At 56.6% G+C, this 56,381-nt stretch carries 56 protein-coding genes and 1 pseudogene (1 of these 57 running past the window's edge); 41 read left to right on the top strand and 16 right to left on the bottom strand.

Going from position 1 to position 56,381, the window contains the following annotated elements; all coding sequences use genetic code 11:
* The 4 genes and pseudogenes from yabQ to hpf form a co-directional block, all read left to right on the top strand.
* Positions 1 to 134, top strand: a pseudogene (yabQ, locus tag DV520_RS12770) (spore cortex biosynthesis protein YabQ) (its annotated part extends 124 nt beyond the left edge of the window); the annotation flags it as partial.
* A 256-nt stretch (positions 135 to 390) separates the two neighbouring features.
* On the top strand, positions 391 to 669 hold the full coding sequence (locus tag DV520_RS12560; RefSeq protein WP_021919354.1) for an FtsB family cell division protein: 279 nt from the start codon (positions 391 to 393) through the stop codon (positions 667 to 669).
* Between the two features lie 64 nt (positions 670 to 733).
* The gene (locus DV520_RS07000) at positions 734 to 1,201 is read left to right on the top strand and encodes a S1 RNA-binding domain-containing protein (RefSeq protein WP_021919353.1); all 468 of its coding nucleotides are present in this window, start codon (positions 734 to 736) and stop codon (positions 1,199 to 1,201) included.
* 338 nt (positions 1,202 to 1,539) lie between these two features.
* On the top strand, positions 1,540 to 2,085 hold the full coding sequence (hpf, locus tag DV520_RS06995) for a ribosome hibernation-promoting factor, HPF/YfiA family (protein ID WP_021919352.1): 546 nt from the start codon (positions 1,540 to 1,542) through the stop codon (positions 2,083 to 2,085).
* A gap of 107 nt (positions 2,086 to 2,192) precedes the next feature.
* Here the strand turns inward: hpf and DV520_RS12305 are convergent, their stop codons facing one another.
* The 4 genes from DV520_RS12305 to DV520_RS06980 form a co-directional block, all read right to left on the bottom strand.
* Positions 2,193 to 2,366, bottom strand: a complete 174-nt coding sequence (locus DV520_RS12305; protein ID WP_021919351.1) for a hypothetical protein — start codon at positions 2,364 to 2,366, stop codon at positions 2,193 to 2,195.
* A gap of 231 nt (positions 2,367 to 2,597) precedes the next feature.
* Positions 2,598 to 3,704, bottom strand: coding sequence for a PTS sugar transporter subunit IIC (locus DV520_RS06990; RefSeq protein ID WP_021919350.1), 1,107 nt, complete (start codon positions 3,702 to 3,704; stop codon positions 2,598 to 2,600).
* 111 nt (positions 3,705 to 3,815) lie between these two features.
* A complete protein-coding gene (locus tag DV520_RS06985) occupies positions 3,816 to 4,328 on the bottom strand; it encodes a transcription repressor NadR (protein ID WP_117142285.1) in 513 nt (170 codons plus the stop codon).
* Between the two features lie 37 nt (positions 4,329 to 4,365).
* Positions 4,366 to 5,826, bottom strand: a complete 1,461-nt coding sequence (locus DV520_RS06980; RefSeq protein WP_021919348.1) for a nicotinate phosphoribosyltransferase — start codon at positions 5,824 to 5,826, stop codon at positions 4,366 to 4,368.
* Positions 5,827 to 6,213: 387 nt separating this feature from the next.
* Between DV520_RS06980 and DV520_RS06975 the strand changes: the two genes are divergently transcribed.
* Positions 6,214 to 7,020, top strand: a complete 807-nt coding sequence (locus DV520_RS06975; RefSeq protein WP_117142264.1) for a polysaccharide deacetylase family protein — start codon at positions 6,214 to 6,216, stop codon at positions 7,018 to 7,020.
* Between the two features lie 47 nt (positions 7,021 to 7,067).
* On the opposite strand, the gene DV520_RS06970 is transcribed toward DV520_RS06975, so the two are convergent.
* On the bottom strand, positions 7,068 to 7,958 hold the full coding sequence (locus DV520_RS06970; protein WP_165850058.1) for a MerR family transcriptional regulator: 891 nt from the start codon (positions 7,956 to 7,958) through the stop codon (positions 7,068 to 7,070).
* Positions 7,959 to 8,322: 364 nt separating this feature from the next.
* Here DV520_RS06970 and gcvPA point away from each other — a divergent pair, with 364 nt between their 5' ends.
* The 4 genes from gcvPA to DV520_RS06950 are packed head-to-tail and all read left to right on the top strand — an operon-like array spanning position 8,323 to position 13,575.
* On the top strand, positions 8,323 to 9,726 hold the full coding sequence (gcvPA, locus tag DV520_RS06965; protein WP_021919343.1) for an aminomethyl-transferring glycine dehydrogenase subunit GcvPA: 1,404 nt from the start codon (positions 8,323 to 8,325) through the stop codon (positions 9,724 to 9,726).
* Positions 9,723 to 11,276, top strand: a complete 1,554-nt coding sequence (gene gcvPB / locus DV520_RS06960; protein ID WP_117142262.1) for an aminomethyl-transferring glycine dehydrogenase subunit GcvPB — start codon at positions 9,723 to 9,725, stop codon at positions 11,274 to 11,276. Before gcvPA ends, gcvPB begins: the two co-directional genes overlap by 4 nt.
* Before the next feature lie 32 nt (positions 11,277 to 11,308).
* A complete protein-coding gene (locus DV520_RS06955) occupies positions 11,309 to 12,511 on the top strand; it encodes an aspartate-alanine antiporter-like transporter (RefSeq protein ID WP_117142261.1) in 1,203 nt (400 codons plus the stop codon).
* A 44-nt stretch (positions 12,512 to 12,555) separates the two neighbouring features.
* Positions 12,556 to 13,575 (top strand): zinc-dependent alcohol dehydrogenase, encoded by a 1,020-nt coding sequence (locus DV520_RS06950; protein ID WP_021919340.1) that lies wholly within the window; start codon positions 12,556 to 12,558, stop codon positions 13,573 to 13,575.
* Positions 13,576 to 13,623: 48 nt separating this feature from the next.
* Here the strand turns inward: DV520_RS06950 and DV520_RS06945 are convergent, their stop codons facing one another.
* Together DV520_RS06945 and DV520_RS06935 are read right to left on the bottom strand one after the other, a co-directional pair.
* Positions 13,624 to 14,163 (bottom strand): RNA polymerase sigma factor, encoded by a 540-nt coding sequence (locus tag DV520_RS06945; RefSeq protein ID WP_165850057.1) that lies wholly within the window; start codon positions 14,161 to 14,163, stop codon positions 13,624 to 13,626.
* Positions 14,164 to 14,393: 230 nt separating this feature from the next.
* Positions 14,394 to 14,933, bottom strand: coding sequence for an RNA polymerase sigma factor (locus DV520_RS06935; RefSeq protein ID WP_165850056.1), 540 nt, complete (start codon positions 14,931 to 14,933; stop codon positions 14,394 to 14,396).
* A 328-nt stretch (positions 14,934 to 15,261) separates the two neighbouring features.
* Here DV520_RS06935 and DV520_RS06930 point away from each other — a divergent pair, with 328 nt between their 5' ends.
* From DV520_RS06930 to DV520_RS06920, 3 genes are all read left to right on the top strand, one after another.
* Complete coding sequence (locus tag DV520_RS06930; protein WP_021919337.1) at positions 15,262 to 15,654, top strand: phage holin family protein; 393 nt, start codon at positions 15,262 to 15,264, stop codon at positions 15,652 to 15,654.
* Between the two features lie 16 nt (positions 15,655 to 15,670).
* Positions 15,671 to 16,462 (top strand): N-acetylmuramoyl-L-alanine amidase, encoded by a 792-nt coding sequence (locus DV520_RS06925; protein WP_117142257.1) that lies wholly within the window; start codon positions 15,671 to 15,673, stop codon positions 16,460 to 16,462.
* Positions 16,463 to 16,650: 188 nt separating this feature from the next.
* Complete coding sequence (locus DV520_RS06920; protein WP_117142256.1) at positions 16,651 to 18,279, top strand: FAD-dependent oxidoreductase; 1,629 nt, start codon at positions 16,651 to 16,653, stop codon at positions 18,277 to 18,279.
* A 60-nt stretch (positions 18,280 to 18,339) separates the two neighbouring features.
* Here DV520_RS06920 and DV520_RS06915 read toward each other — a convergent pair whose 3' ends face one another.
* The 4 genes from DV520_RS06915 to DV520_RS06900 form a co-directional block, all read right to left on the bottom strand.
* Entirely contained in the window at positions 18,340 to 19,548 is a 1,209-nt protein-coding gene (locus DV520_RS06915; protein WP_117142255.1) for an S-layer homology domain-containing protein, read from the bottom strand.
* Positions 19,549 to 19,811: 263 nt separating this feature from the next.
* Positions 19,812 to 21,008, bottom strand: a complete 1,197-nt coding sequence (locus DV520_RS06910; protein WP_117142254.1) for an S-layer homology domain-containing protein — start codon at positions 21,006 to 21,008, stop codon at positions 19,812 to 19,814.
* 170 nt (positions 21,009 to 21,178) lie between these two features.
* Positions 21,179 to 22,057: an S-layer homology domain-containing protein gene (locus DV520_RS06905; protein ID WP_133308838.1), complete on the bottom strand. Its 879-nt coding sequence runs from the start codon at positions 22,055 to 22,057 to the stop codon at positions 21,179 to 21,181.
* A 69-nt stretch (positions 22,058 to 22,126) separates the two neighbouring features.
* The gene (locus tag DV520_RS06900; protein WP_117142252.1) at positions 22,127 to 22,399 is read right to left on the bottom strand and encodes an S-layer homology domain-containing protein; all 273 of its coding nucleotides are present in this window, start codon (positions 22,397 to 22,399) and stop codon (positions 22,127 to 22,129) included.
* Between the two features lie 190 nt (positions 22,400 to 22,589).
* On the opposite strand from DV520_RS06900, the gene DV520_RS06895 reads away from it, so the two are divergent.
* A complete protein-coding gene (locus DV520_RS06895; RefSeq protein ID WP_021919210.1) occupies positions 22,590 to 22,973 on the top strand; it encodes a sporulation initiation factor Spo0A C-terminal domain-containing protein in 384 nt (127 codons plus the stop codon).
* Positions 22,974 to 23,117: 144 nt separating this feature from the next.
* On the opposite strand, the gene DV520_RS06890 is transcribed toward DV520_RS06895, so the two are convergent.
* Complete coding sequence (locus tag DV520_RS06890) at positions 23,118 to 24,020, bottom strand: LysR family transcriptional regulator (protein WP_021919209.1); 903 nt, start codon at positions 24,018 to 24,020, stop codon at positions 23,118 to 23,120.
* 624 nt (positions 24,021 to 24,644) lie between these two features.
* Here DV520_RS06890 and DV520_RS06885 point away from each other — a divergent pair.
* The 9 genes from DV520_RS06885 (at position 24,645) to DV520_RS06845 (ending at position 34,937) form a co-directional block, all read left to right on the top strand.
* Positions 24,645 to 26,129 carry an APC family permease gene (locus tag DV520_RS06885; protein ID WP_117142251.1) on the top strand — a complete coding sequence of 495 codons (1,485 nt, stop codon included), beginning with the start codon at positions 24,645 to 24,647 and terminating at the stop codon, positions 26,127 to 26,129.
* A gap of 187 nt (positions 26,130 to 26,316) precedes the next feature.
* On the top strand, positions 26,317 to 27,735 hold the full coding sequence (locus tag DV520_RS06880) for an alanine/glycine:cation symporter family protein (RefSeq protein WP_021920467.1): 1,419 nt from the start codon (positions 26,317 to 26,319) through the stop codon (positions 27,733 to 27,735).
* 215 nt (positions 27,736 to 27,950) lie between these two features.
* A complete protein-coding gene (locus tag DV520_RS06875) occupies positions 27,951 to 28,628 on the top strand; it encodes a response regulator (RefSeq protein ID WP_021920468.1) in 678 nt (225 codons plus the stop codon).
* Between the two features lie 83 nt (positions 28,629 to 28,711).
* Positions 28,712 to 30,349, top strand: a complete 1,638-nt coding sequence (locus tag DV520_RS06870) for an AMP-binding protein (protein WP_021920469.1) — start codon at positions 28,712 to 28,714, stop codon at positions 30,347 to 30,349.
* 165 nt (positions 30,350 to 30,514) lie between these two features.
* Positions 30,515 to 31,303, top strand: coding sequence for an ABC transporter ATP-binding protein (locus tag DV520_RS06865; RefSeq protein ID WP_242984660.1), 789 nt, complete (start codon positions 30,515 to 30,517; stop codon positions 31,301 to 31,303).
* On the top strand, positions 31,300 to 32,061 hold the full coding sequence (locus DV520_RS06860) for an ABC transporter permease (RefSeq protein ID WP_117142248.1): 762 nt from the start codon (positions 31,300 to 31,302) through the stop codon (positions 32,059 to 32,061). The genes DV520_RS06865 and DV520_RS06860 overlap by 4 nt, the downstream gene beginning before the upstream one ends.
* A 74-nt stretch (positions 32,062 to 32,135) precedes the next feature.
* Complete coding sequence (locus tag DV520_RS06855) at positions 32,136 to 33,203, top strand: ABC transporter substrate-binding protein (protein ID WP_117142247.1); 1,068 nt, start codon at positions 32,136 to 32,138, stop codon at positions 33,201 to 33,203.
* Between the two features lie 78 nt (positions 33,204 to 33,281).
* Positions 33,282 to 33,842 (top strand): manganese efflux pump MntP, encoded by a 561-nt coding sequence (locus DV520_RS06850; protein ID WP_021920473.1) that lies wholly within the window; start codon positions 33,282 to 33,284, stop codon positions 33,840 to 33,842.
* Positions 33,843 to 33,890: 48 nt separating this feature from the next.
* Complete coding sequence (locus tag DV520_RS06845; protein WP_021920474.1) at positions 33,891 to 34,937, top strand: S-layer homology domain-containing protein; 1,047 nt, start codon at positions 33,891 to 33,893, stop codon at positions 34,935 to 34,937.
* Positions 34,938 to 35,059: 122 nt separating this feature from the next.
* Here DV520_RS06845 and DV520_RS06840 read toward each other — a convergent pair whose 3' ends face one another.
* The 4 genes from DV520_RS06840 to DV520_RS06825 all read right to left on the bottom strand — a co-directional run bounded on the left by DV520_RS06840 (position 35,060) and on the right by DV520_RS06825 (position 39,500).
* The gene (locus DV520_RS06840; protein ID WP_021920475.1) at positions 35,060 to 36,217 is read right to left on the bottom strand and encodes an iron-containing alcohol dehydrogenase; all 1,158 of its coding nucleotides are present in this window, start codon (positions 36,215 to 36,217) and stop codon (positions 35,060 to 35,062) included.
* Positions 36,218 to 36,349: 132 nt separating this feature from the next.
* Positions 36,350 to 37,843, bottom strand: a complete 1,494-nt coding sequence (locus DV520_RS06835; RefSeq protein ID WP_117142246.1) for an aldehyde dehydrogenase family protein — start codon at positions 37,841 to 37,843, stop codon at positions 36,350 to 36,352.
* 154 nt (positions 37,844 to 37,997) lie between these two features.
* Complete coding sequence (locus DV520_RS06830; RefSeq protein WP_165850055.1) at positions 37,998 to 38,903, bottom strand: LysR family transcriptional regulator; 906 nt, start codon at positions 38,901 to 38,903, stop codon at positions 37,998 to 38,000.
* 162 nt (positions 38,904 to 39,065) lie between these two features.
* A complete protein-coding gene (locus DV520_RS06825) occupies positions 39,066 to 39,500 on the bottom strand; it encodes a GNAT family N-acetyltransferase (protein WP_021920478.1) in 435 nt (144 codons plus the stop codon).
* A 272-nt stretch (positions 39,501 to 39,772) separates the two neighbouring features.
* Here DV520_RS06825 and DV520_RS06820 point away from each other — a divergent pair, with 272 nt between their 5' ends.
* The 19 genes from DV520_RS06820 (at position 39,773) to DV520_RS06735 (ending at position 56,311) form a co-directional block, all read left to right on the top strand.
* A complete protein-coding gene (locus DV520_RS06820) occupies positions 39,773 to 40,738 on the top strand; it encodes an NAD(P)H-dependent flavin oxidoreductase (protein ID WP_165850054.1) in 966 nt (321 codons plus the stop codon).
* A 25-nt stretch (positions 40,739 to 40,763) separates the two neighbouring features.
* Positions 40,764 to 41,282 carry an RNA polymerase sigma factor gene (locus DV520_RS06815; RefSeq protein ID WP_021920254.1) on the top strand — a complete coding sequence of 173 codons (519 nt, stop codon included), beginning with the start codon at positions 40,764 to 40,766 and terminating at the stop codon, positions 41,280 to 41,282.
* Positions 41,279 to 41,953: a DUF4367 domain-containing protein gene (locus tag DV520_RS06810; RefSeq protein WP_117142242.1), complete on the top strand. Its 675-nt coding sequence runs from the start codon at positions 41,279 to 41,281 to the stop codon at positions 41,951 to 41,953. Before DV520_RS06815 ends, DV520_RS06810 begins: the two co-directional genes overlap by 4 nt.
* Positions 41,954 to 42,044: 91 nt before the next feature.
* A complete protein-coding gene (locus DV520_RS06805; RefSeq protein ID WP_117142241.1) occupies positions 42,045 to 42,401 on the top strand; it encodes a hypothetical protein in 357 nt (118 codons plus the stop codon).
* A gap of 81 nt (positions 42,402 to 42,482) precedes the next feature.
* The gene (locus tag DV520_RS12140; protein ID WP_133308837.1) at positions 42,483 to 43,004 is read left to right on the top strand and encodes a hypothetical protein; all 522 of its coding nucleotides are present in this window, start codon (positions 42,483 to 42,485) and stop codon (positions 43,002 to 43,004) included.
* A complete protein-coding gene (locus DV520_RS06800; RefSeq protein WP_021920251.1) occupies positions 43,001 to 43,405 on the top strand; it encodes a hypothetical protein in 405 nt (134 codons plus the stop codon). Before DV520_RS12140 ends, DV520_RS06800 begins: the two co-directional genes overlap by 4 nt.
* Before the next feature lie 301 nt (positions 43,406 to 43,706).
* Positions 43,707 to 44,135: a hypothetical protein gene (locus DV520_RS06795; protein ID WP_021920394.1), complete on the top strand. Its 429-nt coding sequence runs from the start codon at positions 43,707 to 43,709 to the stop codon at positions 44,133 to 44,135.
* 241 nt (positions 44,136 to 44,376) lie between these two features.
* Positions 44,377 to 45,078 carry a hypothetical protein gene (locus DV520_RS12135; RefSeq protein ID WP_133308836.1) on the top strand — a complete coding sequence of 234 codons (702 nt, stop codon included), beginning with the start codon at positions 44,377 to 44,379 and terminating at the stop codon, positions 45,076 to 45,078.
* A 214-nt stretch (positions 45,079 to 45,292) separates the two neighbouring features.
* Complete coding sequence (locus DV520_RS06785; protein WP_117142238.1) at positions 45,293 to 45,724, top strand: hypothetical protein; 432 nt, start codon at positions 45,293 to 45,295, stop codon at positions 45,722 to 45,724.
* 131 nt (positions 45,725 to 45,855) lie between these two features.
* Entirely contained in the window at positions 45,856 to 46,395 is a 540-nt protein-coding gene (locus DV520_RS06780) for a hypothetical protein (RefSeq protein WP_117142237.1), read from the top strand.
* A gap of 274 nt (positions 46,396 to 46,669) precedes the next feature.
* Positions 46,670 to 47,869 carry an acyltransferase gene (locus DV520_RS06775; RefSeq protein ID WP_117142236.1) on the top strand — a complete coding sequence of 400 codons (1,200 nt, stop codon included), beginning with the start codon at positions 46,670 to 46,672 and terminating at the stop codon, positions 47,867 to 47,869.
* Positions 47,870 to 47,943: 74 nt separating this feature from the next.
* Complete coding sequence (locus DV520_RS06770) at positions 47,944 to 48,381, top strand: hypothetical protein (RefSeq protein WP_117142235.1); 438 nt, start codon at positions 47,944 to 47,946, stop codon at positions 48,379 to 48,381.
* Positions 48,382 to 48,553: 172 nt separating this feature from the next.
* A complete protein-coding gene (locus DV520_RS06765) occupies positions 48,554 to 49,069 on the top strand; it encodes an RNA polymerase sigma factor (protein ID WP_021919245.1) in 516 nt (171 codons plus the stop codon).
* Positions 49,069 to 49,812 carry a hypothetical protein gene (locus DV520_RS06760; protein WP_117142234.1) on the top strand — a complete coding sequence of 248 codons (744 nt, stop codon included), beginning with the start codon at positions 49,069 to 49,071 and terminating at the stop codon, positions 49,810 to 49,812. Before DV520_RS06765 ends, DV520_RS06760 begins: the two co-directional genes overlap by 1 nt.
* A complete protein-coding gene (locus tag DV520_RS06755) occupies positions 49,803 to 50,690 on the top strand; it encodes an ABC transporter ATP-binding protein (protein WP_117142233.1) in 888 nt (295 codons plus the stop codon). Before DV520_RS06760 ends, DV520_RS06755 begins: the two co-directional genes overlap by 10 nt.
* On the top strand, positions 50,668 to 51,894 hold the full coding sequence (locus tag DV520_RS06750) for an ABC transporter permease (protein WP_133308835.1): 1,227 nt from the start codon (positions 50,668 to 50,670) through the stop codon (positions 51,892 to 51,894). Before DV520_RS06755 ends, DV520_RS06750 begins: the two co-directional genes overlap by 23 nt.
* 17 nt (positions 51,895 to 51,911) lie before the next feature.
* Positions 51,912 to 52,541, top strand: a complete 630-nt coding sequence (locus DV520_RS06745) for a peptidoglycan recognition protein family protein (RefSeq protein ID WP_117142231.1) — start codon at positions 51,912 to 51,914, stop codon at positions 52,539 to 52,541.
* A gap of 145 nt (positions 52,542 to 52,686) precedes the next feature.
* A complete protein-coding gene (locus DV520_RS06740; protein ID WP_117142230.1) occupies positions 52,687 to 54,888 on the top strand; it encodes an FtsX-like permease family protein in 2,202 nt (733 codons plus the stop codon).
* A gap of 502 nt (positions 54,889 to 55,390) precedes the next feature.
* Positions 55,391 to 56,311, top strand: a complete 921-nt coding sequence (locus DV520_RS06735; protein ID WP_117142229.1) for a tyrosine-type recombinase/integrase — start codon at positions 55,391 to 55,393, stop codon at positions 56,309 to 56,311.
* Positions 56,312 to 56,381: the final 70 nt, after the last annotated feature.

Raw genomic sequence — 56,381 nt, 5'->3', positions numbered from 1 at the left:
AGGAAATTTTGGACCTCCTGTTTTGGCTGGGGGCCTGCGGGATGCTCTTTTTCTGCGGGATCGTCTTCGGCAACGGCCGGGTGCGGCTGTACATGGCCCTGTGCCTGCTGCTGGGGGCAACGGCTTATTTTCTTCTGCTCAGCCCCTGGACCCGGCGGGCGCTGGACATCCTGGCCCGGGCCGCCGCCCGGTTTCTGGGCTGGGTGACAGCGCCCCTCCGGTGGCTTATTCGTGTTCTCACGGCTCCGTTGGCAAAAATTTTAAGAAAGTGGAAAAAAACTTGGAAAAAGTTCTTTTCTTTTTCCCGGTTGTGGAGTACAATATGTCATCTAATAGGGAAACATGGCAAATCTGTCGCCCCTGAACGCCAAGAAACGGAGGCTGCCCCACATGTTCCAATCCAAAAAGGTTGGTCTTCTTGCGAAGATCATTCTGCTGATCCTGTTGGCCTACATGATCTTCACCCTGGTCAGCGTCCGGCAAAAAATTGCCGACGCCAACGCCGCCGTCGAGACCCTCACCCAACAGGTCAGCGATCAGACCCAGACCAACACAGAGCTCTCCAACGCCATCGAAAACCGCGATGATCCCTCCTATGTGGAGGACATCGCCCGGGAAAAACTGGGTCTGGTGGCACCCAATGACCGTGTGTTCAATATTGCCGATTAAGGGCCCCGCTCTTTATTTGCTCATTGCTTGAGCGTGATTACAACGAGGAGGATTCTCACCATTTATGGAAATCAGTGTAGGCGCAATCCTGGAAGGAACCATCAAAAGCATCACCAAATTCGGCGCGTTCGTCTCCCTGCCGGGCGGGCGGTCCGGTTTGGTCCACATCTCTGAGATCGCCCACTCCTATGTGGCAAATGTCAGCGACTTCCTTTCGGAAGGGCAGGCAGTCAAGGTCAAGGTGGTCAGCATCGATGAAGCAGGGCGGATTAATCTGTCCATCAAGAAGGCCACACCCCCACCTCCTCGTCCCCAGGGTTCCGCCCGGGACCGGCAGGGCCGTTCTGATTTCCGAGGGGGAAATCGTACCTTTAACGCTCCCCACACCAGAGAGCCCAGAGCCGCCGCGCCCCAGCCCGCCGGCCCCGCCGATTTTGAGGCCCGGCTCAAGCAGTTCATGCAGGCCTCTGACAGCCGGTTGTCCGACCTGAAACTGAACGAAAAGCGCAGCTCCCGCCGCGGTCACCGTTAAGCTCTATCGTTTAACCACCCTGCCCCTTTCCAAAGGGCAGGGTGGTTTTTTTGCCCGCAAAAAAGAGGCGCTTCCCAGAATGGGAAGCGCACAAGCAGGAGAATGGAATGAACGATGTCATGACGGACAACACCTTCCGCCGTGATTTATAGTATACCATTTTTTACCAATGGTCAAGGGGTGTCTTTTGTCAAATCCCGTCGAAGCCCCTCTTTTCCCGGCTTCTTTTCCTTCCGGCCAAAAACAGCGTGACTTTTTTGGAAAACCATGGTATACTATGGGTGTAAGGAAGGGGGCACGCCCCGTTCCCTTACCCCCTACGAAAGGAGCTGACATCCATGAAATTCACCTTTACCGACAAAAAAGTGAACATTCCCAATCGTGTGCACACCTATGCGGAGAAGAAGATCGGCAAATTAGACCGCTACTTCCAGACCGAGCCCGAGACCTCCATCGTCTTCAGCGTGGAAAAGGGTCGGAACAACCTGGAAGTCACCATCCGTTCCGGCTCCACCGTCATCCGTGTGGCGGAAAGCACCTCTGATATGTTTGTCTCCATTGACGCCGCCGTGGCGTCCATTGAGCGCCAGCTGCGCAAGAATAAGACCCGTCTGGAAAAGCGCCTGCGGAAGGATGCCTTTGACGCCTACCCGGAGGAGTCCTACTTCATCCCTGAATCGGACGAAGAAGAGGAACCCTCCTATCAGTTGGTCCGCACCAAGCGGTTCTTCTTCCGCCCCATGAGCATCGACGAGGCCATCCTCCAGATGAACCTGGTCAACCACACCTTCTTCGCTTTCCGCAATGAGGACGACGGCGGCGCGTTCTCCGTGGTCTATAAACGAAAAGACGGCGGATACGGCATCATTGTGGATCAGGACTGATCTCGTTGTCTTCCCCGCCCGTGTCATTGGGGTTTTCATAAAAGAATAAGACCAAACCATACGGCCCGACAGAAAATTCTGTCGGGCCGTATATGTTTCCCCTTTGCTCAGAGCAGCTCAAACAGCGGGACAGAGGAGGTCTCCTCCTCCGGCTCAGCCTCAGAGTTGTTGGCGGGCAGGGGTTCCTTCTCATAGGGGTGGTTGGGGTCGGCAGAGGAACAGCCGGCCAGCATGGCCAGGGACAGCAGCATCGCCATACACAGAGCAAGCATTTTTTTCACGGTTCGATTTCCTCCTTCCATGATTTCAGCACATGACACAACAGCTTAGGCTGCGCTGAGAATAGTATCCACCTTTTCCCAACGCATTTCAAGCATTTTGTGCAATCGCCGGAAAACTTCTGGAGTTTGCACCAATACGCTTTGTAAATTTTGTACAAGATCACAACCGTTTTTTATGAAATTTTTCCACAAGAAAGGGTTTCTGACTTTTCCACCATGCCGCCCTGTCACTCAGTCCTCCAGTTTCAAGTCCCCTTCCTTGATCCAGCCCGCCTTCCGGCAGGGAATCCCAAGCAGCCAGGTCAGAACCCCTGGGAGCACGAAGCAGATCAGGACCAAGCCCAGCCAATCCATTCCCCCAATGGAGGTACGCAGCCCGGCGGCGATGTCCTCCACCCAGCCGGTGTAGACCCCGATGGGCCCCACCAGGCCGCAGGTCCCCATGCCCGAGGAGACCGGGGTGCCGTTCATCTCCAGCCGGAACAGGCAGGTGGCAATGGGGCCGGTGATGGCCGAGGCCAAGGTGGGGGGAATCCAGATCCGGGGATTGCGCACAATGTTGCCCATTTGGAGCATGGAGGTGCCCAGTCCCTGGGACACCAGCCCTCCCCACCGGTTCTCCCGGAAGGACAACACCGCAAAGCCCACCATCTGGGCACAGCAGCCGGCCACTGCGGCGCCGCCGGCCAAACCGGTCAGCCCCAGCGCCGCGCAGATTGCCGCGCTGGAGATGGGCAGGGTCAGGGCAATCCCCACGATCACCGAGACCAAAATTCCCATGAAGAAGGGCTGCAGCTCCGTGGCCCACATAATAAGGTTCCCCACCCAGGAAGCCGCGGTGCCAATGGGAGGCGCCACCAGATAAGCCACCCCGATCCCCACCAAAACCGTCACAATGGGGGTCACCAGGATATCCACCTTGGTCTCCTTGGAGACCGCCTTGCCGCATTCCGCCGCGACGATGGCGATGACCAGCACCGCCAACGGCCCGCCAGCCCCTCCCAGGATATTGGTGGCATAGCCCACCGGCACCAGGGAGAAAAGCACCAGCGCCGGCGCCTGCAGGGCCGAGCCGATGGCCACCGCCATAGCCGGTCCCACCATGGCCGAGGCCAGCCCCCCAATGGTATAGGCCGTGGCCGCCTCTCCGGTCCCCACGGTCACCACCGTGGCCGACAGGAATCCAATGTGAAACTGCGTTCCCAGGGTATTGAGAATGGTCCCTACCAGCAGCGTACAGAAGAGCCCCTGGGCCATGGCCCCCAAGGCATCCACCCCGTAACGCTTGGCGGAAAATACAATGTTTTTCCGCCGGAGAAAAGCACGAAATTGTTCCATCATCTCTCCTCTTTCTTTCCTCAAATCAAAAATAGACCTTGCAGGTGTCAAGACACGTGCAAGGTCTATTGTATTCTTTTCAAGGGAGCTTGTCAACCCTGAAGGGCGAATTCACAGGGTTCCCCCCTGGGTATAGAGAATGCCCAGCTGCTTCAGGTCCTCGCAGACCCGCTGGTACGCCTCCTCACTGGGGCAGCGGAGGTTGTGAATATGAACCCCATCGGTGAGGGAGGACAGGGGGGCGGCGTGCTTGGCCTTCTCCACAAACTGCCGCACATCATACCGGGAGGCCAAACTCAGCTGGCCGGTCATCTGCCCATACAGGGGATGGTCCACCACCACATCAATGACGGTGCAGCCGTTGTCCACCATGGCCAGCAGTTCGGTCTCCGTCTCCTGGGCGGAATGGACGCAGGCCACGGCCCGAAGCAGGCCCGTGGTTTCCCCCAGTTTATACCCCCGGGGCGTAGCCACAATGTCCAGACCCGCCGCGCGCAGCAGCGCGATGTCCCCCACGATGATCTGCCGGCTCACGGAAAACTGCCCTGCCAGGGCAGTGGCGCTGACAGGATGCTCCGCCGTCAGGGTTTTGGCAATGGCCCTTCTCCGCTCTTCCGCCTTCATCTCCTCCACCACACTCCTTCCCCGTCTTCCAGACCGATTACTTATTGTGGGTCAGCAGGTCATATTTGATGTCCCAGAGCTTTTGGGACAGGTCCACATAATAGTTATGGGGGTTGTCAAACCGCTTTACCTCATCCCACATGGTCTCCATCTGGTCCGCGCAGTACTGCTGAATCTCCTCCAGAGAGGGCATGTCATAAACCAGCCGCCCCCCCACAAAGATCGGCTTCTGGAGCTCCTTGGCGGTAAAATTGTTGATGGTTTTCTTTTTCCAGGTGGCGTCCGGGTCGAAAATCGTCAGGCTGCCGTCTGGGTTGCAGTTGCTCTTCACATCCTCGTCATAGGTGCACAGCCAGTCTCCAATGGCCTTGCCGGTTTCGTTGCCGAAGAGGCGATAGACCCGTTTATACTGAGGGGTGGTGATTTTCGACACATTCTCGCTGAGTTTAATCTTGGGCACCACATTGCCTTCGTCGTCCTCATAGGCCACCAGCTTATACACGCCCCCGAACACCGGTTCACTCCGGGCAGTGATCAGCCGCTCGCCCACGCCAAAGGCGTCGATCTGGGCCCCCTGGATCAAAAGGTCCTGAATGATGATCTCATCCAGGGAGTTGGACACGGTGATCTTGCACTCGGTCCAGCCCGCCTCATCCAGCATCTGGCGGGCCTGGCGGGTGAGATAGGCCATGTCACCGGAGTCCAGCCGAATGCCGCACTTGGTCAGTCCCCTGGGCTTGAGCACATCATTGAAGGCGCGTATGGCGTCGGGGACGCCGCTTTTCAGGGTATTGTAGGTGTCCACCAGCAGGACCGGGTTATCTGGATAGATCTCACAGTAGGCGCGGAAGGCGTCATACTGGGTGTCAAAGGTCTGTACCCAGGCGTGGGCCATGGTGCCCCCTGCGGGCACGCCGTAGAGCTGGTCGGAGATGGTGCAGGCCGTTCCTTTGCACCCGCCAATAAACGCCGCCCGGGCGCCGTCAATGGCGCCGCTGGACCCCTGGGCCCGGCGGGAGCCAAACTCCAGCACCGTCCGTCCCCGGGCCGCCCGGACGATTCGATTGGCCTTGGTGGCAATGAGGCTCTGGTGGTTGATGGTCAGCAGCAGATAGGTCTCCAGCAGCTGGCTCTGGATGGCGGGCGCCCGGACGGTCAGAATGGGCTCATTGGGAAAGACGGGGGTTCCCTCCGGCACCGCGAAGATATCCCCGGTAAACTTAAAGTTCGCCAGGTAGTCCAGGAATCCCTCATCAAACATTTTCCGGCTCCGAAGATACTCGATATCCTCGGGCTCAAAGTGGAGGTCCTGGATGTACTCGATGACCTGCTCCAACCCAGCCGCAATGGCATACCCCCCTTTGTCCGGTACACTGCGGAAGAACAGATCAAAATGTGTGATCCGGTCCTTGTACCCGGCCTTGAAGTATCCGTTGCCCATGGTCAGCTCATAAAAGTCGCACAGCATGGTCATGTTCAGTTTCTTGTTTGTATTCATGGCAAGATCCTCTGTTTCAGTGATGGGGCGTTCCGCCGCCCGGAAATTGGGGCCCTGGTCACACCCAGGGCGGGCCGGTCCGATAAAATCGCCTTATTATATGCCCAAACAGGTGACAAGTCAATAGACGCTCCCGCCGCTTCCCCTTTCCCCTTTTGAAAGTTTAACAAGTATTATAACTGATTTCTCCCCAAACTGCAACGAATCCCCACAAAACATCTGTAAATTCTTTCATTTCCTCTTTTTGCTACAAGATTTCCTGCATTTTGTAGAATTTGACGGAGCCCAGTTTTCCCATCTCCCTGTCCCCATGCCATGGGAAATGGGGGCGCATGACTTGGAAACCAGCGCATATAGATAGAACGACATAGAAAGGACGGGATCGATATGAAATTCTTTCGCGTGAAACCTGCTAAAGAGCGGAAGGTCGTCTTCCTGCGCAAGCGTTGGCTGGCCATCCCCGGGGCGCTGCTGTGCATCTGCGCCCTGTGCCTGGTGACCACCCTGCCCTCCTACGTCTCCGCCTCCACCACAGAGCGGCAGCTCCCCATCTACTGCGTCCAGCGGGACTACAAGACCTGCGCCCTCTCTTTTGACGCAGCTTGGGGCAACGAAGACACCCAAACCCTCATCGACATCTTTGACAAGTACAACGTGAAAGTCACCTTCTTTGTGGTGGGGGAGTGGGTGGATAAGTACCCCGAGTCCGTCAAGGCCCTGGCGGATGCCGGCCACGAGGTGATGGGGCACTCCAACGACCACGCCCACTTCAATACCCTCTCCGCAGATCAGATTGTGGAGGACATCAACACCTGCAACGATAAGATTGAGAAGATCACCGGCAAGCGCCCCACGCTCTTCCGCCCGCCTTTCGGGGAGTACGACGACCACGTCATCACCACCGTCCGGGGGATGGGCATTGAACCCATCCAGTGGGATGTAGACAGTCTGGACTGGAAGGACTATGACGCGGCCACTATCACCCAGCGGGTGACCTCCAGCGTGGGCCCCGGGTCCATTGTGCTCTTCCACAACGCCGCCCTCCATACCCCGGAGGCCCTGCCCGACATCCTGGAATATCTGTTGGGAGAAGGCTATGAGATCGTCCCCATCAGCCAGCTGATTTTGGACGGGGAATACGGCACCGACTACACCATCGACCACACAGGCCGGCAGTGCCCCGTCTCCTCCTAAGCGCTTTCCGCGCAAGAAGGACGCCCCCGCCGGCGGCGGGGGCGTCCTCAACGGGGAGGTGGTTGTGTCTCTTCCCCCTCCTCTGCGATGGGGAGGTAAATTCTGGTGACATAGTTTTGGGGATTCGCCGTCATGGTGGCGCCAATGAGATACTCCTCCATAGAGATCCCCCGCAGCAGAAGTCCATGGCGCTGGGCGTACGCCTCCAGAGACAGGTAGGCGGGAAGCATCTCGGAATACGGCCCCACATAGATACAGGAGACCGCCCGAAACGCCGGCAGGCGCCGACAGTTGGGCAGCTGGGGGTTGGGGTTCTTAATCCGATAGCAGACCTCCAAATCCCCCTCGTCGTCAGAGGGGTCCTCACTGAACTGCTTCTTGTAATCGGAGTGAAAGATCGCCATATTCACATCCACAGGTTCCAGCCCCGCCTGATCCATCAGCTTCAGCAGCTCCGCCCGGCGGGAGATGAAGAGCCGGCTGGCCTTCCAATAGCACTGGTAGCGGGTATAGGCCACCCAGGCCGCGGGAAATTCCACCACAGAGACGCTGGGCTCCGCGGCAGCCTGGCGGGACTCCAAAAAGGACAACCCCCCCATAATGCGGAGAATGTTGTCAATGAGGGCGTCATACTTGGCCACCGTGGCGTCCCGCGCCTGGCGCACCTCATACAGGTGTTCCTCCAGTTCCCGGGAGAGGGTCCGCAGATCCCGTTTTTTCAGCAGCGCGCCAATCCTCTGGTTGGGCAGGTCCAGCTCCTTCAGGCTGCTCAGCAGAAGGACCTCCTCAATCTGGCTGTCCTCATAGTAGCGGTAGCCGTTCTGTCTATCTCGATAGGCGGGCTTGAGAAGCCCCTGCTGGTCATAGTATCGCAGCTGTTTGGCGGTGACATTGCAGAGGTTGGCCATCTCCCCCACTGTATATCGTGACCGCTTCATCCCATATCCCCCCATGCTCTCCCCACCGGTTCCGGTGTGGTTTTCAAACCATATTATTGTATTTTACCCAACCTTTTGAAAAATGTCCATCCCTTCCACTTCAAAACCTTTCCCTTTCTGGAAGGTTTATTCCGCAGGATTTTTCCTCATTCCCCCCATATTTTTCTCATGGCGCCATAGTATCTCTTACTTTTTCCTTGTTTCTTCTCTTCTCAGAAAGAAATTGCCCCATTTCGATCTCCGTTCCTCCATCTCTGGCCCTGCCAAACACTGCTTGACCTTCCCTTGCTGGGAACCTTTATACTAAGAATATAGCAAGCATTTGATCACCCATTCATCATCAAGAAATTGGAGGGATTCTCTCTTGCGTCATCATTTCATTCACCCCTATATGCCCAACAGCGTTCCTCACATTGAAGAGGAAATGCTGCGGGAACTTGGGCTCTCCAGCGTGGAGGAACTCTACCGCACGGTCATTCCAGAGGACCTTCTCTTTCAAGGCACCATGGACCTGCCGGCGCCTTTGCTCAGTGAACAGGCCCTCAAACGCCATGTCAGCCGCTTACTGGCCAAAAACACCTCCACAGAGGATGCCATCAGCTTTCTGGGGGCGGGCTGTTATAAGCGGTATATCCCCGCGGTCTGTGACGAGATCGCCAACCGCTCAGAATTCCTCACCGCCTACTGCGGCGATACCTACTCCGACCACGGAAAAATGCAGGCGATCTTCGAGTACGCCAGCATGATGGCGGAACTGCTGGAACTGGATGTGGTCAGCTACCCCACCTACGACGCTGGCCAGGCGGTCTCCTCCTCCTTCCGTATGGCGCTGCGCCTGCGCCCAGGCCGGAATGAGATTCTGGTTCCCGCCCATATGAATCCGGAAATCCGCTCCCAGGCGGCCGCTTACTGCCGCCCCTTTGGCACTCTGGTGCCTGTGGAGAACCCCTTCGGGGTGCTGGACCTGGCAGACCTTCAGGCCAAGCTCTCCCCCCGCACCGCCGCGGTCTTTCTGGAAAACCCCGCTTACTTAGGCGCCTTTGAGCCCAGGGCCAAAGAGATCATGGACCTGGCCCACCAGGCCGGCGCCATCGGCATTGTCATGCCGGAGGTCTCCTCCTTAGGGGTGGTCACCCCGCCATCGGGCTACGGCGCGGACATCACCTGCGGCGACATTCAGCCCCTGGGCATTCACATGCAGTACGGCAGCGGCTGCGGCGGCTTCATCGCCATGGACAATGATCCGGACTATGTTAACGAGCTGCCCACCTACCTCTACGGCATCTCCGAAACCCAAAAAGACGGGCAGTATGGCTGGGGCCGCGCCCTGTACTACCGGTGCAGCCACGCCTCCCGGGAAAATGCCAAGGAATACTTTGGCACGGAATGCGGCCTATGGGCCATTGTGGCCGGGGCCTACCTGGCTACCATGGGGCCCCGGGGCATGCAGGAGCTGGGCCAGCGGATCTTGTCCTATGCCGCCTACGCCATAAAGCGCCTGTCCGCCCTGCCCGGCGTCACCGCCAACCCAGCCGGCGGCCAGGTGTTCCAGGAATTCATGGTGGACTTCCGGGCCACGGGAAAATCCGTGGCGGAGATTCACCAAGCCCTGTTGGCCCGGAACATCTTTGGCGGTGTGGACCTGGGCAAGGTTTTCCCCGCGTACGCCGGCTATGCCCTATACTGCGTCAGCGACACCACCACCGCGGCGGACATCGACACCTTGTGCGCCGCGCTGCACGATATTTTAGGAGGAACGGGAGCATGAAACGGGACGGCACACGTGATTTCCACGAAGCCAGATGGGACGAACCCATTCTGATGGAACTGGGAGAGCCCGGCCAGCGGGCCCTTCTGTTGGAGGAGATAGAGCCTCAAGTCGCCCAGGCCGCCGGTGCGCCTGACGACCTGGTGCCCCAGGGCTACCTCCGCCGGGAAGCCCCCGAGCTGCCGGAGCTGGGTCAAATGCAGCTGCTGCGGCACTATCTGCGCCTGTCCCAAGAGACCATCGGCGCGGACCTCAACATCGACATCGGCCTGGGCACCTGCACCATGAAGTACAACCCTAAGGTCCACGAGAGCTTTGTCCGGGACCCCCGGTTCTCTGAGCTCCACCCCTATCAGGACCCGTCCACCACCCAGGGCATTCTGCAGGTGCTCTATGAAACCGAACAGTACCTCAAGGCCATCTCAGGAATGGACCGCTTCAGTCTGAACCCCGCCGGCGGTTCCCAGGGCATCTTCTCCAACGTGGCCATCATCCGCGCCTACCACGAGGCCCGGGGAGAGGGGGCGCAGCGGGATGAGATCATCACCACGATTCTCTCCCATCCAGGCAACGCCGGCACCGCCGCCGCCCTGGGCTACAAGGTCATCACCCTCTACCCCGACGAGAGCGGCATCCCCGACCTGAACGCCCTCAAGGCCGCAGTCTCCCCCCGGACCGCCGCCCTGCTGATCACCAACCCTGAGGACACGGGCATTTACAATGAAAAAATCCGGGAATTTGTGGACATCGTCCACGCCGCCGGTGGTCTGTGCGTCTATGACCAGGCCAACCTCAACGGCCTGATGGGCATCACCCGGGCCAGGGACGCGGGCTTCGACCTGTGCCAGTTCAACCTGCACAAGACCTTCTCCTCCCCCCACGGCAGCCAGGGGCCGGGGGCCGGCGCCCAGGGCTGCACCGAGGAACTGGCCCAGTTTCTCCCCCTGCCCACGGTGGAGTTTGACGGCACTCAATACTATCTGGACTACAACCGCCCTCACTCCATCGGCAAGCTGCGCAAATTCTACGGGGTGCCCGCCGTGGTTCTGCGGGCCTACGCCTATATCCGCAGTCTGGGGGCCGACGGGCTGAAACAGGTCTCTGAGCTGGCCATTCTCAACAACAACTATCTCCTGAAAAAGCTGGCATCCGTTCGGGGGCTCTCCATGCCCATGGCCGAGGGCAAGCCCCGGCTGGAGCAGGCCCGGCTCAGCTGGGAAAAGCTGTGCCAGGAAACCTCCGTCACCACCGACGACATTGACCGCCGGATTGTGGACTACGGATTCCAGAGCTACTTTGCCAGCCACCACCCCAGAATCATCCCCGAGCCCTTCACCCCCGAGGCCTGCGAGACCTATTCCAAAGCGGATATCGAAGAATACGCCGCGGCCCTCCAGTCCATTTCCGAGGAGGCATACGCCACCCCCGAGGTGGTAAAAACCGCCCCCCATCGGGCCGCCTTGGCCACCCAGCTCACCGGTGACCGGCTGGACAACATGGACACCTTCGCCTGCACCTGGCGCGCCTATCAAAAGCAGAAAAACCGGTAACGGAACCATCCAAATAGGAAAGAAGCGATTGCATGCATGTTACCTTTTCCATCGCGGGGACCACGTTCCTGGTGTTCTGCGTCTTTGCCATTGCTGCGGCGGGCTATCTGTTGGGCCGGGTCACCATCCAAGGCGTCAGCTTGGGTACCGCCGGTGTCTTTGTGGCCGCCCTGCTCTTCGGCTGCTTCTGTTATGGGAGCCTGTCGGAACAGCTCACCGTAGCAGGGGCCACCTTTGTCACCGACGGGCTGAAGATTGTGGAGAATTTGGGGCTCATGTTCTTTGTCACCGCCGTCGGCTTCATTGCGGGCCCCGGGTTTGTCCACAATTTCAAACAGAACTTCAAGTCGTATGTGTGCCTGGGGCTGGTGATCACCCTGTTTGGCGGGGTAGCCTGCGTACTCTGCATCCTCATCGGCCGTTCCTTCACCGGGCTGTCCCACGCGGAGTTCACCGCCATCCTGGTGGGCCTTCTGGCCGGAGCTCTCACCTCCACCCCCGCTTTCTCCGCAGCCAAGGCCACGGTGGCCACTGCGGAGCTGGAGTCCCTGGTCTCCGTGGGCTACGGCATCGCCTACCTCTTCGGGGTGGTGGGGGTGGTCCTCTTTGTCCAACTGATCCCCAAGCTCACCCACGCGGATCTGGACCGGGAACGGGACCGGCTGACCCAAGTCTCCCAGAACGCCGCCAGACGGACCGGGCGGGTCTGTTTGGATGAGTTCGGGCTCATGCCTCTGGCCCTGGCCATTGTCTGCGGCATCGTGGTGGGCAGCTGCAAGGTGGGAAACTTTTCCCTGACCACCACAGGCGGCTGCCTGCTGGCCGGTCTGGTCTTTGGGCACTTTGGCCGGATCGGTCCGGTCAACCTGATGCCCAGGGACACCACCCTCAAGGCCATGCGGGAACTGGGTTTGGTCCTTTTCCTCATTGGCGCCGGAGTGGCGGGCGGCTCCCGGTTCGCGGAGTTTTTCCACCCCATCTACTTTGTCTATGGCATCCTCATGACCGCGCTGCCCATGGTGGTGGGATACCTTTTCGCCAAGCATGTGCTAAAACTCTCCCTCCTAAACAATTTAGGCTCCATCACCGGCGGCATGACCTCCACCCCCGCCCTGGGGACCCTGATTTCCGTGGCCAAAACGGAGCAGGTCGCCGCCGCTTACGCCGCCACCTATCCCATCGCGCTGCTCTCGGTGGTGGTCATCTCCCAAGTCATTATCCTTGTGCTGTCATAGCCTTGCAGGGATTCCAAACGCAAACAGAATCGAGGTAAACTATTATGTTAGCAGTGGTAAAAGAACACGAAGGCCCGGGCTTCGCGGTAAAAGAGGTCCCCTATCCTGTCCTCCGGGACACAGACGTCATCATCAAAGTCCGTTCCGTGGGCATCTGCGGCACCGACGGCCCGATCCTGGCCGGCACCCGTCCGGTCCCCTATCCTTTGATCCCCGGGCATGAGTTCGCGGGCGACATTGTGGAGGTGGGTTCCGCCGTCCAGCATCTCAAGGTGGGAGACCGGGTCACCCCCTGCATCGTCATCGGCTGCGGTGACTGCGACATGTGCATTGAAGGCAAAGAGGTTCTTTGCGACAACCTGGTGGAGACGGGAATCCACGTGGACGGTGCCTTTGCCGAATACGTCCGGGTCCCCGCCAAGGTCTGCCGGAAAATGCGGGACACCACCACCTATGACCAGGGGGCCTCCGTCGATCCCGTGGCCTCCGCTTACCGGACGGTCAAGGCCTCCAGGATCACCTCCAAGGATGTCTGCTGTGTCTATGGCGCCGGCCCCATCGGACTTTACGCCGTCCAGCTGATCCGGCTCCGGGGCGTCAAAACCGTCATCTGCCTGGATACCGACGCCGGTGCCCAGCGGCTGGAGCTGGCCAAAACCCTGGGGGCCGACTACACCATCAACGTCTCCCGGGAGGACCCTGTACAGCGGGTCAGAGAGATCACCAACGGCGCCATGGCCGACTACGTCCAGGACTGCGTCGGCGCCCCCACCGTTCCAGTCACCGCCATGAACCTCTTAAAGAAAGCCGGCACCTATGCCATCACCGGACTTTACCACACCCTGCCCCAGGTGGACTTAGGCAAAGTGGTTCGAAGCGAGATCGACATCTATGGCACCATCTGCTATACCCGGCAGGAGTTCGAGGAGTGTCTCCACTTCATCGAAGACGGGCGGGTCAAGGTAGACCCCCTCATCACCCATCACTTCCCTCTGCGGGAAATGGAGCAGGCCTTTGCCATCACCCAGGCCAAGCAGAGCATCAAAATCATTCTAAACCCCTAACGGATTCCATGGGAAAACAAGCAGCCTCTCCGGGGAGAGGCTGCTTGTTTATTTCTCTGTTTCCCACTGCCGCCGGAGTTTTCCCAGGGCCCGCAGCTTGATCTGATTGACGTTTTGCTTGCTGGTCCCCATCCCGGGGGCCAGCTCCGCCACAGTGTATCCCCAGTAATAGACCTGTTCCAAAACATAGGTTTCTTTTTCCGTCAGCCTCGGGCAGCCTTTTACCAGGTCTGAAAACCGCTGCTTCTCAGCAGAATCCTCCTTGGCCAGCGCCGGCAGGCTGTCCTGCTCCTCCATTTCATTCAGAGAAAAGGCAATGGCAGGCTGGCGCATCCGCTCCCGTTGCAGCCGCTCATAGGCATGGCGCACAGACTGCACCAAATACTGGACCACGGCCCCCTCCGCACGGCACCGAATCTGTTCCGGCTTCATGTCGTGAATCACCTGTAAAAACGCCGCGGTCATATCCTCCAATCCATCTTCTCCCCACAACTTTCGTCCATACTTTTTCAGGATCGGCTGGAACTGCTGGAGCAGCGACAGCATGTCCGCCTGGCTCCCCTGTTTCGCCTGTATAATTTGGTCCATCAGCATTCTTCATCCTTCCATTCTCAAGGAGATGGAAGTAAAAGAGAGAATCCGGGACCAAAAGGAAACGTTCCATTTTTATTTTCTGTCTTTTTCTGCTTTTCTGTGGAGTATGAGAGAATATTCCAACACATGAAACGCAGATTTCCAAAAAATGCAACAAAAATGCCGAAAAATACAGTTTTGTATTTTTCGGCATTTTCTGTCTCATCCTGGCCTGACGCCATATTTTATTTTTGCTGCTCTGCTGCCTGATCTTCTCCTTCCCGTCTCATCAGACGCTGCACGTGACGGCGGGCCCTGGTCATCATCATTCGTATGCTGTTTGCCCCGCATCCCAGATCATCTGACAGTTCCCTGTCACTTCTCTGCTGGAAATACCGTCCCTCCAGCAAAAAACGCTCTGTGGGGGCAAGCTGAGGCCAGACAGCGGCCAACGTATTCCACCGTTCTCTTTGAATGACCCATTCCTCCGGCAGGCATCCCTCCACAGGCAGAGCACCCGTCTCCAGGGAAACGCACCATCCCCGTTCCTTGGCCTGCTTTCTGAGCAGGGTGAAGGCCGTATTGCGTACGGTAACAGTAAGATAGCCAACCCGCTCCCCTTCCTTCAGGGCTCGCAGCTTCGGAATCCTTGAAAGCAGCCGAAGAAAGCTCTCCTGCAGGATCTCTTCCCAGAGAAACGCATCCCGACAGTATTTCTTTGCTGTACGGAGCATCCGCTCCTCATAGTGATTGTACAGCCACACCATAAATTCTTGGTCATCCATATCGTCCTTTTCTGTCAACGTGGTCGGAGGCACATCCATCTTTTCTGATTCTTTCTTCTTCACAGTCCAGCAGCAGTCCATTCCTTCCTGGGAGAAACCAATTTTCCCGAAAAAACGCCTTGTTTCCCCACGAAATTATTTTACTCGCACTCAGATCACATTTCAATACAACATATTATTGTTTTATAATTTGAATCTAATCAAATACATGTAATCAAAGTATATGAGATATCAAGCGAGACATCTTCCCGCCCTCACACTCCCGCCAGATGGTTTACTTTCCCACCCTCTCCCCCCTCTTTTCTTCTGAGAGAGGAGGTGAATCAAAATGGAATCCACCGAATGGATTGATTCTTGGCTCCGCTCCTTCTGTGGGAACAGTTCCGGCCTGCTTTTGGCGCTGCTGCTGTTGGTTCTGCTGGATTATATCACAGGAATCTGCGTCGCCATTCAGACCAAGCAGCTCTCCAGTCAGATCGGCGCCAAGGGGATCACCAAAAAGGTTGCGATGTTTGTGGTAATCGCGTTTTGTCACGTGTTGGACGCCTATCTGCTTCACGCAGAGGCCGCCCTGGAGACGGTGTCTACCATCTTTTATCTGTCCAACGAAGGCATCAGCATCCTGGAAAATGTGGGAAAACTCGGGGTTCCCTTACCCCAAAAAGTCCAAACCCTGCTCAGCTATCTGAAAAAATCAGGGGACAACGATCCCCCATCCTAAGAGAGGAGGCGCAGACATGGCGCTCACAGTACACCAAACCTATCTCACCCAAAACGACTGCTACCGTTCCGGCGGTGCCCTCACGCCTCAGGGGCTGATGCTCCACTCCGTGGGCTGCGCCCAGCCCGATGCCATGGCCTTTGTCCAAAGTTGGAACCAGCCCGGGGTGAAAGCCTGTGTCCACGGCTTCATCGACGCCAACACCGGGGCAGTTTACCAGACCCTCCCCTGGACCTGCCGCGGCTGGCACGGCGGCGGGTCCTCCAACAACACCCACATCGGCGTGGAAATGTGTGAACCCGCCTCCATTCGCTATACCAGCGGGGCAAACTTCTTAGACCAAGACCCCGCGGCCACCGAGGCGGCGGTCCTGCGGACCTATGGCACCGCCGTGGACCTCTTTGCCCAGCTGTGCCGGACCTTTTCCCTGGACCCTCTGGGCGATGGCGTCATTCTCTCCCACCGAGAGGGCCACCAGCGGGGCATCGCCACCAACCACGGGGACCCTGAGCACCTTTGGTCCCCCTTCGGCCTCACCATGGATATTTTCCGGCAGGCGGTCTCTGCCGCCCTAACGGGCCAGGCAGCCGCCCCTGCTTCCCCTGCGGTTCCCTTTCTGGGCCGGGTTACCGCCGACGCGCTCCACATTCGCTCCGGTCCGGGAACCAACTGCCCCATTGTGGGAACCATCCGGGACCAGGGTGTCTACACCATCGTGGAAACCGCCGACGGCCAAGGTGACAGCCAGTGGGGAAAGCTGAAAAGCGGCGCGGGGTGGATTGCCTTGGACTATGTCACCCCCCAATAACCCCCCGGGCAGAGCGCCAGCCCTCTTTCCGCCCAAACTTTTTCCCAACTTTTTGCCCCGTCCGGTTTACTTCTCTGCCCCGTTTGCCTCCTTTTCTGGTGAAACCAGTACAAACCGGTTGGGAATTCATTTGCCGGGCAACAGCCGGCGGGGACTGGAATTCAAAAAAATAAAAGGAGATTTTAAGTATGGCAAAAACAATCGTAGTATACGGCGCCACCATGGCCGGTGTGGCCGCGGCCGCAAAGGCGGCAAAAAACGCCCCCAGCGCAACCATTCACCTCATTGTGCCCGATCCTGTGGACTACAACGGCAACGGCTGCTGCCTCGGCGCCATTGGCACGGTGGGTGGACAGAACTTTTTTGATATTGGTTGGAAAGATGTCCTAGCCCGAACCTACTATACAAACGGTTCTTTCAAATGGTGGTGCGGCCAAATGGGGCAGCATTACAATGTGGATGCCATGTCCGACCTTCTGAAGCGCGATCTGACAAAGGCCGAATACGGCGGCAGAATCAAGATTCATTACGCCTACGACATCACCGGTATCGGCTGGGAATCGTCCCACATCACTGAAGTTCGCCTGAAACGCATCTTCCGAGATACCGATGGCACCGTTAAATGGGACGAAAAAGCGGACACCCTCACCATCGCTGGCGATGTATTTATTGACGCCTCGGAATCTGGCCGTTTGACCCGCATGTCTAACTTTGGCGGTACCGTCGGACGATATGACTGGCCCGCCAGCCTGTTAGACAGCGACGAGCGTGGAAGTAATGGTAAAGCCCGTCAGCAGGTAGCAACGTTGATGTTTAAAGTGAAAAATTTCGATCGCTTTAAAGCAGATGACGATGAACTGACTGCTGGAGATAAAGATAACAACGGTGTCTATAGCGCAACAGGCGGTACGCGTGCTTATAAAACCAATACCAAAATTTTAAATTTTAATAATACGCATGGTCCAGAAGGCTTTGCTCTGAAGCCCTTCAATATGGCACAAGATGGCCCTGGTTCTGACGAATGGTGGGTAAATATGCTCCTGGTATTTAACGTAGACGGTCGGGCTTACAACCGAGACCTCACAGGTGACACCAGTTATCTCTTCCCTTCCGACATGCGCTCCGACTACAAGACTGTGGATGATGCCTGGGTCGCCGCCAGAAAAGTATTAGACTATCCCGATTTCCTCCCTGCCTTGCGTTCTTTCCTTGGTTTTGAGGGTGCCGATCTCGTCCGAGACAAAAACGGTGATCCCGTTGTTGGCAACTCCCTGTACCTTCGGGAGACCATCCACTCCGCTTTTTCTTCCAGTGACCGGGCCAACGGCACCGAAGACACCAACTATGCACTCAGCGCAAAGGATTTCTGGAATCCCGGCGCTACCAAAAACACCGGCAACGACAGCCGCCATTATGCCAAACGTATGGGGCTGAACTACTATGGTCTTGACATCAACGCCTATAAATTCGAAGATTTGAAACAGAATGGCCAATATATCTGGGGACACGAAGTTACCGAAGCAGCTCGTTCCGACATCAAGTTCCCTGAACACGTGAGCCCCACCTACATCACCTACAGCGCCATTGCCACCAACTTCGTATACAACCTGCTGATCCCAGGGTATGCTGCCGGTATCGCTTCCCTTGGCTGGGCAGAGGCCCGGACCATCCCCAACCAGTGCGTTCTGGGAGACGCCGCAGGGGTTGCCGCCGCCTACGCTGTGAACAACAACATCGATCCTTTGAACTTCGGTTCTGCCGATATCACAGCAGTCCAGAATATTCTGAAAAATAGTGGCGCTCTTTTGGAAAAGTAATTTATTTTCTTCTTCCCCTTAAAAACGGAGGCAGCCTTCCGGCTGCCTCCATCTCTATTCTCAGCTATACCGTTCCGGGGGAACCCTGTAATACATTAACAGAGTAAGCGTATTGGTTTCAGGATCCCATCCTCCCTTCCATTCATCTTGTGCTTCTCTACTGTAATGTGAAAGATCACACACTGGAACCATCAACTCTCCATACAACGCACGCGTTGGTGCACAAAACATTTTTTCACTTCCATTGCTTTCCCAATAGTATATTTCATTTCCCATTTGATAGTAATATAGACTACCAGAACTTACATTCGTAATGCCCGCTATCATCTCCTGCTGAATCGGCCACCAAGCAACTCCAAGTTTATCCGCACTCTCCTTTCCATATTTTTTTATCAAATCTATTTCAACATCATACATATCATTAAGCGACGCATAAATTATGTTGTCTATCACTTGCAGCTGAATTTGGTCTGTTTCCTCTTCCTGTAGAATCGTCCCTTCTTCTCCATGCTCTTTATAGTTCTCTTTATATCTTGCCACAACCGTGATGTCATGGTTTAACCCCTCTTCCATCTCCTCCAGCATCCGCTGAATCATCACCACGGCCTCGGCACGCGTGGAGGTCTTGTTGGGCTGGAAGCTCCCGTCGGGATACCCCTTCAGAACGCCAGCCTTAACCGATTCGTTCACATATCCCTTCATCCAGTCCAGGATTTCCTCCTTGTCGGTAAAGGGCAGCTCCCCCTCCACCGGTTGGCTGGCCGGGTACACCAGGCCGAGGGCCCGGTCCGTCATCAGCGCGATCTCATACCGGGCAATCGCCTTCTCTGGCCGGAAATTCTTCCCATTGTAGTCATCCGGCACCACCATGCCGGAGTACAGCGCCGCGTCCAGCCACCCCTGGCTGGTCAGCCAGTGGCCGCTCATATCGTACAGCTTCGGCGTATATTCCGTCGGATTTCCCCAAATATCATCTGTCAGTGCATTCTCCTTCATCCACGCCACTGTCTCACTGTCCGGCGTCAAGTGGATCGCGTCCAGCAGCATTTTTGTAAACTCCGCACGGGTGATGCTCTTCTCCGGCTTAAAACTCCCATCTGGGTAACCGTCCACCCATCCAGATGCAACTGCGGCTTCTACCTCCTTCTGGGCCCAATGCCCCTCCAGATCCGAGAGATTTTTCCCGCCGCTTACCGGCGCCGCCAGCCCGGCCGGCACCATCAGCACCGCAGCCAGCAGGCCGCACAGTCCTTTTTTCCAATGTTTCATCAGGGTCACACTCCTTTCTTATTACCCTTTGTTTATTAAGACGTAATATCTCTCAAAATGCAACTATTTTCTCAAAAATTTTTTTGCCCAATGTATTCCTGATTCTCTGTACTTCCTCTATCCAATCGCCAAAGCGCCCGCTCCTCCATTATCCTCAGCACTGAACCTCTCTCTTAACAAGAATGGAGGCAGCAAAAAGCTGCCTCCATTCTTGTATTTTCATGATTCCCCCATTCTGAGAGACTCAAAACGCAATAATAAAATCAGGGCCAATCCCTGGGAGACTGATAAAGCATCCATAAAGTCAGGGTATTGGTTTCTGGCACCCATCCGCCCTTCCATTCATCTTGTGGCTCCCTATCATAATGCGAAAGATCGCATACAGGAATCATTAATTCTCCGTATAAGGCACGTGCAGGTGCACAATATACTTCTTCATTATCAAATCCCAACCAATAGTACTTAGTACTTCCCATCTGGAATCCATAGTTATAATAATCATATACAGTTACATTAAGCACTACAATTCCTTGTTGGACTGGCCACCATTGGAACCCCATTCTATTATCTGGATTGATATGTCCAACCTTTTTCATCATTTCCATTTCAACATCGTATAGATCCTTTACCGATGCGTAAATAATGTTGTCAACTATTTGCAGTTGAATCTTGTTGGTCTCCTCTTCCTGTACAATGCTCTCCCCTTTCCAACCCTCTTGATATCTTGCTACAACCGTGATATCAGGGTTCAGCCCCTCTTCCATCTCCTCCAGCATCCGCTGGATCATCACCACGGCCTCGGCACGGGTGGAGGTCTTGTTGGGCTGGAAGCTCCCGTCGGGATACCCCTTCAGAACGCCGGCCTTGACCGATTCGTTCACATACCCCTTCATCCAGTCCAGGATTTCCTCCTTGTCGGTAAAGGGCAGCTCCCCCTCCACGGGCTGACTGGCCGGGTACACCAGGCCAAGGGCCCGGTCCGTCATCAGCGCGATCTCATACCGGGCAATCGCCTTCTCTGGCCGGAAATTCTTCCCATTGTAGTCATCCGGTACCACCATGCCGGAGTACAGCGCCGCGTCCAGCCACCCCTGGCTGGTCAGCCAGTGGCCGCTCATATCGTACAGCTTCGGCGTATATTCCGTCGGATTTCCCCAAATATCCTCCATTTTTGCGTGCACTTTCATCCATGCCACCAGCTCACTGTCCGGCGTCAAGTGGATCGCGTCCAGCAGCATTTTTGTAAACTCCGCACGGGTGATGCTCTTCTCCGGCTTGAAGCTCCCATCTGGGTAACCGTCCACCCATCCAGATGCAACTGCGGCTTCTACCTCCTTCTGAGCCCAATGCCCCTCCAAATCCGACAAGCCTTTCTCGCCGCTCACCGGCGCCGCCAGTCCAGCCGGCACCATCAGCACCGCAGCCAACAGGCCGCACAGTCCTCTTTTCCAATGTTTCATTCGAGTCACGCCACTTTCTTAATACATTTTATTTTTTAATATATAATATTAATTAAAATTTAACTATTTCCTCAAAAATTTTTTATCCGATATGTCCCTCTGCTCTGTCCTATATTCACTTCCTAAAAAACGGAGGCAACCAAAACGGCCACCCCGTTATATAAAAAGATTCACGAAATCATTCCCCATCCATTGTAATAGAACATAGGAACAGTCAGCGTTTGGGTTTCCGCATCCCAAGCAGCTTGCCAACCTTCCTGCGGCTCCTCCTTTGGATGGGAAAAGTCGCAAATTGGAACCATGAGTTCTCCATAAAGAAAGCGCACAGGCTCACAGAAATAGGATGGATGGACTGACCACTTTCCCCAGTAGTAGGTTGTATCTCCAGCCTGGTACTGAAACTCCCAATAAAATCCGTCCATAGGTTCCACATAAAATTTTTGCTCGATAGGCCACCATTCAAAACCAATAATCTCCCACTGTGTATTTCCGTTCTCCTGCATCATTTCAATTTGAACATCATACAAATCATTGAGTGACGCATAAACTATATTATCAATCACTTGTAATTGAATTTGGTCCGTTTCTCTTTCTTGCAAAATGGTATCACTGATTTCATGCGTATACGGAATAGATTCTCTGTACTGCACACGTATCGTCGTGGCAGAATCCAACGCATCAATCCCCTCTTCCATCTCCTCCAGCATCCGCTGGATCATCACCACGGCCTCGGCACGCGTGGAGGTCTTGTTGGGCTGGAAGCTCCCGTCGGGATACCCCTTCAGAACGCCAGCCTTGACCGATTCGTTCACATACCCCTTCATCCAGTCCAGGATTTCCTCCTTGTCGGTAAAGGGCAGTTCCCCCTCCACCGGTTGGCTGGCCGGGTACACCAGGCCGAGGGCCCGGTCCGTCATCAGCGCGATCTCATACCGGGCAATCGCTTTCTCCGGCCGGAAATTCTTCCCATTGTAGTCATCTGGCACCACCATGCCGGAGTACAGCGCCGCGTCCAGCCACCCCTGGCTGGTCAGCCAGTGGCCGCTCATATCGTACAGCTTCGGCGTATATGCTGTCGGCCTTCCCCAAATATCCTTCATTTTTGCATGCGCTTTCATCTATGCCACTGTCTCACTGTCCGGCGTCAAGTGGATCGCGTCCAGCAGCATTTTTGTAAACTCCGCACGGGTGATGCTCTTCTCCGGCTTAAAACTCCCATCTGGGTAACCGTCCACCCATCCAGATGCAACCGCGGCCTCTACCTCCTTCTGGGCCCAATGCCCCTCCAAATCTGACAAGCCTTTCTCGCCGTTCACCGGTGCTGCCAGCCCGGCCGGCGCCATCAGCACCGCAGCCAGCAGGCCGCACAGTCCTTTTTTCCAATGTTTCATCAGAGTCACGCTCCTTTCTCCACTTCATAAGCTTCTACTGATTGAGACGCAAGTTTTTCCAAAAGGTTCCCCTTTCCGGCCAGAAAAAACTGGATTTTTCTGGAAGTTTTGTCGTCTTTTGTCGCGTACTGCTTGGTTCCCTTAAAAGCATTGTATTATCGAACCATCTCTTAACGGAAGGTGGTTCCTTATGACAAATACAGAGGCAATTATTCGCACCATTCTCGGGCCAATCCGCCGGGATACCCGCCCCCTGGCCTGCTCGGTGGATTGCCTTTCTGAACTGCTCTTTGTTCAGAAAATTCCCATGGATGAGATCATGGTGACCAAGGACATTTACCCGGAGGTCGCCAAACAGCTCAACAAAAATCCGCGCACCATTTCCCGCTCTGTGGAGCGTCTGGTCCTATGCTGCTGGGAGGAGGGCAACCGCGCATACCTTGCCAAAATCATTGGCCGAAACCTGACCACGCTCCGGGAGCCCAGGGAAATGCTGTTTTATCTCTCCGTCTATTCTCACTGGAATGTCCCGTTTTTCACCGCTGTCCAGGCGCAGCCCTCCCTGTTGTTTTGAGATATAACCCTTTTTATTGTAACGGAAGCTTGATAAAAATGGCAATCCATTTTCTCCATTTTCATCAAGTTTCCGGTCGTTTCCAAGTAATTTTCCCTGCCTCTCACAGGTCTTCCCCATGAAAAAAGCCCTTGAACCAGTGGTTCAAGGGCTTTTGTTCTCTTGTGCCGTTCTCCATGCATCGACCCGCTGCTGCGTTAAGCGAAGAAATACCTCGGTCAAGTGGGACCGCTCCGATTCCCGGGGGCAGAGAAGGCTCACCGTCCGGGTCAGGCGGTCCTTCAGGGGAATGATCTTCACCGCCCGGTTTGGAATCAAGTCAATCAGAGTCAGACCCGGCAGGACCGTGATTCCCAATCCTTTCTCCACCAGCGCAATGGCCATTTGGTTTTCCTGGGGTTGGAAATCCAACCGGCTGAATCTGGCAAAAAGCTGATAGATCTCATGGATGGTACTTCCCATATCAAAGCTCTCATTGGTTGGAATAAACTGGTACTTTCCCACCACATCCCATACAGAGACCTCTTTGAGGCTGGCCAAATAGCTCTTCTCTTCCACCACCAGATAGTAGGGGTCCTCATAGAGGGGAAAGCTCTCCATGCCAGGGGGGCACTGTCCAATGAAGAAGCAGCAATCCAGCTTATGCTCCTTCACATCAAGCTCTCCATTCAGGTAGCATGACTCTTGCTCCAGCTTCACTACCACATCTGGGTACGCCTCATAAAACGCCTCTAAGATTCCGGGCATCCACTGGGCCGCCACGTCGGAAAAAATTCCTACGCGCAGCAGCTCCCATTTGCTGACCCGGGCCGCTTCCTGCAACCGCATCTCCATGGCCTCAATCTGGCGCATAATTTCCAGCAGGCCGACACCGGCCTCTGTCAAGGTGACCCCTCGCTGGTCCCGATAAAAAATCTTGACCCCCAGTTCGTTCTCAATGTTATTGATAATATAGCCAAGGCTTGGCTGGGTGTAACCCATGGTTTGGGCTGCCCGGGTCATACTGCCGCACTCAGCGGTCTTGATGACCGGTGCATATTTACCCATTGCTCATCTCTCCTTTATTCTGCTGTGTCCTGTTTTGGATAAGCAATCCATGATTAGTACATGATGATACCACATCTACCGCAAAATTGGTACAAGAATTTTTTTATGGCGACATAAATCCTCTCAATTTTACAAAAAATTCTTCCCCGAGTATACTAATCGGCGGTCAAGAACTTTGACCGCAGCGCAAAGCTGCCCTACCGGTCTGGGCTGGTGTCTGTTCGCCCTTCTTCTTCCAGGCAGACAAGAGGCCGCCTCTTCTGGGCGGGAGAGACCGCCGTTTTTTCCCCCAACCCGGGCCAACTTTTCCTGAACTCATCTTCGGATAGCAAGAAGCAGCCGTTTTGTTCGGCTGTTTTTTGCTATTTTTCTTTCATCGCCCGGTCCAAGAATTTTTTTATATTGCCATAGATTTTCTCTATTTTACATCTTTATTGACATTTTTTATAATAAGTTGTCGATTTAAGTCACCATTTTTTCGCCATTTTTATTTTCTTTTTCGTTTATGAGCACCCCCGGGCTGAAAGGAGGGCCGCACTTTCCGGGAACTTATGATTCGTTTCCTGCACGAATCCATCATCCCCGCTCCATCCGGAAGCGGTCATTTCAGAAAAGAGGTACTGTATGAGTAACAACCCAGAAAAGAAAGGTGTCAGCGCCATTGACTTTTTCTGCATTGGCTTTGGCGCAATCGTCGGCGTTGGCTGGGCAGTCGCCATCAACGGATGGATGACCAGCTGCGGCGGCCCCATTCCGGCCGCGATTGGTTACATCGTGGCGCTGGTCATGATGATCCCCATTGCTCTCTGCTACTGTGAGCTGGTTCCCATGCTCCCCGTTGCTGGCGGCGGCATGGCCTTCTCCTATCGGGCATTCAACGAGAATGTCTCTTTTATCTCTGGATGGGCGGCCTTTGGCGCGTTCGTCTCCATCATTCCTTGGGAAGCCATTCAGATCACTGACGTGTTGGGCTACCTGATTCCCGACATCAAGAGCGGGGAACCCCTCTATCAGATCGCCGGGACAGATGTCTATCTCGTCACCATCATCATTGGCTCCGTGGCCTCCCTGCTGCTGTTCGCCCTGAACATGCGCGGCCTGGCAGCGGCCGCCACAGTGCAGAAGGTGCTGTGCTTCATCCTGGTGGGTGCCGCCATCATTGGCGCGGTGGCCGCTCTCATCGGCGGCGACGCGAAAAACTGGCAGCCCATCTACGATGTCTCTGACCCCACCATCTACGGCGCTGCCTCCGAGGGGCTGAAAGAGGTCTCTCACCACAGCATGTTTGGCGGCATTATGGCCATTCTGGCCTCCGCCCCCTTCTTCCTGGCCGGGTTTGAGACCATTCCCCAGGGCGTGGAGGACGCCGGCGGCGACATCACCAACGTGGGCAAAACCGTGGTGCTGTCCGTCTGTCTGGCCTGTGTTTTCTATGCCATCCTGCTGTTCTGCTTCGGCTATGGCTGGCCCTGGCAGGAGTTTGCCCACATGGCAAACCCCTCTGCCTCCACCATGTTCCTGAACCTGTATCCCGGTGCCGTGGGCGAGGTGCTGTATTGGCTGATTACCCTGGGCGCCATCGCCGGCCTGTTCACCACCTGGAACGGCTTCTTCATGGCTTCCGCCAGCCTGCTCATGGGCATGGGCCGCGGCTGCCTGGTGCCCAAGGTGTTTGCCAAGCAGAATAAAAACGGCATCCCTGTTCCCGGTCTGATCGTCTGCCTGGTGCTGTCTCTGATCGGTCCTTTCCTGGGCGCCGGCCTGATTCAGGATATTACCTCCTTCTCCGCAGCCGCCTTCGTGCTGTCCTGGACCATCACCTCCTACTCTCTCATCCGCCTGCGGAAGAAAGAGCCCAACCTGGAGCGTCCCTACAAGATTCCCGGTGGAATTGCCATGGGCGCGTTCTCTGCCATTGTGACCACCGTGGTCTTCGTGCTGCTGTTTATCCCCAACAACCCTGTTTACATGGGCAAAACAGCCAGCATCATGTTTGTGGGCTGGATGGTCATTGGCATCATTCTCTTCCTTGCCTCCGGTGTGCAGAGACGCCGGATCTCTCCGGAAGAGCGTGCCGCGGCTATGTTCAGCCACGCCAAGGATGCGTAAGGCACTCGTTTCTTCTCCATAGTTTCTGTTTCATGAGCGTGCCGCTGTCTTTCCAGCGGCACGCTCTTTCTTGTCTTTTCTCACGACAATTTGTTGATTTTTCTTGCATTTTCTTGTCGTTTCCTGTAAGATGATAGCATTGGTTATTATGCCCCTATCAGAAAAAAGAAAAGAGAGAGTGATTCCAATGAACCAAATTCTTGACGGCATTGATTCTGTGGTCACTGCCATCAGCGGGGTCCTGTACATGCCATGGGTCCCCCTTCTGCTCTTGGCTGCTGGGTTATTCTTTACCTTCCGCAGCAAGTTTATCCAGATTCGCCTGCTGGGCGAGTCCTTCCGGGTGGTTTCGGAAAAGCCCAAAACCAAGGGAAGCATTTCCTCCTTCGGCGCCCTGATGATCTCCACCGCCTCCCGGGTGGGCACCGGCAACATTGTCGGGGTCTCCACTGCCATCTGCCTGGGCGGATACGGCGCGGTGTTCTGGATGTGGGTCACCGCCATTCTGGGCGGCGCCTCCGCCTTTGTGGAGTCCACCCTGGCCCAAATCTATAAGCGGAAGAACAAGGACGGCAGCAGCTACGGCGGTCCCTCCTACTACATGGAAACCGCCCTGCGGCAGCGCTGGCTTGGGGTCGTCTTCGCCATCATCATTATCCTGACCTATGCGGTGGGATATAATATGCTGGCCTCCTACAACCTCCAGTCCGCCTTTGCCGGCTTCAGCTTCTACGGCGACCATTCCCCCTTTCTCATCGGCCTGATCCTGGCGGTTCTCTTTGCCGCCTGCGTGCTGGGCGGCGCCCACCGTCTGACCAAAGTCACCGGCACACTGGTTCCCATCATGGGCGTTCTCTACGTTGTCATTGCCTTGGTCGTGGTTCTGATGCACCTGAACCTGGTCCCCACCGTCTTCCAGAACATTTTTGCCAGCGCCTTTGATTTCCCCGCCATTTTCGGCGGCTTCGCCGGCTCCTGCATGATGGAGGGCATTAAGCGCGGCCTGTATTCCAACGAGGCCGGCATGGGTTCGGCCCCCAACGCCGCGGCCACCGCGGACGTCTCCCACCCGGTCAAGCAGGGCCTGGTGCAGATGCTCTCTGTCTTCATCGACACCATTCTCATCTGCTCCGCCACTGCCCTTATGTGCCTCTGCTCCGGTGTGGAGCCCACCGCGGAGGCCGCCGGCGCCCCCTATGTTCAGGCCGCGCTGCAGAACGCGCTGGGCGATTTTGGCCCTGTCTTTATCGCCATCTCCATGGCCCTCTTTGCTTTCACCACCCTCATTGGCAACTACTACTACTGCGAAGGCTGCCTGCGGTTCATCTTTAAGAAGACCCCCAGCCAGACCTTCATGACCGTTTTCCGGATCATTGCCGCCGTGATTGTCCTGCTGGGTGCTGTCATCAGCATGCAGCTGGCCTGGGACACCGCCGATCTCTTCCAGGCTCTGATGGTTGTCATCAACATTCCCGTCATTCTGATCCTGGGACGGACCGCGATAAAAGCCCTGAAAGACTACACAGAGCAGCGAAAAGCAGGTAAAAATCCCGAATTTAAGGCCGCCAATATCGGCCTGAAGGAAAAAACCGATTACTGGAACTAAACGATTACAAACAGGGCGCACGGCAGCTGCCGCGCGCCCTGTTTTTGGCCTTCTGAACCCTCCAGTTCCGGATTTCCAATATTTGTTTGAAAACTTTTTCTCTTTCTACAAATCTTTTGTGCCCTATCTTTCTAACTTTTTCCCCGCAGATATTGCCTTTTCCGATTTTTCCATGTATAATTATGTAAGAAATTACCCATCTGTGAGGAATGCGTATGTATCAGGTTATCATCGTGGAAGACGACCCCATGGTCGCGGAAATTGACAAGCAATATGTGGAACACAACAGCAAAATGGCCATTGCGGGAATCTTCCAAAATGGCCAGGAGGCTTTGGACTTTGTCCGAACTCACCCAGTGGATCTCATTATGCTGGACTATTATATGCCTGTGATGGACGGCCGGACTTTTCTGGTCAAGCTCCGAGCAGAAGGAATCTTAGCGGACGTGATTATGGTCACCGCCGCCAGTGAAGCCCGGCACGTCAGTGAGCTCTACTCCTACGGCGTGTCCGACTATCTGATCAAACCCTTTGACTATAACCGGTTTCAGACCGCCCTGCAAAAATTTGTCTCCCGGCGGGAGGCCTTTGCCGGGGACAAGGCTTTCAACCAGGAGGAGTTGGACAAAGTCATCTCCCCCGAGGGCCAGCGGGGCGGGCAGTTCGTGGACAAAGGAATCCATCCCGTGACCCTGGAGATCATCTGTTCCTTTCTGCGGGAACACAAAAGCGAAAAGCTCTCCATTGAGGATATCGCGAAAAACGTCTCTCTGTCCCGGGTCACGCTGCGGCGGTACATGAACTATCTGATTGACAAGAACAGCGTCATCGGCGGCGTGGACTACTCCACAGGGGGCCGCCCCTCTGCAGTGTACACCTACATCGGCAAATAAGATTTTTCCCCTTTCGGAACTCCCGTGCGCAACACACGGGAGTTTCTCTGTCACCTTTGATTTCGGAAGGAGGCGCCTGCGCCATGGAAGCATTCTACACCCAGTTTATTCAGGAGACCTTTGATGAAACCGGTCAAATCACCCACTGGGCCTACACCTATGCCGACAACTACAATTACAGCTACGATGTCATAGACCCCCTGGGGGAACGATGTTCCAACCGTCTGGCCATGCTGTGGCGGAACGACCGGGGCGAGGAAAAACGGCTGACCTTCGGCGCCCTGAAAACCCTGAGCATCCAGGCCGCCAATCTTTTTCAAAGCCGGGGGCTGAAAAAGGGCGATGTCATTATGACCGCGCTGCGCACCCACTGGAGTTACTGGGTGGTGGCTCTGGCCGCCCACCGGCTGGGTCTGGTCCTCTCCCCCTCCTACTACCTGCTCACCCAAAAGGACTTCGCCTTTCGGATGCAAAAGGCAAACGTCCGCTGTGTCATCACCTGCCGGGAGAGCCAGGCGGAGGCCAGAGTCCTGGCCGCTGCGGAGGAAGCCGGCGTCCCCCTGCGCTTTGCCTTGGGCGGCGGAGATGGCTTTGAGGACTTTTTGGAAAAGGTGGCCGCGCAGAGCCCTGTCATGGACCGGGTGGAGACCCGCTGGTCCGAACCCATCCTTCTCTACTTTACCTCCGGCACCACGGGGCAGCCCAAGGGGGTGCTCCACGACCACGCCTTCACCCTGGCCAACCACTGGGGGGCGCGCTACATGCAGGACACCCACGACGGGTCCCTCCACTTCGCCACCGGAGATACTGGATGGGAAGTGGTCTCCGGCACCAAGTTCTATGGCCAGTGGCTCCATCTGGGCGCCCTGCTGGTCTACGACTATGACCGCTTTCCGCCGGAAAAGGTCCTCTCTCTTCTGGAGGAGGTCAGGGCCACCGGCATGATGGCCCAGCCCACGGTCTACCGAATGCTCACCGAGGTGGGCATGGACCGGTACGACCTCTCCTCCATCACCAACTTTGCGGTGGGAGGAGAAAAACTCTCCCCGGATCTGGCCCAAAAAGTCACCGCCCAGACAGGGCACGTGCTTTATGAGGGGTACGCCCAATCCGAGGCCGGCTTAATCGCCGCAGCCTCCAAGGCCCTGGGCCGGAAGGAGGGGTCTGTGGGGAAAATTCTTCCCAAGTACCATGTAGAGCTGCTGAAAGAGGACGGCACCTTTGCCCAGCCAGGGGAAGAGGGGGAGATCATTCTGGTGGCCGACGGTGGCCGGCGGCCGGAGGGGCTGATGATGGGATACCTGGACGACGAGGAGGCCAACCGCCGCCTGTGGGATGGAGACTTCTTCCACACCGGGGACCTGGCCACCCGGGACGAGGATGGCTTTCTGTTTTACCGGGGCCGGTTTGACGGGATCATCAAGACCAAGGGGTACCGGGTCAGCCCTGTGGAGATCGAAGACGTCCTCTCCCTGCACCCTGCCGTTTATGAGTGCCTCGCCGTGGGGGAGCCTGACCCAGACCTGGGACAGCGGGTGAAAGTCTATGTCATGCTGGCCCCAGGCTATGCCCCCAGCCAGGCTCTGGAGGACGAGCTTATGGCCTTTCACAACAACGCCTGCGCCGGCTTCAAAAAAATCCGGGCTCTGGAATTTGTTGACGCGCTGGCCCACAACGCCAACGGCAAGCTCATCCGGGGGCAGTTCCGCCCCAAAAACTGATCATCCCATTCCAAAGCGGGGAGACGAACCGTCGTCTTCCCGCTTTTCCTTGCCTGTCTCCGGGGGAGCCCCGCCTGCCCGGAAACGGTTGACAGACTTTTGCCCCCCCTTTATAATAAGGAAAGAAAAAAATCCTTGTATCATAACTGTGGGAGGAGGCGCCCTGTGTCGTTGCTGGAATTAAAAGAGGTAACCGTGTCCTTTGCGTTTCCCGACGGCCGTCCCGCTCTGCTGGCACTGAATCAAGTCAATCTGTCCGTGGCGCAAGGGGAATTGGTGGCTCTGGTGGGCCCCTCCGGCTGTGGGAAAACCACCGCTTTGAATGTCCTGGCAGGGCAGGTTGTCCCCACCAGCGGCCAAGTCCGTCTGGCGGGAGAACCCGTCCAGGGCATTCTTCCGTCGGTAGGGTATATCTCCCAGGCGGACACCCTGCTGCCCTGGCGAACCGTGCTGGACAACGTGGCCCTGGCGATGGAGCTGCGGGGCGTCCCCAAATCCCAGCGGCAGGAAACCGCCCGGGCCCTGATGAAAAGCATGGGCCTGGAGGGCTTTGAACAAAGCTATCCCCGGGAGCTCTCCGGCGGCATGAAAAAGCGGGCCGCCATCGCCCGGGTGCTGGCAGTGGACCCCGCCATTCTCATGATGGACGAGCCCTTTGCCCCCTTGGACGCCTTCACCCGGCAGCGCCTGCAGGACGATATTCTCTCCCTCTGGGAGAATACGGGCTGTACCATCCTGTATGTCACCCACGACCTCACCGAGGCCATCACCCTGGCAGACCGGGTGGTCCTCATGAGCGCCCGGCCAGGGCGCGTGGTGCGGGAGTATCCCATTGACCTTCCCCGTCCCCGGCGGGTGATGGATGTGAAATTTTCTCCCCGCTTTGTGGAGCTGGAGCGGGCCATTTGGCAGGAGCTGGAGGCCCAGCTCCCCCAGGAGGAGGGCCGGAGATGAAACGCCAGAAAACGCTGCTCAGCCCGGGCGGATGGACCGCCCTGCTCCTGCTGCTGGCACTGGGCCTGTGGGAGGCCACCGCCGCGGCCGGCTATGTGGACCCCTTCTTTTTCAGCCGTCCCAGCCTGCTCTGGCAGGAATTCTGGACCATGCTCCACAGCGGCATGCTGGCCCGTCATCTGTCCGTCACTGCCCAGGAGGCCGGGTTGGGTCTGCTGCTGGGCGGCACGCTGGGCACCCTGGCCGGCCTGGGCCTGGGGCTCTCTCCCCGGGTCAGCCGGGCCCTGATGCCCCTGATGACCGGCCTCAACGGACTGCCCAAGCTGGCTCTGGGGCCGCTGTTTATCATTTGGTTCGGGATGGGCCTTTCCTCCAAGGTCCTGATCTCGGCCCTGATGGTCTTTTTTATTTTTGCCTTCAACCTCTACACCGGCGTCCAGAGTGTGGACCCCGCCTTGGTGGGGGCGGTGCGCCTGCTGGGCGGCACCCAGGGACAGATCCTGGGAAAGGTCATCTGGCCCGCCTGCCTGCCCTGGCTGCTCACCAGTCTCCGCACCGGTCTGGGCCTGTCCCTGTCCGGCGCCATTGTGGGGGAATATCTGGGCTCTACCCGCGGCATGGGCTGGCTCCTCTCCGCGGCGGGGGATGTGTTCAACGCCCAGCGGGTCCTCTGCTGCGTGCTGATCCTGGTGATCCTCATCATCCTCCTGGACGGCGTGGTCCGTCTGTTGGAAGCCCGCCTGCTGCGCTGGCGATGAGCCCCCGTTCGATCGTATCCGCCCTGCGGTTATGATAAAACGAAAGAAACCATGAAAGGAAAAGGAGTGTCATTATGAAGAAGCTACTTGCTCTGCTGCTGACCCTGACGCTGTCCCTTGGCCTGCTGGCCGGCTGCGGCGGCCCCAGTGAGCCCGCCCCGGAGGAGGAACCCACCTCCGCGCAAAGCGGAACCGAGGACAAAGGAGACCTGCAAAAGATTATCTTCACGGAACAAATCCGCGGCTATCACTGGGCCCCCGCCTACCTGGCCCAGACCCTGGGCTACTTTGCCGAAGAGGGCCTGGACGCGGAATTCCAGACCATCAAGGGGGGCGACGCCACCACCGCGGTTTTGTCCGGGGACGCCCAGTTCTGCCTGAAGGGCATCGAGACCGCCCTCATGGTCAACGAGGCCGGCCAGGGCTGCAAGGTAATTCTCTCCGCCACACAGAAGTACCCCTACCAGCTGATCGGCGCCAACGAGTCGTACTCCACCCTTGACTCCCTGAAAGGCAAGGCCATCGCCGGCGGTCTGAGTGCCAACAGCGGCCCCACCTCTTTCATTAAGGCCTGCGTCAACTCCGCCGGTCTGAACGCGGATACCGATGTCAGCCTCCCCAACGTCGCCAGCTCCGGCTATCTGGCCGCCATGGACCAGGACGAGATCCAGGCCGCCGTCTCCACCAACCCCTGGTCCGCCAAGCAGCTGCTGGACGCCGGCGGTGTGGTCATTGTGGACGGCACCGACGACGCGGAAATCGAGAGCATCATCGGCTCCTCCAGCTATGAGCTGTTCACCGTCATCACTTCCGACGCGCTGATCCAGTCCGACCCGGAGCTGGTGCAGAAAGCGGTCAACGCCATGGCCAAGGCCATGCAGTGGATGGAAACCGCCTCCCCGGAGGACATCGCCCAGAAGCTCCTCCCCCTCTTTGAGGGCGCAGAGGAAGAGCTCCTCTACGACGCCCAGTATGACCAGGAGCGGAAGGTCGCCAGCTTCACCGGCTACCACACCAAATCTGGTTTTGAGGCCGCCGTATCCCTGACCAAGCTGGCCGGCGGCATCACCGGCGACCCCACGGAAGAACAGATCTATGACGAGAGCTTCCTGGACAAAGCCTGGGAAACCCTTGAGAAATAACCGATGTCCCTCCCCCTTGGGTGATCCGGTCTACCCCCTGCCCCAGACGCATACTGTGAACCAGGAGGGCGAAACAGGATGGGATTTTTAGAACTGATGCTCTTGGCGGTGGGGCTGTCCATGGACGCGCTGGCAGTTTCGATCTGTAAAGGACTGGCCATGGACCGGGTCACTTTGGGAAGGATGGTCCTGGTGGGACTATGGTTCGGAGGATTCCAGGGGCTCATGCCCTTGCTGGGCTGGCTCCTGGGCTCCCGGTTTTCCCTGTACATCACCGCCATCGACCACTGGATCGCCTTCGCCCTGCTGGCGATTCTGGGGATCAACATGCTCCGGGAAGCCCGAAGCGGCGACACGGAGGAGGCCAGCGCTTCCCTGGGCTTCCGGGTCATGTTCGCCATGGCGGTGGCCACCAGCATTGACGCGCTGGCGGTGGGCATTACCTTCGCCTTTCTGGAGGTGGATATTCTGCCGGCCGTCTGCTGTATCGCTCTGACCACCTTCCTGCTCTCCAGCCTGGGGGTCAAGTTCGGCAGTCTCTGCGGTACCCGGATGCAGTCCAAGGCCGAGGCCTTGGGGGGCGTGATCCTGATTCTCCTGGGCCTGAAAATTCTGCTGGAACACTTGGGGATCTTCTGATCCCCCGTCTCTGTCCCATTCGACGGAGAAAACACAAAGGAGAACCCAATGAAACAATGGATATCTTTGCTGCTGGCCCTGGTTTTGAGCCTTGCCCTGGCCCTTCCCGCTGGGGCCGCACCCCCGGAGCAGGAGGAGGCGGCCGCTTGGCAGCTCTACTACATGGGCCTTTTTCAGGGAACAGACACCGACGCGGAGGGATTCCCCGTCTTTTCCCTGGACCGCTCCCCCACCCGTGCCCAGGGCGTGACCATGCTGGTCCGTCTGCTGGGCCAGGAGGAGGATGCCCTGGCGGGCACATGGACCACCCCCTTCCAGGATGTCCCCGACTGGGCCGCGCCCTATGTCGGCTATGCCTATGAAAAGGGGCTGACCAACGGAAAAAGTGAAACCCGCTTTGACCCGGACAGCACCATTCGGGCCTCGGAATACCTGACCTTTGTTCTCCGGGCCTTGGGATACGTGTCGGGAACCGATTTTGCCTGGGACAGCGCCTGGACGCTGTCTGACAAACTGGGGATCACCCACGGAGAGTACAATGCCTCCACCACCTCCTTCGACCGGGGCGATGTCGCTTGGATTTCCGTGCGTGCTCTGCCGGCACCCTGTAAGGACTCGGAGCAGACCCTGGAAGAACTGCTTGCTGACAGGGGCATCCAGTATAACGCCGGACGGTGCACCTGGGAGGAGGAATGCGTCACCTGTCAGAAGGACAAGATGGTCTTCTCCCTAACCCCCACCCGTGAAAGCAAAGAGGTTTACACCTCGTTCGAAGTGACCTCCGCCACTGCAAACGGCCTGCCCTGTGAGATCGAGCAGTATCCCACAGCGGCCAAAGTGAAGGAGCAGTGCCAGAAAATCAGCCGGAAAGAAGATCAGACCGTTACCCTGCCCGATGCCTTTTCCCTGGTTTATCTGCGCTATGACGAGGCCGCCGCCAAGGAGGCCGCCACGGAAACCGTCACCGCCAACCTTGTCACCTATCCGGTCATTACCTTCAAGCTCCACTGTACGGGCACCTTGCCCGACGGAACCCAGGTGGAGGAACTGGTCCGACTGGATTACTACATTGACGGGTATGACGGCATCTTCTAACCCGCACAGAAACACCCCCTATCCAGGGGGTGTTTCTGTTTGCTTCTAAAAATCACCACAGGGCGGAGTGTACTCCGCCCTGTGGTGAAAAAGGATTTGGATAGAAAGAAGGGAGGGAGAAATCAATCTCCGTCGTAGGCTTTTTGGAAGATCGCAATGATCTGGTCTTTGGTGGCCTTTCTGGGGTTGGTGGCCGCGCAGGCGTCCTTCATGGCGTTCTCCGCCATCACCTCGAAGTCCGCCGGGTCTACCCCCAGGGAGCGCAGGTTCTGGGGAATGCCCAGGTACCGGCCAAAGGTCTTCAGACCATACACACAGGCCTCGCCCGCCTCAAAGGGGGACATGCCGTCCACATTCAGGTCCATGGCTTTGGCGATCACCGCGAACCGCTCCAGGTTGCCGATCAGGTTGAACTCCTGCACATAGGGCAGCAGGATCGCATTGCAGACGCCGTGGGGCAGGTTATAGTAGCCGCCCAGCTGGTGGGCCATGGCGTGGACATATCCCAGAGAGGCGTTGTTGAAAGCGACCCCTGCCAGGTACTGGGCATACGCCATCTCGGACCGGGCCTTCATATAGTCCCCGTTGGCCACAGCCTGGGGCAGATAGTGGACAATCTTATCAATGGCCTTGATGGCTGCCGCGTCGGTGAGGGGATTTGCGTCGGTGGAGACATAAGCCTCGACCGCATGGGTCAGCGCGTCCATTCCCGTGGCCGCAGTCAGGGAGGAGGGCATCCCCACCATCAGCTCCGGGTCATTGATGGCAATGGCGGGCGTCACTCGCCAGTCCACAATGCACATTTTTACCTTCCGGGCCGTGTCGGTGATGATGCAGAAGCGGGTAATCTCCGAAGCAGTTCCCGCGGTCGTGTTCACCGCCACCAGGGGAGGCAGGGCCTCATGGGCCTTATCCACGCCCTCATAGTCGGCAATCTTGCCGCCGTTGCTAGCCACCAGGCCAATGCCCTTGGCGCAGTCATGGGAGGAGCCGCCGCCCAGGGAGAGGATACAGTCACATCGATTCTCATGGTAGAAGGTCTCCCCCTCCACCACGTTGGTGTCCTTGGGGTTGGGCTCTGCCTTGCCAAACACGGCGGAATCCACGCCAGCCTCCTTCAGGATGGCCTGAATCCGGGTGGTCATGGGGTTGGAGGCCAAAAACTCGTCGGTGACGATCATGGCCTTGGTGCCGCCCAAGCTCTTCATCAGATGGCCTGTTTCCGCCACAGAGCCCTCGCCAAATACGTTTCTACTGGGAACAAAATAATAAGTAGACATTCCTTTTCTTCCTTTCTGACATGGTTCTATCGGGACCACGCCCCAACAGATTGCCAAACATTCTGGCGAGGGCGGGTTTTGATGAAACAGGGCGGAGGGAGTTTCCCCTCCGCCCTGACACAGGACTCCAGTTTACTTCGCGGGATAGAAGCCGGAGGGCGTTTCGTTGAGGTTAATCATGATATTCTTCTGCTGGGTGTAGTGCTCCAGGATGACCTTGTGGGTCTCCCGTCCGATACCGGACTGCTTATAGCCGCCGAAGGGCGCGCCCGCAGGGATCATATTATAGGTGTTGACCCACATACGGCCGGTCTCAATGGCGCGTGCCACCCGGAAGGCCCGGTTGATATCCTGGGTCCAGACAGCGCCGCCCAGGCCATAGACAGAGTCATTGGCCATGGCGATGACCTCTTCCTCGGTCTTAAACTTGATGACCACAGCCACGGGCCCGAAGATCTCTTCCTGGGCCACCCGCATGCTGTTGTTGGCGTTGACAATCAAGGTGGGCTTCATAAAGGCGCCGTTGGCGCAGGCACCCTCCTTGCAGGGCTCGCCGCCGCAGGCGATGGTGGCCCCTTCTTCCTTGGCCAGCTCCACATAGGACATGATCTTCTTCAGCTGGCCCTGGTCCACCTGGGAGCCCATCTGGGTGTTGGGGTCCAGAGGATCGCCCACGTTGACCTGGTTAAAGGCCTTTACCGCAGCCTCGACAAACTTGTCATAGATGCTCTCCTGGACAAAGACCCGGGAGCCGGCGCAGCAGACCTGGCCCTGGTTGAACAAGATGCCCAGCTGGAGGCCGTCCAAGGCCCGATCCCAGTCGCAGTCCTCAAAGAAAATATTGGCGCTCTTGCCGCCCAGTTCCAAGGTGGAGGGGATGAGCTTGTCGGCCGCGGCCTTGGCCACATCCAGGCCCACTTCGGTGGAGCCGGTGAAGGCCAGCTTCCGGAAGCCGGGATGGTCCAGCATATACTGGCCGGCACGGCCGCCGCCGCCGGTGACCACGTTCAGCACGCCGGGGGGCAGCAGATGACCGATGAGCTTCACCAGGGTCAGCACGCTCAAAGAGGTGGTGGAAGATGGCTTAAAGACAATGCAGTCGCCCGCAGCCAGAGCGGGGGCCAGCTTCCAAGCTGCCATCAGGAAGGGGAAGTTCCAAGGCACAATCTGCCCCACCACGCCGATGGGCTCATGGAGGATGATGTTCATAAAGTGGCCCACATGGTCCTTCAGGACGCTGGCGGTTCCCTCCTCGGTGCGGATGGCGCCGGCAAAATACCGGAAGTGATCGGAGGAATAGGGCACGTCAATGGTCATGGTCTCCCGAATGGGCTTGCCGTTGTCCATGGACTCGATGGTGGCCAGCAGTTCCTTGTTCTCGTCGATCACATCCGCGATTTTCAGCAGGATATCGGCGCGCTTGTCAGGCTCCAAGTCTCGCCAAGCGGGGAAGGCAGCCCAGGCGGCCTGAACAGCGGCATCCACATCCTCCTTGGTGGCCTCGGCACACTCGGCCAGCTTCTCCCCTGTGGCGGGGTTGGTGGTGGTGAAAACCCGGCCGTCGGAGGCGGGAACCCACGTTCCGTTGATGTAAAGATCATATCGTTCGTCCAGCTTGACGTTCATACTCGGTGCTCCTTTCTATTCTTGCAAAACAGGGACCAAATCCTTCTTTTGCTCCATTACCTCATTGTGTTGGGAAGGTTTCTTCCTGACTCTGTTATAGCACAATCCCCGGGATTTGGGAAACACCGAAAACTAATGGGGTAATCAGAAAAACTTATACCCCCTGTTTCACCCGCTCCGGGTCCTGGCGAATCACCTGGAAAAAGTGGTCCGCGGCCACACTCACCGGCGGGAGCAGACGCAGGGCCACCGTCCGGATGCGAAAGGAGTCCCCCTCTATGGAAAAGACACTCACATCCCGGGCCAGCTTCCCCTCCATCCCCCCGGGAATGGCGGCGATGCCCAAACCGGCCTGCACCAGAATGGTGGCCTCCAGATAGGTCTTTACCCGCTGGACCGGGTTCTCTCCCAGTCCCAGTCGGACGAAGTAGTCGGGGAGGGGATGTCCCTGAGGGTCCTCGCTGAGTCCCTCCACCCGGAAAATGGTCTGGCCCACCAGCTCCTCCGGGGAGACATACTGCCGCCCGGCCAAAGGCGTGTGAGGACCGGTCATAAATTTCGCCCGCTCACTGTTCAGCTCCAGCACGTCAAACCGCTGGTCCAGCTCCAGGTCATAGTCAGGGACCACGATGACGTCCAGCTCCTCCTGGAACAGGGCGTCCAGGATTTCCTCCCGTCCCCCCTCCCGCAGGTGGATGGCCGCCTCGGGGTAGAGCTGCCGGAACTGCCGGAGGTAGCCGGGAATGCTCTCCTGGGTGTAGGGTCCGTTGATGCCCAGGCGGAGGTCCTGCTTCTTGCCGTCGGCAATGGACCTGGCCTGCTTCACCGCCCCGTGGTACTGGGACAGAACGCTCTGACATTGGCGGGCAAAATACTCCCCCGCCGGGGTCAGCGCCACCGCCGTGCCCCCCCGGTCAAACAGCTTAAAGCCCAGTTCTTCCTCAAACTGCTTGATTTGCTGGCTGATGGCCGCCTGTGCCACATAGCATTCCCGGGCAGCCTTGGTAAAATTCAGGTGTTTGGCCACCGATAAAAAATATTCGATTCTTCGAAAACTCATAAGGGGGCTCCTTTCTGAGAGGGTGTCCATATCCATCCCCTTCTATTCTAAAGGGATTTCTTTTTTTGTAAAGGTACATCGGGGAAAACCCGGTATGGAACCCCGAAAAACCGGCACCTCCCTGGCGGGAGGTGCCGGTTTTTTCTCGGCAGGTTTCCTCGTTTACGGCTCCAGATAATAGTCAAAGCCGTAGCAGCTTTTTTCAAATCCGTAGATCTCATAGAACCGGTGGGCCTGGGTCCGGGGCATACCGGAGTCCAGCACCAAGGCCTTGCAGCCTCTGGCCTTGGCCAGTTCCTTGGCGTGGTCCATGAGCTTCACGCCGCACCCCTTGCCCCGCTCGTCCTCATTGGTGATGATGCTGGAGACGTAGCAGGTCATGCCGGACAGCCAGAAGGTGTTGAAATACGCCCCGTGACAGAAGCCGTGGTAGGTATCCCCGTCCATGAGGAAAAAGGCAAAGCTGTTCTCATCGGCCAGCACATCGGCATACACCTTGCGGATGACTTCCTTGTCATAGGTATTATAGGTCCACAGTTTCTCAATGTAGTCAAAGGCCACATCAAAGTCGGCCATGGTGGCGGTTTTGAATTCCATATTGGTTCCTCCCTTTCACGCTTCCAGTAGAATCTATGGTGTATTATACTCCCATCCAGAGACGCTGTCAAACCTGTTTTTGCCATTTCCCCTATAATTTATTTTATTTCCCGCCGACGAATTAGGCAGTATCACAACCTTCTCCGTCAGAAACGGCCCTGCCCGGCCCACCGTCCGCATTGACTTTCACCGGCAAATTGGGTACCATGGACAAGATCACATGTCCCGCGCCCGTGCCTCCTCAGATTTCATTCCATCCAGGAGGAAGCACCATGAAAACGCGCATCACCGACCTGTTCGGCATTCAGTATCCCATCATTCAAGGCGCCATGCAGTGGCTCTCCAAGCCCAAGCTGGCCGCCGCGGTCTCCAACGCCGGGGGCCTGGGCACCATCAACATGACCACCTATGACACGCCGGAGGCCTTTCAGCAGGACATTCAGCTGCTGAAAACCCTCACAGACAAACCCTTCTGCGTCAACCTCTCCCTCCTGCCGGATACCAAGCCCGACGGCCCCATCAAGGGCTTTCTCCAGGCCATCACAGAGGAAAAGGTCCGCATTGTGGAGACCGCCGGCAGTTCCCCCAAGCCGTTTATGGACACCTTGAAGGGGGCCGGCTGCCTGGTCATGCACAAGATTCCCGACTCCCGTTTCGCCCACACCGCCCAGGAGGTGGGCTGCGACGCGGTGTGTATCGTGGGGTATGAGGGGGGCGGCCACCCGGGCATGGCCGGGGTGGGCTCCCTGGTCCAGTGGCCCCTGACCACCGAGCGATGCACCCTCCCCGTGGTGGGGGCCGGCGGCGTCTGCGACGGCCGGACCCTGTACGCCGCCCTGGCTGCCGGCCTGGACGGGGTTATGGTCGGCACTCGGTTCCTCATGGCCCAGGAGACAGACATCGGGCCCCGACTGCGCCAAACGGTCATCGACGCCAGGGAGACCGACACCGTCCTCACCCAGACCAGCATCCGCAACGCCCTGCGCTCCCTGAAAACCCAGGGGGCCCTGGACATCATCGCCTTTGAACAGCACCACCCCACCTTTGACGAACTCTACCCTCTGATCCGGGGCACCGTGACCAAAGCCGCCTACGAGCAGGACGAGCCCCAGGCCGCCCAGATCGCCATAGGCCAGGTTCTGGGCCGCATCCACGACGTGAAACCCGCCGCCCAGATCATCCGGGAGATGGTGGAGGAACTTTATGACATGCATCAGCGGGTCTCCGCCATGCTGTGACATCAACCCCAAGGAGGTACGGGCCATGTTGATCTATCTGCAAGTCATCGACGCCCCAGAGGACCGGGACCAATTCATCACCCTGTATGAGACCTACCGGGGTCTGATGTTCTACGTGGCCAACCAGATTCTCCAGAACGAGCAGGATGCCGAGGACGCGGTCCACGACGCGTTTTTGTCCGTGGCGGAACATATCAAAAAATTTTCTCGTCTGGAGCGTCACAAAACCAAGGCTTTCCTCGTTACTATAGTTGAGAACAAAGCTATCGACCTATACCGCAAGAAAACCCATCGCAAGGAAGAAATTCTCTGGGAGGAGACCACGGGCCTCGCCCCCGCCTACGAACCGGAGGACGGGCTGACCCGGTGCATTTTGAAGCTGCCCGCCCGGTACCGGGAATTTCTCCGTTTGAAACACGAGCTGGGCTACTCCACCAAGGAGGTGGCTGAACTCATGGGCATCTCCTGGCCCGCCGCCCGCAAGCTGGAGCAGCGGGCCAGGGACCGCCTGGAAGAACTGTGCCGAGAGGAGGGAATTTTATGATTTCAGAGGACCGTCTGCGCCAGGCCGTCCGGGACGCCGGCGCTCTGCTGGACCAGAGCCTCCCCGACCCGGACCAATGTCATCACACCTTCTCCCCCGCCTTTCTGAACAGAATGGAGGCCCTCCTGCGCAGACGAAAACGCGCGCCGGTGTACCGGGTCCTCAAGGGCGTGGCCTGCTTCTTCCTGCTGGGGGGAACGATTTTCCTGTCCACCAATGCCCAGGCACGGGAGGCATTCTTTGGGTGGTTATCTGAACAAATTGGAGGCACCGTCGATTATCGATTCCACAACGATGTCTCGGAGGCAACACACCGTTATCGGCTTTCTGAAATTCCGTCTGGATACTGGGAAACAGACCGTTATGAAGCTGAAACCACAGGAGATGAACTCTATGAAAACGAGGCCGGAGAATATTTAAGTTTTTCCTATCAGTATGTAACAGAAGACACTGAATCTATGCTCTCCCTTTTCTTCGTAGATGAGATGGAGCAAAAGACAGTTTCAATCAACGGAACCCCCGCAGATTATTATTTTGATAATACAGGAACCCACTCCAACACACTGGTCTGGACGGACCCTGAAACAAAAGCCTTGCTCACTTTGTCCGCCTACTTAGAAGAAGATACTTTGATATATATGGCAGAAAACGTCATTCGAGAAGAAAAATAATATTTTCTGAAAAATTTTCAAATTTAGTGTCACAAATCACCTCCCTCATTCGTTACAGTAGCTGAACACGAAATGAAGGGAGGTGATTTGTATGAGAAAACAACTGCTGGCACTGTCTCTGATCCTGGTGATGCTCTTGGGCATCACCGCCCAGGCCTCCGGCCCTGCGATGCTCCCCGCCGCACAGCCGTCTCTCTCTTTTAGTGGGACCACCGCATCTTGCCGGATTATCGTCCGCGGAGACAGAAGTTCGGATACTCTCTCGGCAACCGCCAAGCTTTGGACCGGAAAAACTTGCCTAAAAACTTGGACAATCAAGGGAACCGGGAAAATCCAAACAACCAAAACCGCCACCGTCTCCAAAGGCAAGACCTACAAGCTGACCGTGGACTACACTGTCAACGGCGTCAAGCAGCCCCAGAAGTCTGTGACAAGAACCTGTTCGTAACCACCCAGAGAATAGTTATATTCTCGCCAGTTGTCGTAAAGCCCCATGGAATGGATTACAAATTAAAAGGAGGAATTTTTTATGAAAAGAAAACTTTTATCCGTAATATTGTCGTTTCTTTTTGTTTTCTCTATGGCGATATCAGTATCCGCCTCTGCAGATGGAATTGAAGACGGTTCTACAACGATAAGCCCAAGGGCACATGATGTCGAAGCCAAGCGAGAACTCGTCAACACACAAACGTTAGTCAAACACCCCATTGGTTACGCTAAGGGACAACCTTCTAATGGCACAGTATTTCCTTCTTATGGCGGCGGATTTTATTGGGTCGATGGAGGTTTTGGTAATTCTGTGACCCTTAACTTGAATTTAGGTTGGGGACCCATTTCTACAAGTGTCTCTGTCGGCTCCACAGGGAGTACAGCCGGTTACTTTGTCAGCGCTCCCGTGAATAAGCCTTGCAAACTTTTCGTTTATAGGGATCTTACCTGCAAAAGATATGCCAACTATGAACGCTTGATTGGAACCTCTAAATGGTGGTTTAAAGGTTATAATACCGTTGTAACACCAACTCGGAATTACTTTGAGGTTAGACTTGTATGAACAGTAAGAAGCATCGCATCCTCACCTCGTTATGCCTTTTGACAATGCTGGCTCTTCTGGTCGGCTGTACCAACAACTCCTCTTCTACCCCAGAAACCATTTGTGGAACCTATACCTCTGGCGAAGCAGAATTTCAAAAGATTTTAGCAGTAGACCAAAATAATCAGGTTTACTACGCGGACCAAAAAAATGACTGCTTTATACTCGGTGAGGTGCGACAGCAAAAGGGAGATTCGTATTTAATCTCCTGTCAGAGTTCCAACTATGGAGATCGTATCCCCGACCAGGAATTCACCTATGACGGCAAGGGCTTTGCCATCACCATCCAGGGAGAACGGTTCGAGTTTGAGAAAATCGATGATATACCATCCGTCATCGGGGATGTCGCACGCTACTCTTAACACAGTGGAACCGCAACATCCTGAAAACAGAAACACCGCCCCTTTTTCAAGAGACGTCCTCCGGCGCAGCGGCCTGAGAGGACGTCTCTTTCTGCCTCCATCGCGCCGTGCAAAATTTTCCACAAATTTTTCCATCTTGTGTCACAAATCGCCCCTCTCAATCGTTTTATAGTTGAACACACCAGAAAGGACGGTGCTTTTTATGACAAACCAATAGCCGAAAAACAAATGCAGTGATCAGAAATGACCGTTCAGGAGCTGACGGAATCTTCTCATGAAAACAAACAGGAGGTCGTTTCTTATGAAAAAACACCACACCATCTCCCTCATTCTGCTGGCCCTGCTACTGGCTGTCGGTTTCACCATCCTGACCCATAACTTCCCCTTTCCTGGGAAGACCTCTGACGACTTTTCGCTCATAACCGGGTCCTCCCAGACCTATACCCCCGAAGAGATACAGGATGCGGCAGACGCGGTCCTGCACTACTTCAAAGGCTTTTCCGGGGCCACCATGACAAAGTTGCAGTATGTTGCCTCTTCCAGCGAAGAGGACAACTGGGCGGAGAAAGACGGCATGGAGCAAGGCATCCATTTTGTCTCAGACTTCACCACCGGCGATCTCCCCAACAAGAGCAGCCTGAATCCCAACAGCACCTATCAGGGGTGGAACTGGTATGTTGCCCGGTCAGACGACGGACATTGGAAGGTTGTAAACCACGGACAGGGGTAACTTTCCCCTTTTTCTGGAGACGTCCTCCGGCGCAGCGGCCTGAGAGGACGTCTCTTTCTGCCTCCATTGCGCCGTGCAAAATTTTCCACAAATTTTCTCATCTTGTGTCACAAATCGCCCCTCTCAATCGTTTTATAGTTGAACACACCAGAAAGGACGGTGCTTTTTATGACAAACCAATAAGCCGAAAAACAAATGCAGTGATCAGAAATGACCGTTCAGGAGGTGACGGAATCTTCTCATGAAAACAAAACATATAAGGGTTTGTATTGGCATCTTTTCTGTTGTCATCCTCGTTTTTTTGATCTTTTTGTTGGTCAAGAATGGCCCCTTGAATACAGTACCAACCTCAAAACTACGATTTGAGAATGGAAATACAGTGACCTTGGACTATGCTATTTCAACGGAAGCCGGTTGTTTTTATTCTGTGTCTGTTCCAGACACCATAAATAGCGCGTATGCCGCTTCACAAAACAGGAGCAGCAACAGCCCCGGTACACTGTCCCACCATCCAGATCATTTGATCCGGAAATTTAGAGCCAATCCATCCTCCACCACTTATGTATATCGTACCGATTTGCCGGATAACAGCTCCCCTTTCTTGTATGTATCACTTGATGTGCCACAAGAAAATCCCAGCCATCCTGCCTCAAGTTTCCTCATGCGCCGCGTAAAAGAGGATGCTTTGCTGCGAAACCAGACACCTATACCCGAGGTAACTCCATGGGGGATTGTCTGTCCGGCTGAGAAATACAAGTCGGTTTCAGACCTTCCCACCATTACGATTGCGTATCATAGCGGTGAAGAAATTTTGCTCAACAATTTATTAGAGGATACGGAACCCTATTTCATGGATCATCAAGGCGTCCGCTATTTTCCATTTGAACATGATATTTCTGTAAAAGAAATATCGTCCATCAAAGTGGACTCCGATACACCATGATTTCTCTCTCAAGGAAAGGAAACCAGTTCTCTTCCTTGCATCAGGTCTTCGCGCTATCATCCATGTGCTCCCGTCCCCGGGTTCGTATCTGGGGACGGGAGTAATTAAAATAACCTTAGCATTCGATAAAAGTGGGGTGCTTCCTGTCATATTTTCCCCTCCTCATTCGTTTTATCAGTAGAACACCAACAAAACAAACAGGAGGTCGTTTCTTATGAAAAAACACCACACCGTCTCCCTCACTCTGCTGGCCTTGGTGTTGTCTGTCGGTCTGTTTAGCCTGTACCGAAATATTGGGGGTGGGCAGCTGGCAGAGGACTTCCAATTCGTCACAGAGCCCTCCCAGACCTATACCCCCCAGGAGATTTCAGACGCGGCAGACGCGGTCGTCCGAAGCTTCAAAGACTTCCGCGGCGCCACCATGACCACACTTCGGTATGTAGATGGTGCTTCTTCCAGCGAAAAGGACAACTGGGCCGAACGATATGACAAGGATCAGGGCCTCTATTTCACCTGTGACTTCGTCACCGATGACACCGCCGAGCAAAGTCACCTGAACGCAAACAGCAACTACCAAGACTGGTCTTGGCGTGTGGCCCGGTCAAATGGCGGGCATTGGACGATCGTGAGTAGTGGGCAGGGATAACCTTTCCCCTTTTCAAGAGACGTCCTCCATCGCGCCGTGCAAAATTTTCCACAAATTTTCCCATCTTGTGTCACAAATCGCTCCTCTCAATCGTTTTATAGTTGAACCCATCAGAAAGGACGGTGCTTTTTATGCCAAACCGATGGACGAAAAAACTTCCCCTCCTGGCCCTCTCCGCGGCACTTCTTCTCACATGCTGTGCCTGTGCGGCCCAAGCGGAGGAGGAGAAGGGGGAGACCGCTGCGAAAACCGCGGGGACGGAGGCCTATTCCCTGACCCTGCCCGCCACGATCACCGCCAAAGAGCAGGAAAACAACACCCTTACGCTGTTCCTGGACGGCACGGAGGTGGGCGGTGTGGCCGTCATTGCCTATGAAAACGCAGCGGCGCTGGACCTGGATTCTCTCGGTGACGGGCACGCGGAAAAGGAACTGAACCAGATTTTACAGCTGGTCGCTCCGGAGGGACACGTGGACCACATGTTTGAGTCCTATGGGGAGGATGGATATCTCAGCCTTTCTCTCGTTCCTTGGCCGGACAGAGACGAGCCGGAAACCATCCACTACCTCTTCCCCAAGGGCGATGCGTTCTATGACCTCTTTTTCCAGGCAGACGCAATCCCTGACACGGAAGAACAGCTTTTGCTGGACAGCTTTACCCTGACCGCCTAATTTTCTCCCGCTTTTTCAGCCTCCCTTCCGCGCCGCCTTGCGGAAGGGAGGCTGGCCGTTCTCCCGCAACGGTCCCCAGCGGTGCCCAAAAATCGAAAAAACTTCCACAAATTTTCTCACTTTGTGTCTTATTTCCCCTCCCTCATTCGTCTTATTGGTAGAGCACCCCTCAAATGCCCCCTGTGAAACGGTGCTGAACCGTGCCCAACCGTCACCAGCAAAGAGGGCAGGCCCCCGGCAATCCACTCTCTTTGCGCTCTATAACACACATATCATGATCATTTCCATTTTTAACACAACTGAACAGAGAAAAGGGGGGTACACCCCCTCCCCTTGGACGTCCCCTGCGCCCCCCTCTCAAACCACCTCTGCCCTGGGCAAAACAGGCGGCAGGCCCCGAGGGACAGCCCGGCTGCTGGAAATTGACTTTCTCCGGCTCGTCTCCATGCTGGCCGTCATCAGCATCCACGTCAGCAGCACCTACCTCTCCTATGAGACCGGCCACCTCTTCCTGGGGATGAATCTGGCCTTTCTCCTCAACCAAGCCGCCCGGTTCAGCGTTCCCCTCTTTCTCCTTCTCTCCGGCTTCTCTCTGGAGCAAACGGGCAGACAGGTCCCCTACCTGACCTTCCTGCGGACCCGCAGCGCCCGTGTGCTGCCCCCTTACCTTGGGTGGGTCTTGCTCTATGCCCTCGCCAACACAGGCTTTGACCTGCACACTTGGGGCGGCCAGCTGGGAAACCCTCCCTGGCTGCTGCGGGAACTGCTCACCGGCCAGGGGGCGCCCCATCTCTATTTCATCCCCATCCTCTTCCAATGCTATCTCCTCTACCCCCTGCTGCGGCGGTGGGTGAACCGGGCGCCGGTCCAAAGTGCCGCCTGGGCCCTGATGGTCACCTTCCTGCTGCAAGGGGGATATCTCCTTCATGATCTGGAGCTGCTCCCATTCTCCCTTCCGGCCCACCTGTGGATGCTCTTTCCCACTTGGAGCTTTTACTTTGTCGCCGGCATGTGCTTACAGCGGTTGGATCGCTCCCATCTGCGGGTTCAGTGCAAAAAAGCGGCCCTTCCCCTTCTGCTTATTTCCGCTGTGTTTGCCTGTCTGTACTGCGCCTTGTCCCATCGGCTCAGCATCCTCCACGCCATTCGTCCCGCTCTGCTGGCAGCCACCCTACTGGCCTTTTTCTGCGGCATAGGGGTGTGGGAGTGGCTCAGGGCATGCCCGGGAGCAGGACGGGTCGTCTCGTTCTTTTCCCGGCACGCCATGGGGATCTACTATAACCATGTGTTGGTGATCTATTATCTACGCCAGTTCCCCCGGTTCCATCTGGGCATGTCCGGGATGCTGCTGTTGTTCGCAGCCACCCTGTGCCTTTCCACAGGGATCGCAGTCCTCCTCAGCCTCGTTTGGCATGGGGTTCGGCACATCACGGCAAACGTGCGTCCGCATGACCGAAACTCCCATCAGCCATGAATCCAGGCAGATATCTCCCTGGTCTGCCACAACGCCGCGAGGGAACATCAGCGTCTTGGAAAGGAGCTATATTTATGAAAAAAGAACTGACCGCCCTAAAGCCCCTCTTCATCCTCCTGCCCCTTTTGGTGCTGGGCTTCCTTCTCTTCTGGACCCTGTTCGGGGGAACACTGTCGAAGGATTTTCAGTTCAAATCCGCTCCCTCTGAACAGTTCACCCAGGAGGAAATTCAGGACGCGGCGGATGTTGTGCTCCGCCGTTTCAAGTACGGTTTTTCCGGCTGCACGATGACAAAATTACAGTATGTTGATGCTTATGCCTCTTCAGATACCTGGAACTGGGCAGCAGAATACAATGCTGACGAGGGAGTTGTTTTTCATTCAACTTTTACCACAGATGATTTCTTTGCCCCCAAAAATGGCTTTAACCCTAATGATACTTATGATTACCAATGGTACGTTGCTCGCTCTAATGGAGGACACTGGAAAATTGTCAATTTGGGACAAGGATAACCCTCTTGTTTCAACGAACCCCCTTCCGCGCAGCTGTGCGGAAGGGGGTTCCCTTTTCTTTGCTTCCCCTTTTTTTGAACATTTTTTCCTCCCGCCGCTATCCTTTTGCCTTTCCCCCGCGTTATACTATGCAGAAAGCGCTTTCTACTTTGACCAGAAAGGAGGGACTCCCATGGACGCAGATTTCCGGCTGCTTTCCCAGATGAAACGGGGGGAGGAAGAGGCCATCGAATGCTTTGTTCGGAAATACTACCCCAGCATCCTGCAATACTGCCACTACCACCTCCAGGAAATCCACGACGCGGAGGACCTCACCCAAGAGACCTTTGCCCGGTTCTTCGCCTCCCTGGACCGATACAAGCACTACGGCAAAGCGGCCAACTATCTCTATGTCATTGCCGGGAACCTGTGCCGGGACCATTACCGTCGGCAGTCGGAACTCCCCCTTGCCGACCTGCCCGAACCGGCGGACCGCCCGCTGGACACCCTGGACACCCGCCTGGACCTGCAGGACGCCTTTCGCGTCCTGCCGCCGGAGATTCAGCCCGCCGCGGTGCTCTTTTTCCTCCAGGAACGCAAGCAGCGGGAAATCGCCAAAATTCTGGGCATCGGTCTCCCCTTGGTCAAGTACCGTATCCGCAAAGCCAGAGAGCTCCTGGCGCAGTTTCTCAGAAAGGAGGCGCCTTGATGAAACGTCCCCCCTTTGACACCCTTCCCACACCACAGCCCCGGGAGGAGGCCGTTCAGGCCACCGTTCGGGCCGCCACCCAGGCCTTCCGCCAGCGGGAGGCCTCCCGCCCCCTGTCCCAGCTGGAATTTCTCCGCCAGCAGGCCCAGTTCCTCCACAAGCGTTGGTGGCTGCTCCAGGGGGCGGTGCTGGTCCTGCTCTGGTGGCTGCTCCAGTCCGCCGGCACCGCCTATGAGGTCCAGCGGGCCATGGGCACCCTGGCTCCCCTGTTTGTGGTGCTGGTCCTGCCCGAGCTGTGGAAAAACCGGTCCAGCGGCGCCTTGGAAATCGAGTGCACCGCTTACTACTCCCTGCGGCAAATTTACGCCGCCCGGATGGTTCTGTTTGGTCTGGTGGACCTGGCTCTGCTCACCCTGTTCTTCTCCGCCGCCCTGCTGGCCGGGCAGGCCACCCTGCGGGACCTCATCATCAATTTTCTGCTCCCGTTCCTGGTCACCGGCTGTATCTGTCTTCGCACCCTGTCCCACCGGCGGGATACCGTCTGCTACGCGGCGCTGCCCCTCTGCCTGGCCTGGACCGCGGTGTGGGTGCTGCTCATCCTCAGTGACCAGGTCTACCGGATGATCTCCCTGCCCATGTGGCTGGGGATGCTTCTGCTGGCCACCGTCTACTTTCTCTACGCCATCCGCAAGCTGCAAAACACCTGTGAAACAATTTGGGAGGTATCCCCTGTATGGCATTGATCCTTGACGGTCTCACAAAGACCTTTTCATCCTTTCCCGCCGTAAACAACCTGTCCTACACCATGGACACCGGTGTCTACGGCCTGCTGGGCGTCAACGGCGCCGGCAAAACCACCCTCATGCGGATGCTCTGCACCCTCCTCACCCCCACCTCGGGGACCATCACCTGGGACGGGCAGGACATCTTCTCCCTGGGCAGCGCCTATCGAAATCTGCTGGGGTATCTGCCCCAGGACTTTGGCTACTACCCCGACTTCTCTGTCCAGGACTATCTGCTCTATATCGCCTCCATCAAGGGCCTGCGCCCGGCCACCGCCCGGCAGAGGATGCAAAACCTGCTGGAGCAGGTGGGGCTCACCCAGGTCCGGCGGCAGAAAATGAAAAAGCTCTCCGGCGGCATGAAGCGCCGGGCGGGCATCGCCCAGGCCATGCTCAACGACCCCAAAATTCTCATCCTGGACGAGCCCACCGCCGGTCTGGACCCCAAGGAGCGCATCCGCTTCCGCAACCTCATCAGCGAGCTGGCGGAAAACCGCCTGGTCCTGCTGTCCACCCACATCGTCTCCGATGTGGAGTACATCGCCGACCAAATCCTCCTGATGAAGGACGGCTCCCTGGTTCACCACGGCACCAGCCAGCAGCTGCTGGCCGCGGCCCCCACCCAGGTGTGGACCTGCACCGTCCCCCGGGCCCAGGCGGACCAGCTTCTCCACCAGTATCCCGTGGTCAACCTCAAAACCCTCCCCCAGGGGGTCCAGCTGCGGGTGCTCTCCCAGACGCCCCCCACGCCGGAGGCCCACCCGGCGGAGATGACCTTGGAGGACCTCTTCCTCCACTACTTTGGAGAAACGGCAGGTGAAACCGATGCTGCGCTATGAACTCTGTAAACTCTTTGCCCGCCCCAGCGGCAAGGCGGCCCTTCTGCTTCTGGCAGTGCTGGTGGCCGTGTCCACCTTTTTCGCCTGCCATGTCCGCTACACCGACGAGGAAGGACAGACCCAGTACGGCCTGTCCGCCGTGCGCCAGCTCCGGGCTGACCAAAAAGCTTGGGCCGGTCCTTTGGATGAGGCCCAGCTCCGCCGGGCCATCCAGGCCAACTTGGATGTGCGGACCTCCCCCGACGCCCAGTCCGAGGACGTCGTCCGGCAGGACATGGCCTTTCACCGGCAGCAGGCCTTTGAGGCAATTCGGGACCTGCTGAACAGCGCCTATTCCGAGGATTTCCAGGCCTTCGACTACTTCACCGCCGACACCCTCACCCCGGAGGATGCCCCTGACTTTTACGCCAACCGGGTCCGTCTGCTCCAGCAGTGGCTGGAGGACAACGCCTTCGCCTTCTCCCAGGCCGAGCAGAACTACCTGGTCCAGCAGTACCAGGCGCTGGAGACCCCCATGTACGTGGACTACACCACAGGCTGGCAGCAGTTTTATGAGTTTTCCCCCACAGTCATTATCATTCTGTGCCTCTTCGCCTGCTTTCTGGTCTCGGGCATCTTTTCCCAGGAGGGCCAGTGGAAAACCGACGCCATCTTCTTCACCACTTTCCACGGCCGGGGCAGAGGGGTTTCTGCCAAGGTGGGCGCCGGTCTTCTCCTGCTCACCGTGCTCTATTGGGTGCCCTTCCTCCTCTTCGGGGGAATCACCCTGGCCTTCCTGGGGGCCGACGGGGCGGGCTGCCCGGTGCAGCTGTACGCCTGGAAATCCCTGTACAACCTCACCCTGGGCCAGGGGGCTCTTCTCATTGCCCTGGGTGGATATCTCGGCACCCTGTTTCTGGGCCTGCTGTCCATGTGGGTCTCCGCCAAGAGCGGCTCCACGGTGCTGGCCGCCGTGCTGCCCTTCGCAGTGATCTTCCTGCCCGCCCTGATGCTGGGGGATATCAACACCTTACTCAGCAACATTTTGGGGCTGCTGCCCGATAAGCTGCTGCAGATCAACCGGGACCTGGCGTATTTCGACCTCTACCAACTGGGGGACTCTGTCATGGGGGCCATTCCCATTCTGCTGGTCCTTTATACCGTGCTGACCCTTCTCTTTATCCCCCTCCTCTACAAAACCTATCAACACAAACAGCTCAAATAACCAAGGAGATTTCCCCCATGAAAACACAGATCACACGGGCCCCCTCCCGCCGCCGTCGCCGCCGCCAGCGGCGCTGGCCCCTCTTTCTTCTGCTTGCCGCCGCTCTGGTCATCGCCGTGGGCTTTTCCCATCTGGGCTCTGGTCAGATGCGCCACCTGAAGTCCGTCTCCCTTCCCGACTGGGTGGATGTCCAGATCATCCCCGTCAACGGCGCCGCCCGCCGGGGAGAGCCCATGAAGAAGGTCACAGACATCGCCATCCACTACGTGGGCAACCCCGGCACCACCGCCCAGGCCAACCGGAACTACTTCGCCCAGCCGGACACCCAGGTAAGCGCCCACTTCCTGGTGGGGCTGGACGGGGAGGTGATCCAGTGCATCCCCCTGGAGGAGAAGTCCTCCGCCACCAACGAGCGCAACCGGGACACCATCTCCATCGAAGTCTGCCACCCCGACGCCTCGGGCCAGTTTACCCAGGCCAGTTACGATACCCTGGTCCGTCTCACCGCCTGGCTCTGTGACACCGCAGGGATCGGCCGGGATCGGGTGATCCGTCACTATGATGTGACCGGCAAGGCCTGTCCCCTGTTCTTTGTGGAGCACCCCGACACCTGGACGCAATTTTTAGCCGATGTTGCGGCCGCGTGATTCCTTCTCCAGCGCCCCTGCATCCAGGGGCGCTGTTTTTCCCTCTGCCCCCTCTTACTTCTTACAATTTTGTTAGAACTTTGTAAGAAAACCCCATACAAACGCCCGTCCCTTTCTGCTACCATGCTCTCCAGGAGGTGATTTTATGCTGTGCAAGCTGATCCTGCGGAACGTACACCGGTCCGCCCGGGATTACGGCATCTATCTGGTCACACTGATTCTGTCCGTGGGCATGTTCTACGGCTTTCTCTCCCTGTCCAGCTCCCACTACCAGGCCGCCCTCCCCCGCTCGATCCATCTGGAGCTTCTGGAGCGCGGGATGCAGGTGGCCATCCCCGTGCTCGGCCTACTGCTGCTGTTCCTCCTGAGCTATGTCAACGCCCACCTTCTTCGCGCCAAGCAGAAGTCCTTCGCCGTGCAGACCATTCTGGGCATGGAGCGGCGGACTGTGGCCCTCCTGTTTTTCGGGGAAACCTTGCTCCTCGGTTCTCTGGCCATCCTGGCGGGGATCGCCCTGGGGGCCTTTCTCTCCCAACTGGCCAGTTTCGCGGTTTTTCGGGCCTTTGGAGAATCCTACCGGCTCCAGCCCGGCCTTTTTCCAGATACCCTTGCCCAGACTCTCCTGTTCTTTGGCGGGATCTTTTTGGTGGTGGGCCTGCGCAACCTGGTTCTGGTGCGGCGGCTTCCCGTGCTGTCCATGCTGCAGGCTGACCGGAAGACAGAGTCCTTCCCCCTCCGCACCCAGATGCGGGGATGGATTCCCGCTGTTCTCCTGGTCTCCACCGCCGCCGGAGGACTGATTCTCTCCCTTCTGAGCCGCCTGTCCTTTCCCCTGCCCTGGCTGCTGGCCCTGCTGTTGGTCCTGGGCGCCGCCCTGTGGAACCTGGTTACAGGGATTTGGTTTCTTCGGGCCTGCCGCAACGGAGGCGGAGAGCGCCCGTTGTTCCTGCTCTCCCTGGGCGCGCTGCTGGCAGGGGGCGGCCTACTGGCTCTGTACCCACTGATGAAATCTTTGGTACGCCAAGGCGCACTCCAAGCCTATCTCACCATGCCCCCTCTGCTGGCCCTGCTGCTGGTGGTGTTCGCCTTGGTGGGGCTGTTCAGCACCCTCTCCTGGAGCCTATCCCGGTCCCTGCGCCCACCCAAGCCCCGGTATTACCGCAACCTCTTTCTCCTGGGGCAGCTGAAAAGCCGTCTGGGCAGCGGGGCCAAAACCATGGGCGTGATTACCGTGGTGCTCACCGCCGCCCTGGTCTGCTTTACCCTCCTCCCCCTGCTGGCGGTCCGGATTCAAGGGTACCAGCAGGTCCTGTCGGTCTACGAGGTCCAAGTGGGCACCATATACACCGCCCAGGAGGACGCCCTGCCCACCGGCCCGCTGGATGACCAGTTTCTCACCGACACCCTCAACCAGGGGGGCTACCCCGTCACCGGCACCGCCAGCGGCGCCCTCTACCTTCTGCGCCGGGAGGACCTGAAGTGCAAGGACCGGGACCTGCCTCTGCTGGCGGTCTCCCTCTCCTCCTACAACCAGCTACGCGCCCTTTCGGGCCTGCCGCCCCTTTCCCTGGCCGCAGATCAATACGGCGTGGCCTGGAGCAACACCACCCCCGCCTCCACCATCGACGGGTTTCAGCAGACAGCCCCCGTCCTGACCGCCGGCGGCTCCCGCCTGCACAAAGCGCCGGCACTGGACTGCCAGGACTCCGTGGGAATCTCCCTGTTCACCAGCCAGACAGAGGCCGTCTATATTTTGCCCGACGCCGCCTGCCAGGGACTGACCATGGCCACCACCTTCTACGCCGCCAACACGGCACAGCCTCTCTCCTACTCCTTCGCCCAGTCCTTTGACCAGATCGCCGCCGCCCACCAGCAGAGCTTAGGCCGCTTCGCCCCGGAAAACCTCTACGTCCGTCTGCACACCCTGCAGGCCAACGAAGGCGTCTCCAACCTGCTCCTGCTGTCCCTGGTCGGCACATACGCCGGGGGCATCCTGATGATCAGCTGCCTCACCCTGCTGGCTGTCCAGCAGCTCACCGATGCCCGCCAGCAGCGGCGGCGCTTTCAAACTGCCATCCACCTGGGTATGGCGGCAGAGGACCGGGACCAGGTGATCCGGCGGCAGATGCTCTTCTGGTTCGGCCTGCCTGTGGCCGCCGCTGTGCTGTGCAGCCTGGGCATCTTGGTTTTTTTCATCGGGATCAACTACGAGGATTTTACCGCTTACCTGCCCCTGTCCCGCATGTTCCTTCTCTCCGCGCTGACCTATGGCAGCTTTCTTCTTCTGCTGCTCTGCTACTTTACCGCCACATATCATCTGTTCCGGCGGGCCATGGCCGCCCCATGATTTCTATCCCCCCCCATGGCTGTCTTACCAACCGTTGAATAAAGATGTTTAAGCGTAATAAAAGCAGTGGGTAAGGCAATAGACCAAGTATAGCCCTAAGTAGTAGACATTTGGGGCCATGTTTTGGTCAACGAGTCAAGAACACCGGCAGAGCCGGTGGCTTACACCAGCCGCCCTATAAGGGCCTAATACAGTTGCGTCATAAGACGCATGAATGGTTTGCCAACTGCAAATTTGTTACGGGCTGCTCCCTTCCGGGGGCAGTTCTTTATTTGCCTTGTATTGGGATATTACAGCCACAATGATAAATGGTCAAAACACATAAGTGCTTCTAATCATTCCTTTGCGCCTGTCTGCGCTTTGCAAAGGAGGCGAAGAACATGGAACCTAATCGCGTGGAATTTCAAAAGCAATGAAGTATAAAATAAGGGAATTTGTCTTTTGCGTTAGATTCCTTTGTATTGTATGATAATGTCTCCATACCAGAAAGGAGGCATCACAAATGTGTGACTTACAACAGTGGATTTCTCAGTATTTACTGGACTGTCAGTATCAAAAAGGGCTTGACCCAAAGACGATAAAAGCCTATCGAATCGACTTGGCTCAATTTTTAGAACTTGCAGGCCAAAAGAACTTTAAGTTCACACGAAACGAGATTATGGCATATATCTCCAGGTTACACCAGCAATATAAGCCGAAAACAATCCGACGCAAAATTGCCAGTATCAAAGCGTTTTTTGGCTACTTGGAGTATGAAGGGCTGGTACAGGAAAATCCGTTTTCAAAACTTCGGATCAAATTAGCTATCCCGGTGATCCTGCCAAGGACAATTCCGCTTTCGGTGATCTCATCCATTTTGGCATCCGCCTATCAGCAAAAGGAAACCGCAAGGTCACAAATACAACGGGATGGAACCTTGCGGGATATCGCTGTACTGGAACTCCTATTTGCAACTGGAGTCAGAGTATCAGAGTTGTGCACACTTGGGTACGATGATGTTCGTTTAGAAGAAGGGGAAATTAAAATCTACGGCAAGGGTGCCAAGGAGCGTTTTGTGCAAATCGCAAATCCAAATGTTTTGGGTGCACTCCACTGTTATCAAGAGGCGTACAAAGATGTCATAACGCAGAGTGGTGCTTTTTTTGTAAATAGACTGCACAAACCCTTATCCGATCAATCCGTTCGAAGCATCGTTAATAAGTACTGCAGACTGGCGGGCGTGGAGAGCCATATCACGCCGCACATGTTTCGGCATTCCTTCGCTACACTTTTACTGGAAGAAGGCGTAGATATTCGATATATTCAACGGTTGCTCGGGCATAGCTCCATTTTGACGACACAAATCTACACCCATGTGGCTGGTAAAAAACAGCGGGATATTCTATTAGAAAAACACCCCAGAAATAAAATACATTTTGCGTGACAAAGACGGGTATGCCATCGGTTTGGCATACCCGTCTTTGTTGTAGGAGTGAGGATAATCTCTTATTATC

It is taken from the genome of Evtepia gabavorous, from assembly GCF_003425665.1.
GTDB lineage: Bacteria > Bacillota > Clostridia > Oscillospirales > Oscillospiraceae > Evtepia > Evtepia gabavorous.
This window is presented reverse-complemented; position numbering and strand designations above follow the sequence as displayed.

What these genes read in the sequence shown, in the direction of transcription:
- DV520_RS12560 (WP_021919354.1), top strand. Translation starts at nt 391, where the DNA reads ATGTTCCAATCCAAAAAGGTTGGTCTTCTTGCGAAGATCATTCTGCTG.
- DV520_RS07000 (WP_021919353.1), top strand. Translation starts at nt 734, where the DNA reads ATGGAAATCAGTGTAGGCGCAATCCTGGAAGGAACCATCAAAAGCATC.
- hpf (WP_021919352.1), top strand. Translation starts at nt 1,540, where the DNA reads ATGAAATTCACCTTTACCGACAAAAAAGTGAACATTCCCAATCGTGTG.
- DV520_RS06990 (WP_021919350.1), bottom strand. Translation starts at nt 3,704, where the DNA reads ATGGAACAATTTCGTGCTTTTCTCCGGCGGAAAAACATTGTATTTTCC.
- DV520_RS06985 (WP_117142285.1), bottom strand. Translation starts at nt 4,328, where the DNA reads ATGAAGGCGGAAGAGCGGAGAAGGGCCATTGCCAAAACCCTGACGGCG.
- DV520_RS06980 (WP_021919348.1), bottom strand. Translation starts at nt 5,826, where the DNA reads ATGAATACAAACAAGAAACTGAACATGACCATGCTGTGCGACTTTTAT.
- DV520_RS06975 (WP_117142264.1), top strand. Translation starts at nt 6,214, where the DNA reads ATGAAATTCTTTCGCGTGAAACCTGCTAAAGAGCGGAAGGTCGTCTTC.
- DV520_RS06970 (WP_165850058.1), bottom strand. Translation starts at nt 7,958, where the DNA reads ATGAAGCGGTCACGATATACAGTGGGGGAGATGGCCAACCTCTGCAAT.
- gcvPB (WP_117142262.1), top strand. Translation starts at nt 9,723, where the DNA reads ATGAAACGGGACGGCACACGTGATTTCCACGAAGCCAGATGGGACGAA.
- DV520_RS06955 (WP_117142261.1), top strand. Translation starts at nt 11,309, where the DNA reads ATGCATGTTACCTTTTCCATCGCGGGGACCACGTTCCTGGTGTTCTGC.
- DV520_RS06950 (WP_021919340.1), top strand. Translation starts at nt 12,556, where the DNA reads ATGTTAGCAGTGGTAAAAGAACACGAAGGCCCGGGCTTCGCGGTAAAA.
- DV520_RS06945 (WP_165850057.1), bottom strand. Translation starts at nt 14,163, where the DNA reads ATGGACCAAATTATACAGGCGAAACAGGGGAGCCAGGCGGACATGCTG.
- DV520_RS06935 (WP_165850056.1), bottom strand. Translation starts at nt 14,933, where the DNA reads ATGGATGACCAAGAATTTATGGTGTGGCTGTACAATCACTATGAGGAG.
- DV520_RS06930 (WP_021919337.1), top strand. Translation starts at nt 15,262, where the DNA reads ATGGAATCCACCGAATGGATTGATTCTTGGCTCCGCTCCTTCTGTGGG.
- DV520_RS06925 (WP_117142257.1), top strand. Translation starts at nt 15,671, where the DNA reads ATGGCGCTCACAGTACACCAAACCTATCTCACCCAAAACGACTGCTAC.
- DV520_RS06920 (WP_117142256.1), top strand. Translation starts at nt 16,651, where the DNA reads ATGGCAAAAACAATCGTAGTATACGGCGCCACCATGGCCGGTGTGGCC.
- DV520_RS06915 (WP_117142255.1), bottom strand. Translation starts at nt 19,548, where the DNA reads ATGAAACATTGGAAAAAAGGACTGTGCGGCCTGCTGGCTGCGGTGCTG.
- DV520_RS06910 (WP_117142254.1), bottom strand. Translation starts at nt 21,008, where the DNA reads ATGAAACATTGGAAAAGAGGACTGTGCGGCCTGTTGGCTGCGGTGCTG.
- DV520_RS06905 (WP_133308838.1), bottom strand. Translation starts at nt 22,057, where the DNA reads ATGAGCGGCCACTGGCTGACCAGCCAGGGGTGGCTGGACGCGGCGCTG.
- DV520_RS06900 (WP_117142252.1), bottom strand. Translation starts at nt 22,399, where the DNA reads ATGAAACATTGGAAAAAAGGACTGTGCGGCCTGCTGGCTGCGGTGCTG.
- DV520_RS06895 (WP_021919210.1), top strand. Translation starts at nt 22,590, where the DNA reads ATGACAAATACAGAGGCAATTATTCGCACCATTCTCGGGCCAATCCGC.
- DV520_RS06890 (WP_021919209.1), bottom strand. Translation starts at nt 24,020, where the DNA reads ATGGGTAAATATGCACCGGTCATCAAGACCGCTGAGTGCGGCAGTATG.
- DV520_RS06885 (WP_117142251.1), top strand. Translation starts at nt 24,645, where the DNA reads ATGAGTAACAACCCAGAAAAGAAAGGTGTCAGCGCCATTGACTTTTTC.
- DV520_RS06880 (WP_021920467.1), top strand. Translation starts at nt 26,317, where the DNA reads ATGAACCAAATTCTTGACGGCATTGATTCTGTGGTCACTGCCATCAGC.
- DV520_RS06875 (WP_021920468.1), top strand. Translation starts at nt 27,951, where the DNA reads ATGTATCAGGTTATCATCGTGGAAGACGACCCCATGGTCGCGGAAATT.
- DV520_RS06870 (WP_021920469.1), top strand. Translation starts at nt 28,712, where the DNA reads ATGGAAGCATTCTACACCCAGTTTATTCAGGAGACCTTTGATGAAACC.
- DV520_RS06860 (WP_117142248.1), top strand. Translation starts at nt 31,300, where the DNA reads ATGAAACGCCAGAAAACGCTGCTCAGCCCGGGCGGATGGACCGCCCTG.
- DV520_RS06855 (WP_117142247.1), top strand. Translation starts at nt 32,136, where the DNA reads ATGAAGAAGCTACTTGCTCTGCTGCTGACCCTGACGCTGTCCCTTGGC.
- DV520_RS06850 (WP_021920473.1), top strand. Translation starts at nt 33,282, where the DNA reads ATGGGATTTTTAGAACTGATGCTCTTGGCGGTGGGGCTGTCCATGGAC.
- DV520_RS06845 (WP_021920474.1), top strand. Translation starts at nt 33,891, where the DNA reads ATGAAACAATGGATATCTTTGCTGCTGGCCCTGGTTTTGAGCCTTGCC.
- DV520_RS06840 (WP_021920475.1), bottom strand. Translation starts at nt 36,217, where the DNA reads ATGTCTACTTATTATTTTGTTCCCAGTAGAAACGTATTTGGCGAGGGC.
- DV520_RS06835 (WP_117142246.1), bottom strand. Translation starts at nt 37,843, where the DNA reads ATGAACGTCAAGCTGGACGAACGATATGATCTTTACATCAACGGAACG.
- DV520_RS06830 (WP_165850055.1), bottom strand. Translation starts at nt 38,903, where the DNA reads ATGAGTTTTCGAAGAATCGAATATTTTTTATCGGTGGCCAAACACCTG.
- DV520_RS06825 (WP_021920478.1), bottom strand. Translation starts at nt 39,500, where the DNA reads ATGGAATTCAAAACCGCCACCATGGCCGACTTTGATGTGGCCTTTGAC.
- DV520_RS06820 (WP_165850054.1), top strand. Translation starts at nt 39,773, where the DNA reads ATGAAAACGCGCATCACCGACCTGTTCGGCATTCAGTATCCCATCATT.
- DV520_RS06815 (WP_021920254.1), top strand. Translation starts at nt 40,764, where the DNA reads ATGTTGATCTATCTGCAAGTCATCGACGCCCCAGAGGACCGGGACCAA.
- DV520_RS06810 (WP_117142242.1), top strand. Translation starts at nt 41,279, where the DNA reads ATGATTTCAGAGGACCGTCTGCGCCAGGCCGTCCGGGACGCCGGCGCT.
- DV520_RS06805 (WP_117142241.1), top strand. Translation starts at nt 42,045, where the DNA reads ATGAGAAAACAACTGCTGGCACTGTCTCTGATCCTGGTGATGCTCTTG.
- DV520_RS12140 (WP_133308837.1), top strand. Translation starts at nt 42,483, where the DNA reads ATGAAAAGAAAACTTTTATCCGTAATATTGTCGTTTCTTTTTGTTTTC.
- DV520_RS06800 (WP_021920251.1), top strand. Translation starts at nt 43,001, where the DNA reads ATGAACAGTAAGAAGCATCGCATCCTCACCTCGTTATGCCTTTTGACA.
- DV520_RS06795 (WP_021920394.1), top strand. Translation starts at nt 43,707, where the DNA reads ATGAAAAAACACCACACCATCTCCCTCATTCTGCTGGCCCTGCTACTG.
- DV520_RS12135 (WP_133308836.1), top strand. Translation starts at nt 44,377, where the DNA reads ATGAAAACAAAACATATAAGGGTTTGTATTGGCATCTTTTCTGTTGTC.
- DV520_RS06785 (WP_117142238.1), top strand. Translation starts at nt 45,293, where the DNA reads ATGAAAAAACACCACACCGTCTCCCTCACTCTGCTGGCCTTGGTGTTG.
- DV520_RS06780 (WP_117142237.1), top strand. Translation starts at nt 45,856, where the DNA reads ATGCCAAACCGATGGACGAAAAAACTTCCCCTCCTGGCCCTCTCCGCG.
- DV520_RS06775 (WP_117142236.1), top strand. Translation starts at nt 46,670, where the DNA reads ATGATCATTTCCATTTTTAACACAACTGAACAGAGAAAAGGGGGGTAC.
- DV520_RS06770 (WP_117142235.1), top strand. Translation starts at nt 47,944, where the DNA reads ATGAAAAAAGAACTGACCGCCCTAAAGCCCCTCTTCATCCTCCTGCCC.
- DV520_RS06765 (WP_021919245.1), top strand. Translation starts at nt 48,554, where the DNA reads ATGGACGCAGATTTCCGGCTGCTTTCCCAGATGAAACGGGGGGAGGAA.
- DV520_RS06760 (WP_117142234.1), top strand. Translation starts at nt 49,069, where the DNA reads ATGAAACGTCCCCCCTTTGACACCCTTCCCACACCACAGCCCCGGGAG.
- DV520_RS06755 (WP_117142233.1), top strand. Translation starts at nt 49,803, where the DNA reads ATGGCATTGATCCTTGACGGTCTCACAAAGACCTTTTCATCCTTTCCC.
- DV520_RS06745 (WP_117142231.1), top strand. Translation starts at nt 51,912, where the DNA reads ATGAAAACACAGATCACACGGGCCCCCTCCCGCCGCCGTCGCCGCCGC.
- DV520_RS06740 (WP_117142230.1), top strand. Translation starts at nt 52,687, where the DNA reads ATGCTGTGCAAGCTGATCCTGCGGAACGTACACCGGTCCGCCCGGGAT.
- DV520_RS06735 (WP_117142229.1), top strand. Translation starts at nt 55,391, where the DNA reads ATGTGTGACTTACAACAGTGGATTTCTCAGTATTTACTGGACTGTCAG.